Raw genomic sequence first — 55,125 nt, 5'->3', positions numbered from 1 at the left:
AGCGCTTTTCCTGCTCCATCAACGCCGGTGCGCAGAGCTTGCGGGTTTTGCCGACCTTGCCGAAGCTCAGGTGCTCGCCGTCCAGTGTGTATGGCGCGAACCAGTGGTTGCAGCCGCCGTTGCCATAGGCACGGCCATCGCTGGCCAGGGTCAGGGTCAGGTGGCTGTAGTCGATCAGTGGTCGTTCGCCAATCCACTCCAGCACGTAGCTGCGCTCCTGCTGCAGTTTCGAGGGTTCCGCGGCGCAGCCGAGCAGGCCGCTGGCAATCAGCACGCCGGTCAGCAGATTCTTCACTCGGCGCTCTCCTGGCAACGCGGGCACAGGTGTTTTTCGCCACGGCTGGCCCAGCCCAGCTCGGCTACGCGCGCGCTGGCGGCAGGCTGGCGGGCTTTCTTGCCCAGCTTGGCGTCCACCGCGAACTCGAAGTCCAGCACGGCGTCGCAGCTGTCGCACGCGACCTGCCAGGTGAGGATTTCCAGTTCGTTGAACACCGGGCCGCTGGCCACGGCAACCCACTGGCCGCGCGGGTTGATCAGGTGGCGCACGCTCTCCACTGTCAGGCGCATGGACAAGTCCTTGCTGCCCTTGAGGGTGACCAGCAGGGTGTCGCCTATGTGCATCGAGCCGCCGTTGCCGGTGACCTGATAGCGGCCCGGCACCAGGGCGCGGCACTCGATAAGCGTGTGTTGCGGGTTGAAAAGGGTGTAGCGGAAATCGTGCTCGACCATGGGTCCTCCAGAAATGCCGCGTATCCTAGCACTAACCCATCACCAGATTCTGTGGATTGCCTGCCGCCCAGCGGTTGATGTTGTCCAGCGTGGTCGCGGCGATGGCATCCAGTGCCTCGCGGGTAAGGAACGCCTGATGGGCGGTGATGATCACGTTGGGGAAGGTCAACAGGCGGGCCAGTACGTCGTCCTGTAGCGGCAGGTCGGAGCGGTCCTCGAAGAACAGCTGGGCTTCTTCTTCGTAGACGTCCAGGCCCAGGTAGCCGAGCTGGCCGCTCTTCAGCGCGTCGATCAGCGCCGGGGTGTCGACCAGCGCGCCGCGGCCGGTGTTGATCAGCATGGCGCCGGGCTGCAACTGGGCCAGGCTTTGTGCATTGATCAGGTGCCGGGTGTGTTCGGTCAGCGGGCAGTGCAGGCTGATGACGCGGGCTTCGCGCAGCAACTCGGGCAATGGCAGGTAGCGCGCGCCCAGGGCCAGCAGCTCGGGGTTGGGGTAGGGGTCATAGGCCAGCAACTGGCAGCCAAAACCGGCCATGATGCGGGCGAACGCGGTGCCGATCTGGCCGGTACCAACCACGCCGACGGTCTTGCCATGCAGGTCGAAACCGGTAAGCCCGTGCAGGGTGAAGTCACCCTCGCGGGTGCGGTTGTAGGCCCGGTGCAGGCGCCGGTTCAGGGCCAGGATCAGCGCCACGGCATGTTCGGCCACGGCGTGCGGCGAATAGGCCGGCACTCGCACCACGGTCAGGCCCAGGCGCTGGGCGGTGGCCAGGTCGACATGGTTGTAGCCGGCCGAACGCAGGGCGACCAGGCGTGTGCCGCCTGCGGCCAGGCGCTGCAGCACCTGGGCGTCGAGCTCGTCATTGATGAAGGCGCAGACCACCTCGTAGCCATCGGCCAGGGCCGCGGTGTCGAGGGTCAGGCGGGCGGGCTGGAAGTGCAGGTCCAGGGTGGTGCCGCTGGCGGCCCGGGTGAAGCTTTCCTGGTCGTAGTGCTGGCTGCTGAACAACAGGGCGCGCATGTTTGATTCCTTATACATGACTCATTAACGACACAGGCCCTGTAGGAGCGGCCTTGTGTCGCAAAAGGGGCGCGGAGCGGCCCCAGGTTCTATGCCATGGCGACGATCGCCGGGGCCGCCTTGCGGCCCTTTCGCGACACAAGGCCGCTCCTACCAAGACCGCGTTGGTCAGGCGCTCAATCTGGCCTGCGCCGCCAAGCGGTTGATCGCCGCATCCAGTTCATCCAGTGCCTGTTGTGCCAGCGGGTTTTCCTGCTTGAGCAAGGTTTCGCTGCGCTGGCACGCGGCCCGCAACTGCGGCACGCCGCAATAACGCGAGGCGCCGTTCAGGCGGTGCACCTGTTCGATCAGGCCGTTGCGGTCGTCGGCCTCGCGGGCGGCGCGTATGGCTTCGCGGTCGGCTTCCAGCGAGTTCAGCAGCATGCTCAGCATATCGGCCGCCAGGTCTGCTTTGCCGGCGGCCAGGCGCAGGCCTTCCTCGGGGTCCAGCACCTTCAGGTCATCACCGTTGTCCAGTTGCTCGGCCAGGCGTTCCTGCTGTGGTGCGCCCAGGCTCAGGCCGGTCCATTTCATCACCACCTGGGCCAGTTGCCGTTCGCTGATCGGCTTGGTCAGGTAGTCGTCCATGCCACCGTGCAGCAACGCGCGTTTCTCGTTGGCCATGGCGTGGGCGGTGAGGGCGACGATCGGCAGCGGGTTGCTGCTTTGGGTGTTTTCCCACAGGCGGATCTGTTCGGTGCAGGCGCGGCCGTCCATGCCCGGCATCTGCACGTCCATCAGCACCAGGTCGAACGGCTCGTCCTGCACCGCCTGCACCGCCGCATAGCCGTTGTCGACGGCCAGCACCTCGGCGCCCATGTCTTCGAGCAGGGTCTGCACCAGCAACAGGTTGGCGGGGTTGTCGTCGACGCAGAGGATTTTCGGCTGGCGCTGGCCGTTGACGCTGTTCACCTCGCCTTGCGGGCGGCGCGGTTGTAGCAGTTCCAGCAACAGGCGGCGCAGTTTGCGCGTGCAGGTCGGCTTGGACAACAACTGGCCATGGCCGTTGGGCAGGTACGGATGGTAGAGCGCCTGCTCGGTGGTCGGGCACAGCACCACGCACTGGCAATGGTAGCGTTCGAGCTGCTGGTGGTAATGGCCCAGCTGCTCGGGCGACAGGTTGCCAAGGTTGGCGCCGAGCACGGCGAAGTCGAATGGCAGGCCGGCCTGGCTGGCAGCTTGCACGCCCTGCAGCAACTGGTCGAAGGAGGGGAACAGGCTGACGCTGAGGCCGCAGTCCTCCAGCTGGTGTTCCAACGCCTGGCGCGCCAGTTCGTGGCCATCGACGATGGCTGCGCGGCGACCCAGCAGCGGTTGCAGCGGCAGGTCCTCGACACCGTCGTGGGCTTTGGGCAGGTTCAGGCTGATCCAGAACTGCGAACCCTCGCCCGGGGTGCTGTCGACACCGATTTCGCCGCCCATCTGTTCGATCAGGCGCTTGGAAATCACCAGCCCCAGGCCAGTGCCGCCAGGCTGGCGGGCCAGCGAGTTGTCGGCCTGGCTGAAGGCCTGGAACAGCGTACGCACATCCTGCGGCGACAGGCCGATGCCGGTGTCCTGCACGCTGATGCGTAGTTGCGCACTGTCTTCGTGCTCGTCTTCGAGCATGGCGCGCACGACGATGGTGCCCTCGCGGGTGAACTTGATGGCGTTGCTGACCAGGTTGGTAAGGATCTGCTTGAGCCGCAACGGGTCGCCGATCAGCGACGACGGGGTATCGCGGTAGATCAGGCTGAGCAGCTCCAGCTGCTTGGCGTGGGCGGCCGGGGCGAGGATGGTCAGGGTGTCCTGGATCAGGTCGCGCAGGTTGAAGGGGATGCTGTCGAGCACCAGCTTGCCGGCCTCGATCTTGGAGAAATCGAGGATCTCGTTGATGATCCCGAGCAGGTTGTCGGCGGACTTCTCGATGGTGCTCAGGTAGTCCAGCTGGCGTGGTGTCAGCTCGCTTTTCTGCAGCAGGTGGGTGAAACCGAGGATGCCGTTGAGCGGGGTGCGGATTTCGTGGCTCATGTTGGCCAGGAATTCCGACTTGATGCGGCTGGCCTCCAGGGCCTCCTTGCGCGCCATGTCCAGCTCGATGTTCTGGATCTCGATGGTTTCCAGGTTCTGGCGCACGTCCTCGGTGGCCTGATCGATGCTGTGTTGCAGCTCTTCGTGGGCGTTGTGCAGGGTTTCGGCCATGCGGTTGATGCCGCGCGCCAGCTCGTCCAGCTCATGGCTGCCCATGGCCGGCAGGCGTTCCTCGAGGTGGCCGTCCTTGAGCTGGTTGACCGCGTGCTTGATGCGCTTGATCGGGTCGTTGATGGTGCGGCTCATGCGCAGTGCCAGCAAGCCGCTGAGCACCAGGCAGGCGAGAATCAGCAACAGGCTGGTGAACAGGTTGCGGTAGCCGCGCAGCAGGGTGCCGTCGTGGGACAGCTCGATCTCGACCCAGCCCAGCAGGCGTTCGGTTTCGGCCGGCACGGCATCGGTGGCCAGGTCGCGATGGTGGCCGAACACCGGCATCAGGTAGCGGGTGGCATCATTGCCGCTGCGTTGCAGCAGTTGGGTGCCGGTGCCGCCGCTGGGCGGCTGGTTGAGCATGCTCGGGCCAGCGTGGGCCAGACGCGTGCGGTCAGGGGCCAGGAAGGCGACCGCGCGCACATCCGCCTGCTCCAGGGTTTGCGCGGCAATACGCTCCAGTTGCGCCGGTGCCAGCTTGGCCATGGCGGGCGCAGCCAGCGGCGCCAGTTGCTCGGCGATCATCTTGCCGCGTTGCAGCAACTGGGTGCGGAGGTCGTTCTGTTGCAGCCAGGTGAAGTAACTACCCAGCACCAGGGCCATCAGGCCGGCCGGCAGCAGAGCCAGCAGCAGGACCCGGCTGCGAATTCCCAAGCGATCGAGCACACTCGCCTCCTGTCATGTGCCTGGACACCGTCACGCAATGACGGCCAAGCCGGGAAGTTACTCCGCCTGCAGTGCTATTGCACCTCTTTAGTATGTGTTTTGCGCCCTTGCAGGGGCATTGGTCGCAGGGCGGTTGCCTGGCAGGCGCTGGATACTCAATAATCACGCGATTGAGAATGCATGGCAGTTGCCAATGAATCCTGTAGCTATTCACAATTCCAACATCCTTGCCATCGAGGATGACCCCGTTCTCGGTGCCTACCTGCACGAAGAGCTGCAGCGCGGCGGTTTCCAGGTGACCTGGTGCCGCAATGGATTGGAGGGTCTGGAAACGGCAGGCCGCCAGGCTTTCGATGTGGTGCTCATGGACATCCTGCTGCCCGGGCTCAACGGTCTGGATGCCCTGGCGCAGTTGCGCAAGCGTAGTGCCACGCCGGTGATCCTGATGTCGGCGCTGGGTGCCGAGGCCGACCGCATCAGCGGTTTCCAGCGCGGTGCCGACGACTATCTGCCCAAGCCGTTCAGCATGGCCGAGCTGCAGGTACGCATCGAAGCCATACTGCGCCGCGTGGCCCTCGAACGACGCCATCAAGCCCCGCACGCGCATGCCGCCAGTGGCGAACTGCAATACGACGAGGGACTGTACGACGTGCGCCTGGAGGGTCGCCTGGCCGGGCTGACCCCCAGCGAGTTCCGCCTGCTCGACATCCTCAACCGCAACCTCGACGAAGTGCTGAGCAAGCCGTTCCTCTACCAGCAAGTGCTGCAGCGAGGCTATTCGCGGCATGATCGCAGCCTGGACATGCACGTCAGCCAGATCCGTCGCAAGCTCAAGGGCATCGGCTATCACGAACGGCAGATCCGCACCGTGTGGGGCAAGGGCTACGTACTCAGCGCCAGCGAGGCGGAGTGACCCATGCTCGACCGCCATTCGCTGTTCTGGAAGCTGGCCATCCTGTTGGTGGGCTTCTGCCTGCTGATGATCGGCCTCAGCTACACCTGGGGCCGGCACATGGAAACCCAGAACGCTTTCCTCTCGGAGCCGGCGCGGCAGGCCTTGCGTGGCTATGCTGCCGAGGCCGAGCAGGCCTGGCGCAGTGGCGGGCGGATGGGGCTGGACAGGTGGGTGACGGCGATGCACCAGCGCGAACGCGGCTGGGTTGGCGTACTCGACCTCAACCTGCGGCCGCTGGACAGCGCCAGCCTCGACCCGCAGATCATGCAGCGGCTCACCCGCCTGCGTGGTGTCGACTGGCCGATGAGCCGGCGCAGCGTCGAGCAGCCATGGCTGCGCATACCGTTCCCGGGGGCACCGGAGCAGGGCATGCTGGTGATCGAACTGCCGCAGCGCTTCAACCCCGGCCAATACCGCATGCTGTGGCGCATCGTCACCAACGGCATCATTCCCGGCCTGTTTACCCTGCTGTTGTGCGTGGGCCTTTATCGCATGCTCATCGTGCCGTTGAACCAGTTGCGCGAGCAGGCCAACGCCTGGCGCGCCGACCAGCTGTCGGCGCGCCTCGATCCACGCACCATCGCCCGGCATGACGAGCTGGGCGAACTGGCCCGAGCCTTCGACCAGATGGCCGAGCGGCTGCAGGGCACGGTAACCATGCAGCAGCAGTTGCTGCGTGACCTGTCCCACGAAATGCGTACGCCACTGAGCCGGCTGCGTGTGGCCTGCGATGGCGAATCCGACCTGCAACGCCTGCGTGAACGCCTGACGCGGGAGGTGGACTGCATGCAGCAGCTGGTCGAGGACACCCTGCAACTGGCCTGGCAGGACGCCGAACGTGCGCCGATGAACCTGGAGCCGATCGAGGTGCAGGCGCTGTGGGAGCTGCTGGCCGAGAATGCCAGCTATGAAAGCGGCTGGTCGCTGGCGCGGCTGCGCTGCGAAGTGCCGGCCGACTGCTGGGTGCAGGGCAACCTCAACCACCTGGCCCAGGCGCTGGAAAACCTGTTGCGCAACGCCATTCGTCATTCGCCGGCCGATGGTGTGGTGCGCCTCGGTGGGCAACGTGAAGGCGGGTATTGGAGGTTGTGGCTGGAAAACGAGGGCGGTGGCGTGGCTGAAGAAGACCTGGAGCGGATTTTTGCGCCGTTCTCGCGGCTGGACGGTTCGCGACCAGGAGATGGCGGTTTCGGCCTGGGGTTGAGCATTGCCCGCAGTGCGATCCAGCGCCAGGGCGGCACCTTGTGGGCGGAGAATGGCAAGCGCGGGCTGCGGTTGTGGATGCGCTTGCCGTTACATGTGCCGGCCTCTTCGCGGGTGAACCCGCTCCCACAGGTTCATCACTATTCTTGAGGCCAGTGAAGTCCCTGTGGGAGCGGGTTCACCCGCGAAAGGGCTGGTACAGGTTATCGATATAGCTTGTAGCTATATTCACCACAGATTGCGTGATATGGCCGCGAAGGGTTTGCCGGTATGATAGGCACCCCTGCCGTCCGGATTGTGAAATACGCCATGACCTTGCAGTACCCAACCATCGCCGATTGCGTCGGCAATACGCCCCTGGTTCGCCTGCAGCGTATTGCTGGCGAAACCAGCAACACCCTCCTGCTCAAGCTCGAAGGTAACAATCCCGCCGGCTCGGTAAAGGACCGCCCGGCACTGTCGATGATCATCCGCGCCGAACTGCGCGGCCAGATCAAGCCCGGCGATACTCTGATCGAAGCCACCTCCGGCAACACCGGCATCGCCCTGGCGATGGCTGCGGCGATCAAGGGCTACAAGATGATCCTGATCATGCCCGACAACTCCACCGCCGAGCGCAAGGCTGCCATGACCGCCTACGGCGCCGAGCTGATCCTGGTGACCAAGGAAGAGGGCATGGAAGGCGCCCGTGACCTGGCCGAGAAGCTGCAGGGCGAAGGCCGCGGGCTGGTGCTGGACCAGTTCGCCAACGGCGACAACCCTATCGCTCACTACAACAGCACTGGCCCCGAGATCTGGCAGCAGACCCAGGGCACCATCACCCATTTCGTCAGTTCCATGGGTACCACCGGTACCATCATGGGCTGCTCGCAGTACCTCAAGGAACAGAACCCGGCGGTGCAGATCATCGGTCTGCAACCAATGGAAGGCTCGGCCATTCCGGGCATCCGCCGCTGGCCCGAGGAATACCTGCCGAAAATCTTCGACGCCAGCCGCGTCGACCGCGTGGTCGACATGTCGCAGCAGGAAGCCGAGGAAACCACCCGCCGCCTTGCCCGTGAAGAGGGCATTTTCTGCGGTGTGTCTTCCGGTGGTGCAGTTGCAGCCATGCTGCGTCTGTCCCGCGAGGTGGAAAATGCCACGATGGTCGCGATCATCTGCGATCGCGGCGACCGTTACCTGTCCACCGGCCTGTTCGACCCGAGCTAAATGTCCAAGAAGAAAAGCAACAGCGGCCTGCGCTTTCAGCCGGCCGGCGGCAACCGCAGCCCCCAGGTCCCGGTGGGCAAGAAACAGCGCCTGGAAATCGAGCGCCTGGCCGGTGACGGCCGCGGCATTGCCTTCCACGAAGGGCGCACCTGGTTCGTCAGTGGCGCCCTGGCCGGGGAGGCTGTAGAGGCGCGGGTGCTCAATGCCCGTGGCAAAGTGGTCGAGGCCCGCCTGGAGCGCTTGCTGCAGGCCAGCCCCGAACGCCGTCAGGCTCCGTGCCGATATTACGAGCGCTGCGGAGGCTGCAGTCTGCAGCACCTGCCGCACGAAGCGCAGCTGGCGCTCAAGCAACGCACCCTGGCCGAGCAGCTGCAGCGGGTGGCCGGCGTGCAGCCCGAGGAATGGGCTGCACCGCTGAGCGGGCCCGAGTTCGGCTACCGGCGTCGCGCCCGCGTGGCAGTGCGCTGGGACGTCAAGGCGCGCCAGCTGGAGGTCGGCTTCCGCGCCGAGGCCAGTCAGGACATCATTGCCATCGACGATTGCGCGGTGCTGGTACAGCCCTTGCAATCGATTCTGCGCCACCTGCCTACCGTGCTGCGCTCGCTGAGCAAGCCTCAGGCGCTGGGCCATGTGGAACTGTTCAGCGGTACTGCCGAGGCGCTGCTGGTGCGCCATGTCGCGCCGTTGCCCGCCGAAGACCTGGCCAGGTTGCAGGCGTTCTGCGAACAGGCCAACGCCCAGCTGTGGCTGCAGGGTGAAGGAGAGCCGGCGCCAACGGACCCGGCCGCGCAGTTGGGCTTTGCCCTGGCGCCCTGGCAGCTGGAACTGGCCTGGCGCCCAGGTGACTTCGTGCAGGTAAATGCCCAGGTCAACACGGCGATGATCGAGCAGGCCCTGGCCTGGCTCGCACCCCAGGCCGACGAGCGCGTGCTGGACCTGTTCTGCGGCCTGGGCAACTTCGCCCTGCCGCTGGCCCGTCAGGCGCGTGAGGTGGTGGCAGTGGAAGGCGTGCAGGCCATGGTCGATCGGGCCGCGGCCAATGCCCGGAACAACAATGTGCATAACGCACGGTTTTTTCAGGCCGATTTATCGCAGCCTTTGGCGGGCGCCGGATGGGCCGCCGAGGGCTTTTCTGCGGTACTCTTGGATCCACCGCGCGACGGTGCTTTCGAGGTGGTGCAAGGCATCGCCCGCCTCAAGGCCAGAAGGCTGGTCTATGTATCGTGCAACCCGGCCACGCTGGCGCGAGACGCCCAGGTGCTGGTCGGCCAGGGGTACCGGTTAAAAAGGGCCGGGATTCTCGACATGTTTCCTCAGACGGCGCATGTCGAGGCCATGGCGTTATTCGAAGCGGGCTAGCTGACTGGCCCCTTGGTGCGGTCTCCACGGAATGGTGGCCGCACGGTGATCGCCAGCGCACCCGAGTGGTGTGCTGTATGGAAAGGTAAAACAAAGATGGTACAGGTGAGAGTGCACCAGCCGGTCAACACCGACGGCAGTATCAATCTCGAAGCATGGTTGGACCATGTGGTAAGCGTCGATTCGGCACTGGATCGCGCAGCGTTGAAAGAGGCCTGCGAGTTTGCCCATGAGGTCGAGAAAAAGGGCAACCCGGCCAAGCATTCCTGGGCGGACGGTACGTCCAGCTTCCAGGCGGGCCTGGAGATCGCTGAAATCCTCGCCGACCTCAAGCTCGACCAGGATTCCCTGGTGGCGGCGGTCATCTACCGCTCGGTGCGCGAGGGCAAGGTGACCCTGGCCGAGGTCAGCCAGCGCTTTGGCCCGGTGGTGTCCAAGCTGATCGACGGGGTGCTGCGCATGGCCGCCATCAGCGCCAGCCTCAGCCCGCGCCAGTCGCTGGTGCTGGGCTCGCAGGCGCAGGTCGAGAACCTGCGCAAGATGCTCGTGGCCATGGTCGACGATGTGCGCGTGGCGCTGATCAAGCTGGCCGAGCGCACCTGCGCGATCCGTGCGGTCAAGGCAGCCGACGACGAGAAACGCCTGCGTGTCGCGCGCGAGGTGTTCGATATCTATGCGCCGCTGGCGCACCGTCTGGGTATCGGCCACATCAAGTGGGAGCTGGAAGACCTGTCCTTCCGCTACCTCGAACCCGACCAGTACAAACAGATCGCCAAGCTGCTGCACGAGCGTCGTCTGGACCGCGAGCGCTTCATCAGCGAGGTGATGAACCAGCTGCAGAACGAGCTGCTGGCCACTGGCGTCAAGGCCGACATCAGCGGCCGGGCGAAACATATCTATTCGATCTGGCGCAAGATGCAGCGCAAAGGCCTGGAATTCAGCCAGATCTACGACGTGCGCGCGGTACGTGTGCTGGTGCCGGAAATCCGCGACTGCTACACCGCGCTGGGTATCGTGCACACCCTGTGGCGACACATCCCCAAGGAGTTCGACGACTACATCGCCAACCCCAAGGAGAACGGCTATCGCTCGCTGCACACCGCGGTGATCGGCCCCGAGGGCAAGGTGCTGGAAGTGCAGATCCGTACCCACGGCATGCACGAGGAAGCCGAGCTTGGGGTTTGCGCCCACTGGCGCTACAAGGGCACCGACGTCAAGCCCAGTTCCAACCATTACGAAGAGAAGATCTCCTGGCTGCGCCAGGTGCTGGAGTGGCACGAAGAGCTGGGCGACATCGGTGGCCTGGCCGAGCAGTTGCGGGTCGACATCGAGCCGGACCGGGTCTATGTGTTCACCCCGGACGGCCACGCCATCGACTTGCCAAAGGGTGCCACGCCGCTGGACTTCGCCTACCGCGTGCACACCGAAATCGGCCACAACTGCCGCGGCGCCAAGATCAACGGGCGCATCGTACCGCTCAACTACAGCCTGCAGACCGGCGAGCAGGTCGAGATCATTACCAGCAAGCACGGCAACCCCAGCCGTGACTGGTTGAACTCCAACCTGGGCTACGTCACCACTTCGCGGGCGCGGGCCAAGATCGTGCACTGGTTCAAGCTGCAGGCTCGTGACCAGAACGTCGCCGCCGGCAAGACCTTGCTCGAACGCGAGCTCAGCCGCCTGGGCCTGCCGCAGGTGGATTTCGAGCGCCTGGCCGAAAAGACCAACGTCAAGACCGCCGAGGACATGTTTGCCTCGCTCGGTGCCGGCGACCTGCGCCTGGCGCACCTGGTCAACGCCGCCCAGCAGTTGCTGGAGCCCGAGCGCATCGAGCAGATCGAACTGGTACCGCGCAAGCCTACCGGGCCGCGCACCGGCAAGCGTGGTGACATCCAGATCCAGGGTGTCGGCAACCTGCTGACGCAGATGGCCGGCTGCTGCCAGCCGCTGCCGGGCGACGCCATCGTCGGCTACATCACTCAGGGCCGCGGCGTGAGCATCCACCGCCAGGACTGCGCCTCGGTGCTGCAGTTGGCGGGCAAGGAACCGGAGCGCATGATCCAGGTCAGCTGGGGGCCGATCCCTGTGCAGACTTATCCGGTCGACATCGTCATTCGTGCCTATGACCGCCCGGGCTTGCTGCGTGATGTGTCACAAGTGCTGCTGAACGAGAAGATAAACGTGCTGGCGGTGAACACCCGCTCGAACAAGGAAGACAACACCGCGCTGATGTCGCTGACCATCGAGATTCCGGGCCTGGACGCGCTGGGGCGCCTGCTGGGGCGGATCTCGCAGTTGCCGAATATCATCGAGACGCGGCGTAATCGTACCCCTTGAGACCGCGGCGCCTGCTTCGCGGGTAAACCCGCTCCCACAGGGATGGTGCAAGTCTTCAAATGTGCACTTTTCCTGTGGGAGCGGGTTCACCCGCGAAGAAGCCATCGCCGAAGGACCTGCTTACATGACCTACACCCTCGACGACCTGCTGCACCTCATGGCCCGCCTGCGCGACCCGCAGTACGGCTGCCCGTGGGACCTGAAGCAGAACTACGCGAGCATCGTCCCGCACACCATCGAAGAGGCCTACGAGGTTGCCGACACCATCGAGCGCGGCGACTTCGAGCATCTGCAAGGTGAGCTGGGCGACCTGCTGTTCCAGGTGGTCTACTACAGCCAGCTGGCCCGCGAGGAGGGGCGATTCGAGTTCGACGGCGTGGTCGACAGCATCACCCGCAAGCTCATTCGCCGTCACCCGCATGTATTCCCCACCGGCGAGCTGTACGCGCCGGTGGACACCCCCAGCCTGAGCGAGGCCCAGGTCAAGTCACGCTGGGAAGAAATCAAGGCTGAAGAGCGCGCGGAAAAGAGCCAGCCCGAACAGCTGTCGTTGCTCGACGACGTACCAGCGGCATTGCCGGCGTTGTCGCGGGCAGCCAAACTGCAAAAGCGCGCGGCCACGGTCGGTTTCGACTGGCCTGCGGCATTGCCGGTGCTGGACAAGGTCCGCGAAGAGCTGGACGAAGTGCTGCAGGCCATGGCCGATGGCGATGCCGATGCGCTCGAGGATGAAGTCGGCGACCTGCTGTTCGCCGCCGTCAACCTGGCCCGTCACCTCAAGCAGGACCCGGAACACGCCTTGCGCCGTGCCAATCGCAAGTTCGAGCGGCGTTTCCGCTTCATCGAACAGGCATTGCGCGACAGTGGGCGATCCATCGAAGATTGTAACCTTGACGAACTGGACGCCCTTTGGGGCGAAGCCAAACGTCAGGAAAAGAACCTGCCCAGCTGCAGCTGAGCTGTTGCATAAGTGAGTGAACATTCATGAGCCTTTCCCTTCGCGACCAACTGCTCAAAGCCGGTCTGGTCAACCAGAAACAGGTTTCCCAGGCCAACAAGGCCGAGAAGAAACAGAAACGCCTGGAGCACAAAGGCCAGGTCGAGGTAGACGACACCCAACAGCGCCTGGCCAAGGAAGCCATGGCCGAGAAAGCCAAGCGTGACCAGGAACTGAACCGCCAGCAGCAGGAAAAAGCCGAGCAGAAAGCCCGCGCCGCGCAGATCAAGCAGTTGATTGAAGCGACTCGCCTGCCGAAGCTGAGCACCGAGGACTACTACAACTTCGTCGACGACAAGAAGGTCAAGCGCATTGCCGTCAATGCCCTGATGCGGACCAAGCTGAGCAATGGCGCGCTGGCTGTGGTGGCGCATGCCGGTGGTTACGAAGTCATCCCGCGTGAAGCTGCGGTGAAGATCCAGGAGCGCGACCCAAGCCGCATCCTGCTGCTGAACACCCATGTCGAGGAAGCGGACGAAGACGACCCGTACGCGGCCTACAAGATCCCGGATGATCTGATGTGGTAACCATGAAAACCCCGCCTAGGCGGGGTTTTTCATTTGAAGATGGGGTCATTGCGTGGCGCGCTGGTTTTCCAGGTTTTCCAGCTCTGTACGGTACTGGTGCGCTTCATGTTCGTTGTGGAACATCCCCACCAGCTGGCCTTGTTGGTGCACATCCCAGATCCGCACGCCAGCGGCCAGGCCTTCGTGGGACATTTTCGATTCGTCGCGTTCGGTTACTTGGACTGTCATCGTTAAACTCCACTGCTTCAGTTGGCTGCGACACTGTGTCGCACACCCTCTTTATAGAGTTTGTTAGCAGGCTAAGTAAATAAAACTGGGATGAAACAAGTTTCATGGAAGCCGGAGCGCGGTCAAGTGTGGGAGCTTTGAGAGGTCAGAAAAAAGCCCCGCACAAGGCGGGGCTTCGGGTGCTGCTGGCAGCGCTGGCTCAGTTGCCCTTCACCAGCTTGCCATCCACCGTGCCATCCTGCAGCACGATCACGTATTCCTTGCCGTCGGTCTCGACCTGGCGCAGTTGCACCAGCAGGTAGTCCCAGTCCTTGGCAAACCACAGCTCGGTGATGCGCTTGCTCTGGCTTGGGTCGCGCACGCGCTCGACCTTCACCGCATCGACCTGGCCGGTCTTGGTGGTGACCTTTTCGGTGCCCAGCACGCGGAAGTCGTAGGTGTCGATCTCGTCACCGTCGACCACCTGGTAGGTCATGCTCTTCTTGCCAGCGGCCACATCGTGCTGCAGGGCCAGCTGATAGGACGACTTGTCCAGCACGCCACGGTTCAGTGGCAGGGTGATGGCGTCGCCACGGTCGCTGCCGGTGACCTTCTTGCTGTTCCAGTCGAAGGTCAGGTCGACCTTCTTGGCCTTGCCCAGGCCACCACGCTCGAAGTGGTACTTCTGCGGCAGCAGGGTGTCGTTGTCCAGGCGCAGGGTGCTTTGCTCGGTCAGGCTGGCGATCATCATGGAAGCCTTGAAGTTAAGGTCCCAGGTACCGTTGGCATTCTTGACCAGGCTGCGCTCGGCGGTGCCGCTCATGGGCAGTTGCTTCCAGTCTGCGGTATAGCTGGCCGAGAACGGCTTCAGATCAGCTGCCTGGAGGGGCAGGGCGAGCACGGCGAGAGCCAAGAGCAGGGCGCGACGCATAAATTCTCCTAGGATCGAATCAAGTGACCGCTGGCCGCCAGGGGCTGGCCATCCAGTAATGCACCCTGTTCGCCAAGGCGCAAGCGCCCTTCGGCGAACCAGCGCACCGCCAGCGGGTAAATCAGGTGTTCCTGGCGGTGAACCCGCTGGGCCAGGCTTTCGACGGTGTCGTCCGGCACCACCGGTACCACAGCCTGTACGACCAGTGGGCCGCCATCGAGTTCCTCAGTCACGAAGTGTACGCTGCAGCCGTGCTCGGCGTCGCCTGCCTCCAGCGCCCGGCGGTGGGTATGCAAGCCCTTGTACTTGGGCAGCAGCGACGGGTGGATGTTGAGCAGGCGGCCCTGATAGTGGCGCACGAAGTCGCCACTGAGGATACGCATGAAGCCGGCCAGCACTACCAGGTCCGGGGCGAAACCGTCGATGCGCGCCATCAGCGCGGCATCGAAGGCTTCACGGCCGTCGAACTGGGTGTGCTCAAGCACGACGCTGTCGATACCGGCCGCCGCGGCGCGTTGCAGGCCGTAGGCATCGGCGCGGTTGGAAACCACCGCACGGATGCGCACCGGGCTGTCCTGGCCTTGGCAACTGTCGATCAGGGCTTGCAGGTTGCTGCCGGAGCCCGACAGCAGTACCACTACATTGCAGGTCTTGCTTGGCATCAGTGTGCCTTGAGGTTCTGCAGCTCGACCTGGGCAGCGCCCTCGGCGGCTTCGGCGATGTGGCCGATCACCCATGGCTGCTCGCCAGCGGCGCGCAGTTCGTTCAGGGCAGCTTCTACCTGATCCTGGGCCACGCAGATGACCATGCCGACGCCGCAGTTCAGTACGCGGTGCATTTCATGCTCGTCGACGTTGCCTTTTTCCTGCAGGAAGTCGAACACTGCCGGGCGCTGCCAGCTGGCCACGTCGATCACCGCCTGGGCGTTGGCAGGCAGTACGCGCGGGATGTTGTCCAGCAGGCCGCCACCGGTGATGTGGGCCATGGCCTTGACCGCGCCGGTGTTCTTGATCAGTTGCAGCAGCGGCTTGACGTAGATGCGGGTCGGCGCCATCAGCAGGTCGGTCAACGGCTTGCCGCCCAGCTGGGTGTTCTCGATGTCGGTGGCGGACACTTCGAGGATCTTGCGGATCAGCGAGTAGCCGTTGGAGTGCGGGCCCGAGGACGGCAGGGCGATCAGTGCGTCGCCGGTGGCAACCTTGGAGCCGTCGATGATCTCGGCCTTTTCCACCACGCCGACGCAGAAGCCTGCCAGGTCGTAGTCTTCGCCTTCGTACATGCCAGGCATTTCGGCGGTTTCACCACCGACCAGCGAGCAGCCGGCCAGTTCGCAACCGGCACCGATGCCGGTGACCACGGTGGCGGCCACGTCGACGTTCAGTTTGCCGGTGGCATAGTAGTCGAGGAAGAACAGCGGCTCGGCGCCGCACACTACCAGGTCGTTGACGCACATGGCGACCAGGTCCTGGCCGATGCTGTCGTGCTTGTTCAGGTTCAGTGCCAGGCGCAGCTTGGTGCCGACGCCGTCGGTGCCGGAGACCAGCACCGGCTGCTTGTAGCCGGCCGGGATCTCGCAGAGGGCGCCGAAGCCGCCCAGGCCACCCATGACTTCAGGGCGTGCGGTGCGTTTTGCCACGCCCTTGATGCGTTCGACCAGTGCTTCGCCGGCGTCGATGTCTACACCGGCGTCCTTGTAGCTCAGGGAGGGTTGCTTGCTCATTGATCCAGGCCTTTAGGAGGGAGGGATTCTTAAAAACGACCATGACGGCCAAGGCCGGCTGGTAAGCGGCGGCTGCCTGAAACGTCAGTGGTCTGTGAAGGCGCGCGATTTTATCAGGGTTGCCGGGCAGCGGCCATCCTCAGGCCGACGGGCAGGTGCCGAAAGCATTAAAAAACATCCTTTCATGGGCCGCGACTGGTTGCCGCGCGGGTGGCTGTATAAGGTATAGGAAAGGTGGCAGGCAGAAATGCCCGGTGTCACGGAGCATTTCTTGTCCGTGGCGGTCACAGCCTGCAGGGCAGCGCCCCGTCGCTCCATGTGTTCTGGACAGGAATCCTCCATGCGTTTCTTCAATATTCTGGCAGTCGGTTGCCTGGCCCTGATCTCGGCCACTGCCCATGCTGAAAATGTCTCCGGCCTTTATCAAGTGCGCGAGCCGGTCACCGGGCAGGGCGCCGAGGCCCGTGCCGCGGCTACCACCCAGGCCCTCGATACCTTGGTAACGCGCCTGACCGGCGACCCCAAGGCGGCGCAAAGCCCGGCATTGGCCGCGCTGCGCAAGGACCCGCAGCAAATCATCAACCAGGTCGCCAGCGAAGCAGGGCCACCCGAATCGGTGCTGGTCGAGTTCGACCCAGGCAGTACCGAACGGGCCTTGCGCAAGGCCGGCCTGGCCTTGTGGGGCAGCAACCGCCCCTCGATCCTCGGCTGGTGGCTGAACGACAGTATCGAAGGCAGCAACCTGGTCGGTGACGGCCAGGCCAGCGCCCAACCCCTGCGCCGTGCCGCTCAGCACCGTGGCTTGCCGTTGCGCCTGCCGCTGGCCGACCTGCAGGAGCAACTGGTGGCCAATGCCGAGCAGATCGAAGGCAGCGACCCTGCGGCGCTGCGCGAAGCCTCGGGGCGCTACGGCGCCGATGCCTTGCTGGCGGTGCATGCCCGGGAAACCGACGGCAAGTGGCAGGGCAAGTGGCAGCTGTGGCTGGGCGACCAGCGTGAGCAAGGTACTGCCGAGGGTGCCGACCCGGCAGCGTTGGCCGACGCCGTGATGCTGGCGCTCAGCAGCCGCCTGGCGCCGCGCTACGTCACTCGCCCAGGTGCCAGCAGCCAGTTGCAGGTGCAAGTGCAGGGGATGAACCTGCAGCGCTACGCCGAACTCGCCCGCGTGCTCGAACCCTTTGGCCCACGCTTGCAAATGGCCGAGGGCAGCACCCTGACCTACGACGTGACCGCCAACCGCGAACAGCTGCGCGCCCAGCTTGGCCTGGCCAAGCTGCAGGAAGTACCGGTAGAGCAGGCGCCCGCAGTGCAGGCGCCTCCAGCACCGGCAGACACTGCCGGGGCCGGGCAACCAGTGCCGACCCAGTCAGCACCCAAGCCGTTCGACGGTTTGCGTTTTCGCTGGTAAGGGGAGCACACCGTGACCGACATGCGTCGTTGGATCTGGCTGGGCGTTGCCCTGCTGGTCGCCGTGCTGCTTTACAGCCTGCACAACATTCTTACCCCGTTTCTGGTCGGCATCCTGCTGGCCTACCTGGCCGACCCGCTGGTCGACCGCCTGGAGCGCCTGGGGCTGTCGCGCACCTGGGGCGTAGTCGTGGTGTTCGGCCTGTTCACCCTGTTGCTGCTGGCCTTGCTGCTGGTGCTGATACCGATGCTGGCCAAGCAGTTGGTGCGCCTGTATGAGCTGGCGCCGCAGATGCTCGACTGGCTCGAGCACGTGGCGCTGCCCTGGGTGCAGAGCCGCCTGGGCCTGGCTGACGGCTTCTGGAAGTTCGACAAGATCAAGGCCGCCATCAGCACGCACATGGGCCAGACCACCGATATCGTCGGCGTGCTGCTGTCCCATGCCACCGCCTCGGGCCTGGCGCTGATGGCCTGGCTGGCCAACATGGTGCTGATCCCGGTGGTGGGCTTCTACCTGCTGCGAGATTGGGACCTGATGATGGGCAAGCTGCGCAACCTGTTGCCACGTCAGCGTGAGGCGCAGGTGCTCGGCCTGGCAGGAGAGTGCCACGAAGTGCTGGGCGCGTTCGTGCGTGGGCAGCTGCTGGTGATGGTGGCGCTGGGCATCATCTACTCGGCGGGTCTGATGCTGGTGGGGCTGGAACTGGGCCTGTTGATCGGCATGCTCGCCGGGCTGGCGGCCATCGTGCCGTACATGGGCTTCATCATCGGCATCGGCGCGGCCTTGGTGGCTGGCCTGTTCCAGTTTGGTGGCGACCTGTACCCGATGCTGGGCATCGTCGCGGTATTCATGGTCGGCCAGGCGCTGGAAGGCATGGTGCTGACCCCGCTGCTGGTCGGCGATCGTATCGGCCTGCACCCGGTGGCGGTGATTTTCGCGATCCTGGCCGGCGGTGAGCTGTTCGGCTTTACCGGGGTGTTGCTGGCGCTGCCGGTGGCGGCGGTGATCATGGTGCTGCTGCGACATGTGCATGATCTGTACAAGGAATCGGACATGTATGCCGGGGATATTGACCCGGAGTTGTGAGCTTGAGGCCTCTTGGCTGCGCTGACCCTTGTAGGAGCGGCCTTGCGTCGCGATGGGGCGCGCAGCGGCCCCAGGATATCTGCCCTGGCTCAGGATTTCCGGGGCCGCTTTGCGGCCCATCGCGACACAAGGCCGCTCCTACAGGGCCGATGCCACAGGCGTTTGGCGCGCAACTCGTTGATTTTACTTGGGCTATCCGCTGCCGTGATTGTGCGCCCCGCGCTGCGGGTATAGACTTTGCAGATTGTTCACCAAAGGCCCCCTGCGGTCCTGTCGACCGCCCGCGAGCATGAAACCACCGATCCAGTTGCCCCTGGGTGTGCGCCTGCGCGATGACGCCACCTTCATCAACTACTATCCGGGCGCCAATGCTGCGGCATTGGGCTACGTCGAGCGGCTATGCGAAGCCGACGCCGGCTGGACCGAGAGCCTTATCTACCTGTGGGGCAAGCAAGGTGTTGGCCGTACCCACCTGCTACAGGCTGCCACCCACCGCTTCCAGCAACGCGGCGAACCCGCTGTCTACCTGCCGCTCGCGCAATTGCTCGATCGTGGTGTAGGGCTGCTCGACTACCTGGCCCAGTACGAACTGGTGTGCATCGATGACCTGCACGTGATCGCCGGCAAGGCTGACTGGGAAGAGGCCATGTTCCACCTGTTCAACCGCCTGCGTGACAGCGGCCGGCGGCTGCTGCTGGCTGCCTCGGCATCGCCGCGCGAACTGCCGATCAAGCTGCCCGACCTGAAGTCGCGGCTGACCCTGGCCCTGGTGTTCCAGATGCGTGGCCTGTCCGACGAAGACAAGCTGCGCGCCCTGCAACTGCGTGCATCGCGCCGTGGCTTGCACCTCACCGATGAAGTCGGCCACTTCATCCTCACCCGCGGCGCACGCAGCATGAGTGCGTTGTTCGACCTGCTCGAACGTCTCGATCAGGCCTCGCTGCAGGCGCAACGCAAGCTCACCATTCCTTTCCTCAAGGAAACCCTGGGTTGGTAAGCCCCTGAAAACGTTGGGCCAGAGCGGCAAAACAAAAAAGTCACATCTTTTTCGATAAAATTTGCAAATGGCCATGATAGAGGGCATAGTTTCACCCTTCTAAAGGATTACAGACACGGTCGTGCCCATGCTGAAGCGCTTCGCACCCCTCGTGCCACTCGCACTCGTGACCCTGCTTTTTGGCTGCGCGGCCCAAGGCCCAGCATCTCATTCAGAGCCGCAGCCCCAGGATCACTCCCCGATCGCCGCACAATCGGCGTTCAAGGCCAAAGCCTCGTCCTCGTCGGTATTCGGCGAGCCGGAAGAGCTGGCCACCGAAGATGACCTGCAGTCTTTCTCCAGCAGCAAGCCTTACCAGCTGCCAGCGCTGGCTGACAGCATTCTCGAGCGCGGCATGTCGTTGATCGGCACCCGCTACCGCTTCGGTGGTACCTCTGAGAAGTCCGGCTTCGACTGCAGTGGCTTCATCGGCTACCTGTTCCGCGAAGAAGCGGGCGTGACCCTGCCGCGTTCCACGCGTGAAATGATCAACGTCGATGCGCCGAAAGTGGCCCGCAACAAGCTCAAGCCAGGTGACCTGCTGTTCTTCAGCACCAATGGCCGCGGCCGCGTCAGCCATGCCGGCATCTACCTGGGTGACAACCAGTTCATCCACTCCAGCAGCCGCCGCAGCGGTGGCGTGCGCATCGACAGCCTCGGTGATCGCTACTGGAGCAAGACCTTCATCGAAGCCAAGCGTGCCTTGGCCATGGCGCCGACCACCAATATCGCGCGCAACTGATAGCAAAATGATATATCCTGCCACGGCGGCGATGCTTTGAAAAAGCTCGCCGCCGTGCGCATTTATAGAAAACGTCTAATCTAAATTCTCAACTCTTTTCGGCTGCGGCCCAGCGGACTCAGACAGGATGTTCTGGCCATGGTAAAGATGGCGCGCTTCGCATTTCTCCCCTTGGCAGCCTTGCTGGCTGCCTGCTCCAGCCGTGCGCCTGCGCCGGCCCCTGTGGTACAGCCGCAGGTAACCTATAGCCAACCCAGCCCTTCGCCGATTGCCGATGACGTGCTGATGCGTGCTATCGGCCTGGTGGGCACGCCTTATCGCTGGGGTGGCAACACGCCAGATTCCGGTTTCGATTGCAGTGGCCTGATCAAGTACGTTTACCGTGATGCCGCCGGCATAAGCCTGCCGCGTTCTACGCGTGAGATGATCGTCATGCGCGCACCGACCGTGGATGCCAACTCGCTGCAGTCCGGTGACCTGGTGTTCTTCGCCACCAGTGGTGGCTCGCAGGTCAGCCATGCTGGCATTTATGTCGGGGAAGGGCGCTTCGTGCATGCGCCTTCAAGCGGCGGCACGGTGCGCCTGGACTACCTGTCCAACAGCTACTGGGCCAAGGCTTACCTGCAGGCGAAGCGCGTCATACCGCAAGGGCATCTGGCGCAGAATCCCTGAATGGCAGGGCCGCAAAGCGGCCCCAATCCTGTTGGCAATGCGGGCTCACGGCGCCTTGCTCACCCGCCAGACCACATTGCCGACATCATCGGCTACCAGCACGCCGCCACGCCCATCATTGATTACCCCGACCGGGCGGCCCTTGGCCTTGCCATGCTCATCCAGAAACCCGGTAAGCAGGTCCACAGGCTTGCCCGAGGGTTTTCCTGACGGGTCGAACGGCACGAAAATCACCTTGTAGCCACTGTGCGGCTTGCGGTTCCACGACCCATGCTGGCCCACGAACGCCCCCTGTTGGAACGGCGGTGGTAGCCCATTCGGTTCGGCGAATGCCAGCCCCAGCGAAGCCGTGTGTGGGCCCACGGCATAGTCGGGAACCAGCGCCTGGGCCACTTTGTCAGGCGCTGGCGGTTGTACGCGCTCGTCCACATGCCTGCCATAGTAGCTGTAGGGCCAGCCATAGAAACCGCCGTCCTTCACGGAGGTGATGTAGTCCGGCACCAGATCGCTGCCGATCTCGTCACGCTCGTTGACTGCCGTCCACAACGCACCGCTGTGTGGCTCCCAGGCCAGGCCGTTTGGGTTGCGCAGGCCGGTGGCGAACAGGCGGTGCTGGCCGCTGGCTGGGTCAACTTCCCAGATCGCGGCGCGCCCCTGTTCCTTGTCCAGGCCGTTTTCGCCTACGTTGCTGTTGGAACCGACCGTCACGAAAAGCTTCTTGCCATTGGGGCTGGCGATCACGTTCTTGGTCCAGTGGTGGTTGAGCGGCCCGCCTGGCAACTCGACCACCGACTGGCCTTCATTGCGAATTTGCATGGCACCGGGCTCGTAGTGAAAGCGCAGCAGCTTGTCGGTGTTGGCGATGTAGAGGTTCTTGCCGACCAGGGCCATGCCGAACGGTGAGTTGAGGTCTTCGATGAAGGTTGTGCGGATTTCTGCCACGCCGTCGTGGTCGGCGTCACGCAGCAGGGTAATGCGGTTGGCGCTGGGCACGCCTGCACCTGCCCGCTTCATCACCTTCTTCATGACCCAGCCGCGCAGGCCCTTGCCATCTTCGGGCTTTGGCGGGGCGTTGGTTTCGGCCACCAGCACGTCGCCGTTGGGCAACAGGTAAAGCCAGCGAGGGTGGTCCAGTCCGCTGGCAAACGCTTTCACCTGAGTTCCTGGTGCTGCCTCGGGCTTGTCGTCCTTTGGCCAGCCCACTGCCGGGGCGATATTCACGGTGGGGAGGGCAGTTTTGACCGGAGCGGGCAACTGGGGCGTTGGGCCACTGCCGTCGAGTACATTCAGCAGGGCGGTTTCGCCGCAGGCAGTCAGGCTGGCGGCCAATAACCAAGGCGTCAGGTGTTTCATGGGCGGCGTCCTCCTAACAGGGCCTATGAATTGAGAGGTCGGCGGCATTCGCCAGGTTCCCGGCAACCATCCAACTGTCGTTGTCGTTGTCGTTGCCGTTGCTTTTGCTTCTAAGCGCGCGATAGTTCAGGCGCCGCAGATTGCGACTTCAGGAGGCCGAGCGGTGGGACTGCGGAGGGAGGTGACGGGCATGGATGCCCGTCAAGCGCTGAGGCCCCATGGATGGGGCCTGCAGCGCGTACTCCCGGGAGCAGGCCCGTAGCGAGGGAACCCCGGAGCGCAGCGTAGGGGCCGGATGATAGGAGCCAGCGTTTTTTGGTTACTTTTTGTCGCGTTTGACAAAAAGTGACCCGCCGTAAGGGCGGAAAGGTGATTAAGCGCCACCTTCGCAAATGAATGTTGACCTTGTTGTTGATGCCCACGCTTGAAAGCAAAGAGCAAAGAGCAAAGAGCAAAGAGCAAAGAGCAAAGAGCAAAGAGCAAAGAGCAAAGAGCAAAGAGCGGAAAAGTACTGGTTTTGATATCGGGCATAGTCCATTTACGATGGCGACTCATACTCACCTTTCCGCCCTTACGGCGAGTCACTTTTTGTCAAACGCGACAAAAAGTAACCAAAAAACGCTGCGCTCCCATCATCCGGCCCCTACGCTGCGCTCCGGGGTTCCCTCGCGCCGGTCTTGCTCCCGGGAGTACGCGCTGCAGGCCCCATCCATGGGGCCTCAGCGCTTGACGGGCATCCATGCCCGTCACCTCCCTCCGCAAGACCTCTGCTCGGCCTCCTGAAGTCGCGAAGATCAAGATCAAGATCAAGATCAAAAGCAAAAGCAAAAGCAAAAGCAAGAGCAAGAGCAAGAGCAAGAGCAAGCAGGTCTGGTGGTGGCTCAATGTGCCAGTTGCAAGGTGGCGGGGCGGGCCCAAGAATCAGATTTAACACCTTTCTTGTAGGCCGTTTCCCAAAGATACTCCCAACGCCTATTCTCCGTTGCGCGTGCCAAATGCGGTCTCTAGTCTCGGCATGTCGTTGACCTTCAATGACCGGGTTAGCCGCCCGAAATCGTCAGACACCGCAGCCGTGCAATACCGAGCAATCGGCATTGGCGCCTCATGGCGGCTGTGCGTGGGGCACCTGCGGGTGCGCCGGGTGCCTGACGTCCCGGTCGGCTAACCCACGTACAGCTGCCACCATACTGTTTAGCCGCGGTCGGTGGTCGCTTCACTACGACAGGAGCCCTAAATGACCACCGAAGACACGAAATGCACAGTCGGCAAAACCATATTCTTTCAAGGTGAAAACCAGACCCACCCCCTGTTCCGCATCGAACCCGGCATCTCCTGCCAGAACGCCCGCGAACAAGCCTCGGAATTGATTGGCTATGCACGGGATCTGACCATCGACGGCCTGATGGAAGACAAGCCAAAGCTGATCTGGGCCGCGCACTACCTTTGTGCCTTGGGCAAAGCGCTGCTGGATGATGCCGAACTCGGCATGATGCGTTAGGACCTGAAGGGCGCGCAGGGGGCCGCATATAACTGAAAGATTTAGCAGGGGCTCTGTGGGAGCGGGCGCGCCCGCGAATACCGGCGTAGCCGGTGCCAGCCACCGCGTTGAATTCTTCGCGGGCACGCCCGCTCCCACAGAAGCCATATCGCGCTTGCGAAACGAGTTCCGGCCCCGGCCTGAGCCGAAGTTGCTTCAAGCCTGCTTGAGCAACAACGCCACCCCCGGAAAATACTGCCCCAGCTCGTTGTGCAACTTGCGATAGGCATACGGGAAGTACCAGGCGATGGCACAGGCAGTATGTTTCTGCAGGTCGTCGACCAGGTCCTGCAGTTCCTCAGGGCTGGCATGCTGGCCAGCCTTCCACGGGCTGATGAACAACGCCCCGGCCTTCAACTGGCTGGGGTAGGCCACCTGACGCGCGAGGGCAGCGGTCTGCTGCAGGGCGTCGGCCATGTCCAGCCGGACGATTTTTGGCCAGCGCTGGCTGACACTGAGGTACAGCGCTTCATCGGCACTGCTGATCGACAGGTCGCAGCGCCCTTCATACTCGCCTTCGTCGCGCTGCTTCTTGCCGGCAAACTGCTGCAGCGCCGCCAGTTCGGCCTGCCACGCCGCTGCGGCAAGCAGCCCGGTATTGGCGGCTGCACCATGCCAATAAGGTGCTTCGGCATCGCCGGCAAACTGGTTGAAGCGGTCGATACAGTCGCCCCAGCGCTCCAGCGCCGGGGCGAGGAACTCCAGACGCGGGTTGTTGATGATCTGGCCTCGCATGCTGCGCTCTCCTGTTATCGTTGTTGTCGCGTTCAGCTGAAAGTAATGGCTATGTGATATCACTGTATTCAGTGTGGCACAACCAGGTGAATTGGCCATTACCCGGGCGATGCCTGTTCGACTGCAAAGCAGCCCGCTTCGATTGACGCTCCCGGTGCAACCCTCTAACCTTCGCGCGTGTTTCAGGTGTCCTGCCAGCCCCGTCTGGGCAGGGTGAAACTGGGAAGCCGGTGGGTGCCAGCATGGCGCGATTCCGGCGCTGCCCCCGCAACGGTAGGTGAGTCGCGGCCGCGCAGGGCCACTGGGTGCCAGCACCCGGGAAGGCGCGCAGGCTTGGGCCAAGGCCCGCTCACAAGCCCGGAGACCGGCCTGATACTGCCAACGGCATCACGGAGGGTGATGCGCGGTGCACCGTGGCCTACGGCCACGGCCCCTGCGCGTTCTCCGTCTGCCCGCCTTTTACCTGTCGCCGCGCGTTGCCGTGGCGCCAGCCAGCGGAGAACCCTGATGAGCGAATCCACCGAACGCGACGAACGCCACCTGGCGCGCATGCAGCGCAAGAAGGCGATCATCGACGAACGTATCGCCAATTCCCCCAACGAATGCGGCCTGCTGCTGGTGCTGACCGGCAATGGCAAGGGCAAGAGCAGCTCGGCCTTCGGTATGCTCGCTCGCGCCCTGGGCCATGGCATGCAGTGCGGTGTGGTGCAGTTCATCAAAGGCCGCAACAGCACCGGCGAGGAGCTGTTCTTCCGCCGCTTCCCCGAGCAGGTGCGCTACCACGTGATGGGCGAAGGCTTTACCTGGGAAACCCAGGACCGCCAGCGCGACATCGCCGCCGCCGAAGCGGCCTGGGCCGTGTCGCGCCAGTTGCTGCAAGACCCGAGCGTGCAGTTCGTGGTGCTCGATGAACTGAACATCGCCCTCAAGCACGGCTACCTCGACCTTGATCAGGTGCTGTCCGACATCCAGGCCCGCCCACCGATGCAGCATGTAATCGTCACTGGCCGTGCCGCGAAACCCGAGATGATCGAGCTGGCCGACACCGTGACCGAGATGGGCATGCTCAAGCACGCGTTCCAGGCCGGCATTCGTGCACAGAAGGGCGTGGAGCTGTGAGCCAGCCGCGCCATTGCCCCGCCGTACTGATCGCGGCACCGGCCTCTGGCCAGGGCAAGACCACCGTCACCGCCGCCCTGGCCCGCCTGCACCGCAACCTCGGGCGCAAGGTGCGGGTGTTCAAGTGCGGGCCCGACTTTCTCGACCCGATGATCCTCGAGCGGGCCAGCGGCGCGCCGGTGTATCAGCTCGACCTGTGGATGATCGGCGCCGAGGAAAGCCGCCGCCTGCTGTGGGAAGCCGCCGGCGAGGCCGACCTGATCCTGATCGAAGGGGTGATGGGGCTGTTCGACGGCACGCCGTCCAGCGCCGACCTGGCGCGCCACTTCGGCGTGCCGGTGCTGGCGGTGATCGATGGCACGGCCATGGCCCAGACCTTCGGCGCCCTGGCCTTGGGCCTGGCACGCTACCAGGCGGACCTGCCATTTGCCGGTGTGCTGGCCAACCGGGTTGGCAGCCTGCGCCATGCGCAACTGCTGGAAGGCAGCCTGACCGAAGGCCTGCGCTGGTATGGGGGCTTGTCCCGCGAGCGCGGTATCGAGCTGCCCAGCCGTCACCTGGGGCTGGTCCAGGCCAGCGAACTGAACGACCTGGACGCGCGCCTGGATGCCGCTGCCGAGGCGCTTGGTGCCAGTTGCGATGCTGCCTTGCCGCCGCCAGTGGCCTTTGCCGAACCCGAACCGCAAGCCAGCGCTGCCTCGTTGACCGGTGTGCGCATTGGCGTGGCGCGGGACGAGGCCTTTGCCTTCACCTATGGCGCCAACCTCGACCTGCTGCGCAAGCTGGGGGCACAGCTGGAGTTTTTCTCGCCGCTGCATGACCGCGAGCTGCCAGCAGTGGACAGCCTGTACCTGCCGGGCGGTTATCCCGAACTGCACCATCACGCCCTGGCCGCCAATGCGCCGATGAGCGAGGCGATACGCGCCCATCACGCCTTGGGCAAACCGTTGCTGGCAGAGTGCGGCGGCATGCTGTACCTGCTCGATGCCCTGACTGACGTAGCCGGCGAGCGTGCCGAACTGCTCGGCCTGCTGCCCGGCGAAGCAACCATGCAGAAGCGCCTGGCAGCCCTGGCGCTGCAGGCGGTGGAACTACCGGAAGGCACCTTGCGCGGGCACACCTATCACCATTCGCTGACCAGTACCGCACTGGAGCCGATTGCCCGAGGCCTGAGCCCCAACGGCGGGCGTGGCAACGAAGCGGTGTACCGCCTGGGTCGGCTGACGGCTTCCTACGTGCACTTCTACTTCCCCTCCAACCCAGATGCGGCGGCGGCGCTGTTGCGACCATGAGCGAGCACGCCTACAGCGACGTCGAGCGCGCCGCGATCTACCGGGCCATCGGCGAACGCCGTGACATGCGCCACTTCGCCGGTGGCGAGGTAGCCCCGGAACTGCTGGGCCGCCTGTTGGCTGCCGCGCACCAGGCACCGAGCGTCGGGTTGATGCAGCCCTGGCGTTTCATCCGCATCACCCGGCGCGACCTGCGCACGCGCATCCAGGCATTGGTGGAAGCAGAGCGGGTACGTACCGCCGAAGCCTTGGGCGAACGCTCCGACGCCTTCATGAAACTGAAGGTGGAAGGCATCAACGACTGCGCCGAGCTGCTGGTGGCTGCCCTGATGGACAACCGCGAGCCGCATATCTTCGGCCGCCGCACTTTGCCCGAAATGGACCTGGCCTCGCTGGCCTGCGCCATCCAGAACCTGTGGCTGGCCGCCCGTGGCGAAGGCCTTGGCATGGGCTGGGTGTCGCTGTTCGACCCGCAGGCGCTGGCGGCGCTGCTGGGCATGCCGGCCGGGGCCAAGCCGGTCGCAGTGCTGTGCCTGGGGCCGGTAACCGAGTTCTACCCGGCACCGATGCTGGTGCTGGAAAACTGGGCCGAGGAACGGCCTTTGAGTGAAATGCTCTTTGAGAACCAATGGGGAGAGCACCAATGAGCGTGGCCTTGCTGACCGTGGCCGGGGTGGCCCTGGATGCCTTGCTGGGCGAGCCGCAGCGGCGTCACCCGCTGGTGGCCTTCGGCAACATGGCCAGTAACCTTGAGCGCCGCCTGAATGCCGGTGGGCGCGGCTGGCGCAGCCACGGGGTGAGCGCATGGTTCCTCGCCGTTGTGCCGCTTACCCTGTTGGCACTGATCCTCTCCTGGCTACCGTATATCGGCTGGCTGGTCGACGTGCTGGCATTGTACTGCGCTGTCGGGCTGCGCAGCCTGGGCGAACATGTGTTGCCGGTGGCCAGTGCCTTGCGCCAGGGTGACCTACAGGAAGCGCGGCGCCGTGTGGGCTACCTGGTCAGCCGCGAAACCCGCGAACTGGACGAACCCGCGGTAGCCCGAGCGGCCACCGAATCGGTGCTGGAGAATGGCAGCGACGCGGTGTTCGCCGCGCTGTTCTGGTTCGTGGTGGCTGGCGCGCCGGGCGTGGTGCTGTACCGCCTGAGCAACACCCTGGACGCCATGTGGGGCTACCGCAACGAGCGCTTCGAACGCTTCGGCTGGTGCGCGGCGCGCGTCGACGATGTGCTCAACTATATTCCCGCCAGGCTGGTGGCATTGACCTACGCGCTGCTGGGCAAGACCCGCCTGGCCCTGGCCTGCTGGCGCAAGCAGGGCCCGCTGTGGGATAGCCCCAATGCCGGGCCGGTGATGGCTGCCGGTGCTGGTGCGTTAGGGGTGGAACTCGGTGGGCCAGCGGTGTACCACGGCGAGCTGCATGAGCGGCCACGCCTGGGTGACGGGCCAGTGGCCGACGCCGACGCCATCGAGCGCGGCTGGGGCCTGGTGCAGCGCGGCGTATGGCTGTGGCTGTTGGTGATCTGCCTGGGGGCCTATATCAATGCTTGAACACGGAGGCCGCCTGCTGCGGGCGGTACGGCAATACGGCATCGCCCGCGAGCAGTGGCTCGATCTGTCCAGCGGCATTGCGCCATGGCCTTTTCCGATTCCACCGATTCCCATGGAGGCCTGGGCCCGCCTGCCGGAGACCGAGGACGGCCTGGAAGACGCTGCACGGGCGTATTACGGCGCCCGCCAATTGCTGGCGGTGGCTGGTTCCCAAGCTGCGATCCAGGCCTTGCCACTGCTGCGCGCAACCGGTCGGGTAGGGGTAATGACGCCGTGCTATGCCGAGCACCCCTACGCCTGGCAACGGGCGGGGCACCAGTTGCTAGAGCTGGACGAAACGCAGGTCGACGCGACGCTCGACAGCCTCGATGTACTGGTGCTGGTCAACCCCAACAACCCCACCGGCCGCCGGGTGCCGCGTGAGCGCCTGCTGGAGTGGCACGCGCGCCTGGCTGCCCGCGGTGGCTGGCTGTTGGTCGACGAAGCGTTCATGGACAACACCCCGGCGGATGGCGTGGTCGATTGTGCCGAGCGCCCAGGGCTGATCGTGCTGCGCTCGTTCGGCAAGTTCTTCGGCCTGGCTGGCGTGCGTCTCGGGTTCGTTGCCGCCGAACGCAGCCTGCTGCAGCGCCTGGCCGAGTTGCTCGGCCCGTGGACGGTCAATGGCCCGACCCGGGTGCTGGCCCAGGCCAGCCTTGCCGACCACGCTGCCCAGCGTGTGCAGGTCGAACGCTGCGCCGCCGCCAGTCAGCGGCTGGCGATGCTGTTGCGCAGCGCCGACCTGGCGCCCAGCGGCGGTTGCGACCTGTTTCAGTACGTGCGCAGCGAGCATGCCGCGCACCTGCATGACTTTCTTGCCCGCCGCGGCATCCTGGTGCGGTTGTTCGAGCAGCCGCCAGCGGTACGCCTTGGGCTGCCAGAATGCGCGGCGGATGAGCTGCGCCTGGCCCAGGCCCTGGCGGATTATCAAAAGGAAACGGCATGACCACGCTCATGGTGCAGGGCACCACCTCCGACGCCGGCAAGAGCACGCTGGTGACCGCACTGTGCCGCTGGCTGTTGCGCCAGGGCGTCGGCGTGGTGCCGTTCAAGCCGCAGAACATGGCGCTGAACAGTGCGGTGACCGCCGACGGCGGTGAAATCGGCCGGGCCCAGGCGGTTCAGGCCCAGGCCTGCCGGCTGCAACCGCACACCGACATGAACCCGGTGCTGCTCAAGCCCAACAGCGACACCGGCGCCCAGGTGATCATTCATGGTCGTGCCGTCACCAGCATGAATGCGGTGGCCTACCACGACTACAAGGCCATCGCCATGCAGGCGGTGCTGGCGTCGCACCAGCGCCTGAGCGCCGCCTGGCCGGTGGTCATGGTCGAGGGCGCGGGCTCGCCAGCGGAGATCAACCTGCGTGCCGGTGACATCGCCAACATGGGCTTTGCCGAAGCGGTGGACTGCCCGGTGATCCTGGTTGCCGACATCAATCGTGGTGGCGTGTTCGCCCATCTGGTCGGCACGCTGGAGCTGCTGTCGCCCAGTGAGCAAGCGCGGGTAAAGGGTTTTGTCATCAACCGCTTTCGCGGCGACATCGCCTTGCTGCAGCCGGGGCTGGACTGGCTGGAGCAGCGCACCGGCAAACCGGTGCTGGGTGTGCTGCCGTATGTCACCGACCTGCATCTGGAAGCCGAAGACGGCATCGATGTGCGCCAGGGGGCGAAGACCGAGCGCGTGCTCAAGGTGATCGTCCCGGTGCTGCCGCGTATCAGCAATCACACCGACTTCGACCCACTGCGCCTGCACCCCCAGGTGGACCTGCAGTTCATCGGCCCGGGCCAGCCGATCCCGGCTGCCGACCTGATCATCCTGCCGGGTTCCAAGAGTGTGCGCGGTGACCTGGCGCAATTGCGTGAGCGCGGTTGGGACAAAGCCATCGACCGCCACCTGCGTTATGGTGGCAAGCTGATCGGCATCTGCGGTGGCCTGCAGATGCTGGGCCGCGAAGTGCATGACCCGCTTGGTCTTGAAGGGGCCGCTGGCTCCAGTCCGGGGCTTGGCCTGTTCGATTACGCCACGGTGCTCGAAGCCGAGAAGCAGCTGCGCAACGTCGTTGGCACGCTGAACCTCGACGCAGTTCCGATTGCCGGTTACGAAATTCATGTCGGCGTTACCACCGGGCCTGCCCTGGAGCAGCCAGCCGTGCAACTTGCCGATGGCCGTTGCGATGGTGCTGTCAGTGCCGATGGCCAGATACTTGCCACCTACCTGCACGGCCTGTTCGAAGGCAGCCAGTCGTGCGCGGCGTTGCTGCGCTGGGCTGGCCTGGAGAATGTGCAGGTCATTGATTACGAGGCCCTGCGCGAACGCGATATCGAGCGCCTGGCCGACCTGGTGGAAAAGCACCTGGACACCGCGCGCCTGCGCCAACTCTGTGGGGTGGCCTGACATGCTCAACCTGATCCTCGGCGGCGCCCGCTCTGGCAAGAGCCGCCTGGCCGAACAACTTGCCAGCGCCAGTGGCCTGCCGGTGACCTACATCGCCACCAGCCAGCCGCTGGATGGTGAAATGAACGAACGTGTGCTGCTGCATCGCCAGCGTCGCCCCGGTGACTGGGGGTTGATCGAAGAACCCCTGGCCCTGGCCGCGGTACTGCGCGCCGAAGCGGCCGAAGGGCGGTGCCTGCTGGTGGATTGCCTGACCCTGTGGCTGACCAACCTGCTGATGCTCGAAGATGACCAGCGCCTGGCCGAGGAGCGTGATGCGCTGCTGGCCTGCCTGGAACAGTTGCCGGGCACGGTGATCCTGGTCAGTAACGAAACCGGCCTGGGCGTCGTGCCCATGGGTGAGCTGACCCGGCGCTATGTCGACCTGGCCGGCTGGCTGCACCAGGCTGTGGCCGAACGCTGTCAGCGCGTGGTGCTGACCGTGGCCGGCCTGCCCCTAATGCTCAAAGGACCCGCGCCGTGAGCATCTGGCAGGGCCCCTGTGGGAGCGGGTTTACCCGCGAACACCGGCGTAGCCGGTGCCATGCACCGCGTCGCATTTTTCGCGGGTGAACCCGCTCCCACAGGGTGCACGGCGCGCTTACGGAGTTTCTGTAAGCTTCCATTACCCAACTACGAACAGGCCCATGACCATGACCCAACCCTGGTGGCAATCCCCCTGCCAACCTCTCGACAACCCCGCCATGGACCAGGCCCGCGCCCGTCAGCAGCAGTTGACCAAACCTGCCGGTTCGCTGGGCCAGCTGGAGGGCCTGGCCATTCAGCTGGCCGGCCTGCAGGGCTGTGAGCGGCCGACCCTGGACCGCGCCGCAATCAGCATTTTTGCCGGTGACCACGGCGTGGTCGAGGAAGGCATCTCGGCCTACCCGCAAGCGGTGACCGGGCAGATGCTGCGCAACTTCGTCGGTGGTGGCGCGGCAATCAGCGTGCTGGCGCGCCAGCTGCAGGCAAGCCTGGAAGTGGTCGACCTGGGCACCATCGACCCGCACCTGGAACTGCCTGGCGTGCGCCATCTGCGCCTGGGCGCCGGTACCGCCAACTTCGCCCGCCAGCCAGCGATGACCGAGGGCCAGCTGCAGGCCGCCCTGCAGGCTGGTCGCGATAGTGCCGTGCGCGCCGCCGAACAGGGCGCGCAGCTGTTCATCGGTGGCGAGATGGGTATTGGCAACACCACGGCTGCCGCTGCCTTGGCCAGCGTCCTGCTGGGCTGCCCGCCGGCTGAGTTGAGTGGCCCGGGTACCGGCCTGGATCACGCCGGGGTGCGGCACAAGGCCGAGGTCATCGAGCGAGCGCTGAGGCTGCATGGCCTGAGTGCCAGCGAACCATTGCAGGCACTGGGCTGTGTCGGTGGTTTCGAGATCGCGGCCTTGGCCGGTGCCTACATTGGTTGCGCGCAGGCAGGTATCGCGGTACTGGTGGACGGCTTCATCTGCAGTGTCGCCGCGCTGCTGACGGTGCGCCTCAACCCGCAGTGCCGGGCTTGGCTGCTGTTCGCCCACCAAGGCGCAGAGCCTGGGCACAAAGCCTTGCTCGACGCGTTGCAGGCCGAACCGTTGCTGGCGCTGGGCCTGCGCCTGGGCGAGGGCAGTGGGGCTGCCCTGGCCGTGCCGCTGTTGCGCCTGGCCTGTGCGTTGCACGGGCAGATGGCGACCTTCGCCGAGGCTGCGGTGGCGGATCGCCCGGCATGATCCTCGATCTGCTGCGCCATGGCGAAACGGAACAGGGCGGCCTGCGTGGCAGCCTTGATGATGCCTTGACCGACAAGGGCTGGGCGCAGATGCGCCATGCCGTGGCCGAAGCCGGCCCGTGGGAGGTCCTGGTCAGTTCGCCGCTGCAGCGCTGTGCGCATTTTGCCGAGGAGCTGGGCGAGCGGCTGAACCTCCCCGTACAGCGTGAAGCGGCGTTACAGGAGCTGCATTTTGGCGACTGGGAGGGCCGTAGTGCGGCGCAGATCATGGAAGACCAGGCGGACGCGCTGGGGCGGTTCTGGGCGGACCCTTACGCGTTTACCCCGCCAAATGGCGAGCCGGTCGAGGCGTTCGCCGAGCGCGTGCTGGCTGCTGTCGAACGCCTGAGTCGGCAGCATGCCGGCAAGCGCGTGCTGCTGATCACCCATGGTGGCGTGATGCGGCTGCTGCTGGCCCGTGCACGTGGTTTGCCGAGGGCGCAGTTACTGCAGGTCGAAGTCGGCCACGCTGCGCTGATGCGGCTGGTGCCGGGTGACGACGGCCAGTTGGTCGAGGGGCGCTGAAATGTTGCCGTTGTGGATTGCCTTGCAATTTCTCAGCAGCCTGCCGGTGACTCTGCCAGGCATGCCAGCGCCGCGCGAGATAGGCCGCTCGCTGCTCTGCTACCCACTGGTCGGGTTGCTGTTCGGCCTGTTGCTGTGGCTGGCCAGCCACCTGCTGCAGGGTGCACCGACGCCGCTGCACGCGGCCCTGCTGCTGACATTGTGGGTGCTGCTCAGTGGCGCTTTGCACCTGGATGGCCTGGCAGACAGTGCCGACGCCTGGCTTGGCGGTTTCGGTGACCGCGAACGCACCCTGCTGATCATGAAAGACCCGCGTAGTGGGCCGATTGCCGTGGTCACCCTGGTGCTGGTGCTGTTGCTGAAGTTCTGCGCGTTGTGGGTGCTGGTCGAGCGGGGCATTGGCGCACAGTTGCTACTGGCACCCTTGATCGGGCGGGCAGCAATGCTTGGGCTGTTCCTGAGTACGCCTTATGTACGGCAGGGTGGTTTGGGGCAGGCGCTGGCCGAGCATCTTCCCCGGTATGCGGCCGGGTGGGTGCTGCTGGGCTGTGTGCTTTTCTGCCTGGGCCTGGGCGGGTGGATCGTGCTGCTGGCGTTCGCCGTGTTTGCCTGGTTGCGACAGCTGATGTGCCGGCGCCTGGGCGGAACTACCGGCGATACCGCCGGTGCAATGCTGGAGCTGCTCGAACTGGCCGTGGTGTTGGGGTTGGCGTTGGGCCTCTGAGTCTTGCTCCTGCAAGTGACCGCGCAAGCAGGATGTTTCTGTAGGGCGTTTCTGAGCCTAACGTGTCGGTAAATTCCTGAAAAACTCAGCAAGAGCCGACATCTTTTCACTGGCGTATGCTTGCCCCTCCGCTAACTGTCGAGGAGTGTCGGCACCATGCGTCATGTCATTCTCGCTGCGTTTCTGTTGGCCATGGTGCCCGCAGCCATGGCAGCCGATCTCATGGCTTTCTGGAACAGCCCCCGCCACGGTGGCAACAGCTTCAACCGGCTGCCACCTGATCAAGCCTACTTCGACGCCTTGGGCGGTTATGGCGCGACTTGGGTGCGGCTGTCCTACGACAAGTGGCAGCCGGCAGAACGCGACTTCCTCCTCGGCGATGCCGATGCCTACCAAGGCCTGCCTGCCACCGACCTGGCCACGCTGCGAGCCACCCTCGACCGCGCCCACAAGGCCGGCCTCAAGGTGGTCATCGCACCGCTTTCGCTACCCGGCATGCGTTGGTCGCAAAACAATCAGGGCCAGTTCGACGACCGCCTCTGGCAAGACAAACGCTACTGGTTGCAGGCTGCGGCGTTCTGGCGGGATCTGGCCCGTGAGCTGAAAGGCCACCCGGCCATCGCTGCCTACAACCTGGTCAACGAGCCCGCCCCGGAGAAGCAAGGTGGCCTGGCCGAGCATGCCGACCCTGGGCAAATGCAGCAGTGGTATGCACGGCAGCAGGGCGGTGCGCGTGATCTGCCTGCCTTGTATCGGCAGTTGATAGCAGCCATTCGCGAGGAGGACTCCGACACGCCGGTCATGCTCGATGCCGGCTGGTTCGCCGCCGCCGACGCTTTCGGTTACTGGCCGGCACCTCTGGAGGACCAGCGGGTGCTGTACAGCGTACACATGTACGAGCCCTATCTGGTGACCAGTGCACCGAACATGACGCGCAAGCAACCCATCGCCTATCCCGGGCCGGCACCGTTCGCGGGGCAGGCGCAGCAATGGGATGGGCAACGTGTGGCGCAGTACCTGCGCCAGCCGCTGGACTGGGCCGCCGCCATGAAAGTGCCCAGCTCGCGCCTGGTGGTGGGCGAGTTCGGCTGCATGCGCAGGTTACCGGGCTGCCGGCAATACCTGGAAGACGTGCTCAGCGTGCTGGATCACTACCGGTTGCACTGGGCCTTCTACAGCTTTCGTGAAGATAACTGGGACGGCATGGACTACGAATTGGGCTCGGCCAAGGTGCCGTGGCGCTATTGGCAGGCAATCGAGCAGGGCGCTCCAGACCCGCTGGCGCGCAAGGCTACAGCGGAGTTCGAGCCGATTCGCAGGCGCTTGAACCCGGGCTGAGGGGCATGCCTGTCAGTTAGGTAACTTGGGGCTGCGTAGCAGCCCCGTTAACGCTTTCTCTTGCAACATTACTGACGCGGGTATATACACGTATCCATGCTGACCAGTGAATGTATCTGTACCCACCTGCGTCGTGCCGCCCGTGGGGTGAGCCGACATTACGACGAGGCCCTTGCCGGCTTTGGGGTCAATGTCGCCCAGTTTTCCCTGTTGCGTCATCTGCAGCGGCTCGATCGCCCCAGTATCACCACGTTGGCGGAAGCCATGGGCCTTGAGCGCAGTACCCTGGGCCGCAACCTGCGGGTGCTGGAGGCTGAAGGGCTGGTGGCCTTGGCCGATGGTGACGACCAGCGCAACCGCGTGGTGCTGCTGACCGAGGCCGGTACCCAGCTGCTGCGTGCGGCCCATCCGGCCTGGGAACAGGCACAGGCCGAACTGGTGGAGCGGCTGGGGACAGGGCAGCGGGATGAACTGGTGCGTTTGCTGAACCAACTGGCTTGATTTGATACGACTATAAGCGGGTATATACCCGTAAAACCTTGCGATGTGCTGGAGATAACGACAATGACTTCGGTGTGGCGAACCAGCGGGTGGGTATTGGTGGGGGCAGCGTTGATCCTGGCGCTATCCCTGGGTGTGCGGCACGGCTTCGGCCTGTTCCTGGCGCCGATGAGCGCGGACTTCGGCTGGGGGCGTGAGGTGTTCGCCTTCGCCATTGCCTTGCAGAACCTGATCTGGGGGCTGGCGCAACCGTTCGCTGGCGCCCTGGCCGACCGCCTGGGCGCGGCGCGGGTGGTGATCATTGGCGGTATTCTCTACGCTGCCGGGTTGGTGCTGATGGGCATGGCCGACTCTGCCTGGTCGTTGTCGCTGAGTGCCGGCTTGTTGATCGGTATGGGCCTGTCCGGCACCTCGTTCTCAGTCATCCTGGGCGTGGTCGGGCGTGCCGTGCCAGCGGAGAAGCGCAGCATGGCCATGGGCATTGCCAGTGCTGCCGGTTCTTTCGGCCAGTTCGCCATGTTGCCGGGCACCCTCGGCCTTATCCAGTGGCTGGGCTGGTCCGCAGCGTTGCTGGTGTTGGGCCTGATGGTGGCGCTGATCGTGCCCTTCGTCGGCCTGCTGCGTGACCGCCCGCTGCCCACTCATGGTGCCGAACAAACCCTGGGCCAGGCCCTGCGCGAGGCGTGCTCGCACTCCGGTTTCTGGTTGCTGGCGCTGGGCTTTTTCGTCTGTGGTTTCCAGGTGGTGTTCATTGGCGTGCACCTGCCGGCCTACCTGGTCGACCAGCACTTGGCTGCGACTACCGGCACAACGGTGCTGGCGCTGGTAGGCCTGTTCAATATCGTCGGCACCTTCACCGCCGGCTGGCTGGGCGGGCGCATGTCCAAGCCGCGCCTGCTGACCGGGTTGTACCTGCTGCGTGCGGTAGTGATCGTGCTGTTCCTGTGGGCGCCGGTGACTGAGATCAGCGCTTACCTGTTCGGCATCGCCATGGGCCTGCTGTGGTTGTCCACGGTGCCGTTGACCAACGGCACGGTGGCCACCTTGTTCGGCGTGCGCAACCTGTCCATGCTTGGCGGTATCGTCTTCCTGTTCCACCAGCTGGGCGCCTTCCTTGGCGGCTGGTTGGGCGGGGTGGTGTATGACCGCACCGGCAGCTACGACCTGGTCTGGCAGATTTCCATCCTGCTCAGCCTTCTGGCTGCCGCCCTCAACTGGCCGGTGCGCGAACGCCCGGTCGCCCGCCTGCAGGCCCAGGCTGCATGAACCGCTATGTGGCTCAAGGGCTACTGGCCCTTGCCGCCCTGTTGCTGCTGGCGCTGGTGTGGTGGGGCTGGCACAAGGGCGGGATGGCGATGATGCAACTGGGCATGAGTGTTTGTTAGGCGCTACCCTGCAAGTTCAAGGATTGTCTTGCGGGAGAAACGAGTCATGCGTGCACATTGGTTGATGGTGCCGGTGCTGGCCCTGCTTGCCGGCGCATCGAGCTGGGCTGCCGATTGCCCGGCGTTGTTGCAAAGCAGCCTGCCAGAGTTGCGGGGCAAGGGGCAGGTGGACCTGTGCGAGCGCTTTGCCGGCAAGCCGCTGGTGGTGGTCAACACGGCCAGTTACTGCGGTTTTGCGCCGCAGTTCGAGGGGCTTGAGGCGACATACAAGGAATATCACGAGCAAGGCCTGGAAATGCTTGGCGTGCCGTCCAATGACTTCAAGCAGGAGGACGCCGATAGCGAGAAGACTGCCAAGGTCTGTTATGCCAACTATGGCGTCACCTTTACCATGACCAAGACACAGGCGGTGCGGGGCACGGATGCGATACCGCTGTTCGCGGAACTTGCCAGCCAGAGCAGTGCGCCGAAGTGGAATTTCTACAAGTACGTGGTGGACCGCAAGGGCAAGGTGATTGGTAACTTTTCCAGCCTGACCAAGCCGGATGACCCAGCATTCCGGGCAGCCATCGAAAAGGCCATTGCCTCCCAGCCATAACCTGGCTGCTCTTGCTCTTGCTCTTGCTCTTGCTCTTGCTCTTGCTCTTGCTCTTGCTCTTGCTCTTGCTTCGGCTTTTGCTTCTAAGCGCGCGATAGTTCAGGCGCCGCAGATTGCGACTTCAGGAGGCCGAGCAGAGGTCTTGCGGAGGGAGGTGACGGGCATGGATGCCCGGCAAGCGCTGAGGCCCCACGGGTTACTTTGCATGCACCGTAATCGCCACCAACCGCACTACCACCGGCCTGACCATCAACACACATACGAACGCCACAGGCATCGCCAACTGGTACGCCTTCAGCACGTTACCGAGATATTCGGCGTTAACCCCCGCATTCGCTGCCGTAATCACGAAACACATCAACAGCGCCATGATCGACGACATGTAGAAAGCAAAGACGTAGGGCATGGCCCCCGGGTGCAATTTGCGTCGACTGCGTGCCTGGGAGAGGTTGCTCATGCGAACTCCTGGAAGGTGGGTAAAGGCGCAAGTTAGCAACGCTCCGGGCAGCAGCTGTAGACCAGCCGTACTGAGTTCTTTATAAAGAGATTCTTACGAATCCAAAGGCTCAGCATGGACCTGCTCAACGCCATTCGCAGCTTCATCAAGGTGGTCGAAGCCGGCAGTATCGCCGCCGGTGCCCGCAACCTGGGCCTGAGCCCGGCTGCGGTCAGCCAGAACCTGGCACGCCTGGAAGGCCACTTGCAGGTTCGCCTGCTCAGCCGCACCACCCGCAGTATGGCGCTGACACCCGCCGGTACCCAGTACTACGAACGCGTCAGGCACATCGAACGCGACCTGGCCATGGCCGAACAGGCCGTCACCACCCCCGACAGTGAACCCCAGGGGCGGCTGTGCATTGCCTCGACATCCGCCTTCGGTCGCCACGTTCTGGCACCATTGATACCCGCATTCAGTGCCCGCTACCCACTACTTTCGATAGAGTTGGTAACGACTGATCGCCGGGTCAACCATGCTCGCGAAGATGTGGATGTGAGCCTGCGCATTGCTCCACAGCTGGAGGACCAGTTGGTGGCCCGGCATATCGCCCGTATACCATTCATTTGCTGTGCCTCGCCCGGTTACTTGCAAAGCGCCGGTATACCGGCCACGCCCGAGGGCTTGCGTGATCATCGCTGCCTGGTGTTCCGCTATCCGGTGGATGGGCGCTTCCTGCGTTGGGGCTTCATGCGCGACGGGCTGCGGTTCGAGGCAGAATTCGGCAGTGTCCTGATCAGCGACGACATCGATGCCCTGACCCAGATGGCACTGCACGATGGCGGCATCACCCGCCTGGCCGAGTTCATCGTCCGGCCGCATCTGGCCACCGGGGCGCTGGTGCCGTTGTTCGAATACAGCGACAGCGCCCAGGCCTATGCCCAGACCGAACCGATGGATATCTACCTGTGCCTGGCCGACCGCTTCGCCATGACCGCTAAAGTGCGTGTATTCATGGACTACCTTTGCGAAGCCCTGGGCGACAGCTGGCAGGTGCAAGCATGAAAAAACCGCCACGAGGGCGGTTTTTCATGTGAAGCGTACTGATCAGAAGCGGTAGGTGAGGGACGCACCGATACCGTGAGCGCTGTTCTCGTACTTGGCCTGGTAGCTGCCTTTGGTGGGGCTGACCTGGTTGACCTTGACGTCTTCTTCCCACAGGTAGGAATAGGCTACGTCGATGGTCATATCGTCGTTCGGGCTCCAGCCAGCACCCAGGCTGAATACCTTACGATCGCCAGTCGGAATGCGCGGCGAGCGGTCGTGGTTGTTGGTAGGCGACTGGTCGACGGTAAAGCCGGTGCGCAGTACCCACTCCTTGTTGACTTTGTAAGACGCACCAATGGCATGAGCCCAGGTGTCGTGCCAATTCTGGTCTTCCTTGATGGTCTCGAATGCCGAACCTGCAAGTTGCGCTGGGACATCGTTTTGCACGGTGATGTCTTCCAGACGGCTCCAGCGAGTCCAGGTGCTACCGGCGTACAGGGTCCACTGGTCATCGAGTTCGTGGGTGACCGAGAAATCGACCGATTCCGGTGTCTTGATCTTCAGTGTCGCATCGAACTTGTCACCGTTGAACGGTCCGATCAGCGGGGTGCTGACGCGAGTTTTGCCTTCCAGCTTGTAGTCGACCATCGAGTGGTAGGTCAGGCCGAGACGGGTGCGGTCAGTGGCCTGGACCAGGATGCCGATGTTGTAACCCACGGCGGTATCGTCACCCTTGATCTTTACCTCTCCGTCTTGACCACCCAGGAACGCGGGGGTAGGCAAGTTCGAGCCCAGTTCGCCCTTGATGCGGTTGAAGGTCGGGCCAAAACCGATCGAGACCTTGTCGTTGAAGGCGTAGCTTACGGTTGGCTGGAAGGTGATTACCTCGACATGGCTCTTCTTGCCCCAGTAACGTGCAGCGTCACCATCGCCGTAGTCGGTCACCAGGCCAAACGGTACGTAGACGCCGAAGCCTACGCTCCAGTGGTCGTCGATCGGTTTGACGTAGTAACCCATGGGCACACCAACGAGCGGCACCATGTCGCCATCGGTTTCCCCCCCAAAGTTGCTACCCGGGCCCGAGATGTCGGACTTGGCGATGACAGCTGCGCCACCCACGGTTACTTGTTCGCGCTTGAGGCGCGACATGCCAGCAGGGTTGCCAAATACGGTGCTGGCATCTTCGGCAGAAGACGAACGTCCCGCGAAACCGGTCCCCATGCTGCTGATGCTTTGCTCGTTCAGCGCGAAACCTGCGGCAAGCAGTTGGCTGGAAGCGAGGGCAACGGCAATGCCGAGGGAGGTTTTGAGCATTACTTTTTTCATTATTAGAAAACTCCTTGGGATCTCCGGGTCGAAAAGCTACCAACAAATCACGCGCCGCGCTATAGCCTCAATCGCAGGAGATAGAGCGGTTTTGTAGGACAATCCGACCAAAATTCCCTTTTTTTCGGTTTCGTTGTAGGACGTGTCTCAAGATGCCTGCGGCAATCTCTGATCTATGCAGGTATGCCAGGCGTGGGTGAAATCGCGCAGGCGACCTTGGGGGTTGAAAATCTGTCGCCAGATCCGCGCCAGTGCGAGAAGGTCGTCGGCGGCAGGCAAGGGCGTGGCCTGCTCTTCGACGAGCATCCAGGCAATGGCGGTGGAATAGCGCAGGTTTACGGTGAGTTCGAGGTGCGGGCCGCCGAGGAAGGCGTGCTGGCTGGCAAGGCCGCGGACCAGGCTGGCCAGGTCGGGGTCTCGGGCAAGGTAGTCGTCCCAGATTGCCTGGTGACGGTGTTCGCCGATACGGTACAGACCGTGGCCACGACGGTCGTGCAAGGCCGACCCCAGGGCCGACTGGCTGGCGGCGATGCCAAGCAGCAAGGCTTCGGCGCTGGCGCAGTGACGGTTCAGGTAGACCAGGGTGGGTCGGATCACATACTGACACAATTCATTCGCCGCGATACCCATGATGCCCTCGAGCAGTTAGGGGCCGGACGGGCGCTGGAGCTTGGCAGCTGGTGAGTGATCAGGCCCGCCGGAAGCGGCAAGCACCGCTCGAGTTGAAGTGTAGTGTGATAATCGTGGTGTAAAGGGCTGTTTTTAAATCGATTGCTGCCTGACGTACCGGGCTATATGCCTTAAGGCAATTACGCCACGAACGTTCAGGCAGGCTTGCGATGTGATCATTCAGCGCTTGAATACCGCAATATTCGCCACTCACGCAGTGAGCGACTGGCGGGTGCGGGCGATGACCGCCTGCAGCGGTTCACTGCGGCTGTACTGTTCGGGGTACAGCCGTTCGGTATGGCAGGCGACGCCGTGTTCGTCTACCAGGGTAAAGCTGAAGCTGCCCTTGCGAGGGGCAACGATAAGGCACTTCAACGGCGAGAAGGCCTGGGAGAGGGTGCCAATGGCAGCCTGAATCTGATGATGAGTTTGCATATTGTTGGAGGTTCCTGCTTTAAACACGGGGTTATGATCCGTGCATGATAGAAACGTTCCAGTGACGCCTTTATTAAGGGACGAATGAACCTGACTGGAACAGGGCAGCCAGAGGGAGCGCAATCAAAGGTGGGCGCTTGGGCTGACTGGTAGGTACTTCAGAAGGCAGGCAGCACGCCGGGGCCATGGTTCTAGGCCGTCGGGGTGGGATCCTGATCAATCTGTCACGTGATTCGTGCTTGAACAGCGCTGGGCTGGCGAGTGAATCATCGAATTGGCCGGTCCTGGTTTCAGCAGCGCCACCCTTGGGAGGAGCGGGTCTGCAAGGACGCTCAAGGCCAGAATTGACTTTCAGCTTGGTACTAACGAGGCGCACCTTAACGGAAATACAGGCGCTTGGCAAGCATTTCATGTTTGTTCAGGTGAGCCGAGCAGTATGGCGCGTATTTGCTCTGCTGGGAAGAGGGGGCAAAAAGCCCGCATCCGGCCGGATGTACCGATTTCGTGCACTCAAATGAAGGTTTATGGTGCACTTGTTCACATTCGGAGCAGCGCTTGCAACTGGCTCGCAGTACGCCACAACCGCTTCGCCAATGCCTTGACTGGGCGGTTAAGTCAATGAAAAAAAACACTATTTTTAGCTGGTGAAAAAATCGTCAGTTTGAGCGAAAGCCCCAATTCATGGGGGTTTGCGAGGGATGTGGGGTGGTTGTCCACCGAGTTATCCACAGGAACTGTGGATTGTCCCGAGCGCTTGCTCTAGGACGGGCGTGCCAGCAATACAGTGAACTGTCCGACAATCGACATGCTCCGGAAGCCCTCTTGGTCATCCACTTGAAAACGTCAAGAAAAGATCATTGAAAATTTTTTCAATCCTCCGGAAATCGAAAGGCCAAGGTGCAAAAAAAAGGGTAAAGTGGCGCGCCTTTCGAGTTGCCATACCTGTTGCTCATGAAGTTTCGCGGTAAACCCCTCGCCAGCCCCGCAGCATCCACGCCTGCGCCTCCCCCCAAACGGTTTTCCCTCAAAGTGGCCTTGTGGCTGCTCGATAACCCGCGCCTGGGTGACAAGCCGCAGGTCAAGCACCTGGCCGGGCGTCTGTTGAAACAGCCAGCACGTCAGGGTGTGGTAGTGGCGCAAAGCCGGCTGGGGCAGATGTTGTGCCGTGATTGCGGCAATGCCCGTGACCGGCGTATTGGCCATGAACTGCTGCGCCAGGCTGCCCGCGCCGGTGACCGGCGGGCGCAGCTGGAATACGCGCGACTGTGCCAGCACAGCGAGCCGGAGCAGGCGCGGTACTGGCTGGAGCTGGCGGCGGGGCAGGGGTCGCAGGAGGCGCGGCGGCTTTTGAGGCAGTGGTTTCATGCCTGAGGTGTGTTGCCAGCACTGGCCTCTTCGCGGGTAAACCCGCTCCCACAGGAATAGCTATACCTCGGATACTGTGCAATCCCTGTGGGAGCGGGGTTACCCGCGAAGAGGCCGGAACAGGCAACACACCGCTCAGGCTGATAAGCTGCGATGCATTCATCCAGGATCATTCGGGGTAAGCATGACAGTGGATCTGGCCAGCATTCTGCTGGGCTTGGTGGCAGGTGCATTACCTTGCCTGGGTTGGGTCATGCAGGTGCAGCGCCGCCAGGGCGCGCGGCAAGGCGAGCAGGCCTTGCTTGAAGAGCGCCTCAATGCTGCCCAGCTGGCCATGGCCGGCCTGCAGGCGCAATTGGAGGCCAGCCGCGACGAGGTCAGCGACCTTACTGAAGCCAACACCGTCAAGCAGACCCAGCTGGCCGCCCAGGGCCGTGAGCTGGAACTGCTGCAGATCGATCGCGACAACGCCCGCGACGCCGCCCACGCCTGGAACCTCGAACGTGCCAACCGCGAAGCCGAACTGCGCCGCCTGGAGGCGCAGACCGCACGCCTGGACGCCGAACTGCGCGAGCAGCAGGAAAGCCACCAGCAGCGCCTGGAAGACCTGCAGGAAGCTCGCGACACCCTGCGCGCCCAGTTCGCCGACATGGCTACCAAGATCTTCGACGAGCGCGAGCAGCGCTTCGCCCAGACCAGCCAGCAGCATCTCGGCCAGTTGCTCGACCCGCTCAAGGAGCGCATCCAGGCCTTTGAAAAACGCGTGGAGGAAAGCTACCAGCAGGAAGCCCGCGAGCGCTTCTCGCTGGGCAAGGAGCTGGAGCGCCTGCAACAACTGAACCTGCGGCTGTCCGACGAAGCGACCAACCTGACCCAGGCGCTGAAGGGTCAGAAAACCCAGGGCAACTGGGGTGAGCTGATCCTCGAACGGGTATTGGAGCATGCCGGCCTGGAAAAGGGCCGCGAATACCAGACCCAGGTCAGCCTAAAGAGCGCCGATGGCGAGCGCTTCCAGCCTGATGTGCTGATCATGCTGCCGGGCGACAAGCAGGTAGTGGTGGATGCCAAGGTCAGCCTCACCGCCTACCAGCAGTTCGTCGCCAGCAATGACGAGGCCGCGCTCAAGCAGCATGTGCAGTCGCTGCGCAGCCACGTCAAAGGCCTGTCGAGCAAGGACTACAACCGCCTCGAAGGCCTGCACAGCCTGGATTTCGTGCTGCTGTTCGTGCCGATCGAGGCAGCGTTCTCGGCAGCCCTGCAGGCCGAGCCGAACCTGTTCCAGGAAGCCTTCGACCGGCAGATCGTGATCGTCAGCCCGACCACCTTGCTGGCTACCTTGCGGGTGATCGACAGCCTGTGGAAGCAGGAACGCCAGGGCCAGAACGCCCGCGAGATCGCCGAGCGTGCCGGCTGGCTGTACGACAAGTTCGTGCTGTTCATCCAGGACCTGGACGAGCTGGGCAGCCGCCTGCAGCAGGTGGACAAGGCCTATGCTGCCGCGCGTAACAAGCTGTGCGAAGGGCGCGGCAACCTGGTCAGCCGCAGCGAACAGTTGAAGCTGCTGGGCGCCCGCGCCAGCAAGAGCCTGCCGGCCGACCTGCTGGAGCGGGCGTTGTCCGACGAGGCGTTGCCGGACGAAGCGCTTACTGAACCAGGCTCAGATGGCGATTGAGCATGGCGCGCAGGGCCGCCGGCTTGACCGGCTTGGCCAGGTAGTCCAGGCCAGCGGCATGCACCATGGCGAGAGTTTCCTTGCTGCCGTCGGCACTGATCACTACACCCGGCACCGGTTCACCCAGGCGCGCGCGTAGCCAGCCCATCAGCCCGGTACCGGTCTCGCCGTCGTCCAGGTGGTAGTCCACCAGCGCCAGGTGCGGGCGCATGCCTTTGCCCAGCAAGGCTTCGCATTCGGCCTGGTTGCGCGCGGTCCATACCTGGCAGCCCCAGCGGCTGAGCAGGCTGTTCATGCCGATCAGGATGCTGTCTTCGTTGTCCACGCACAGTACCTGCAGCCCGGCCAGTGGCTGGCCGCCCTGTTCCACGGGTGCGGTGGACGCCGGGGCGGCCTGGCGGGCAATCGGTACGCTGACGCGGAACACCGTGCCCTTGCCCGGCCACGAGCGCACTTCCAGCTTGTGCCCCAGCACCCGGCACAGGCCGTCGGCGATCGCCAGGCCCAGGCCCAGGCCCTTCTCGGCGCGGGTCTGGTGGCTATCCAGGCGCTTGAACTCCTGGAAGATCTCCTGCAGCTTGTCGTCGGCGATGCCCGGGCCGCGGTCCCAAACCTCGAGCCACAACCGCTCACCTTGGCGCCGTGCACCCAGCAGGATCGGGCTCTTGCCATAGCGCAGGGCGTTGGTCAGGAAGTTCTGCAGCACCCGGCGCAGCAGCCTCATGTCGCTGTCCACCCGCAGGCGGCTGCCACGCAGGCGGAACTCCAGGCCCTTCTCGGCGGCCAGCACCTTGAATTCTGCGCCCAGAGTGTCGAACAGCTCGTTGAGGGCAAAGGGTTTGGCATCCGGTGTGATCTTGCCGTTTTCCAGGCGCGAGATGTCCAGCAGGTCGCTGATCAGCTCTTCGGCCGAGCGCAGCGAGCTGTCCATGTGCTGCACCAGCTGGCGGGCCTCGTCGTTCATGCCCTCGGCTTGCTGCGACAAGGCGGCGGAGAACAGCCGGGCGGCATTCAGCGGCTGCATCAGGTCATGGCTGACCGCAGCCAGGAAACGGGTCTTGGACTGGCTCACCGCTTCGGCACGGCTCTTGGCTTCGGACAACGCCTGGTTCAGTTGCGACAGCTCATGAGTGCGTTCCGCCACCCGTTGCTCCAGGCCTTCGTTGGCATCGCGCAGGGCCTGTTCGGCCTCGCGGAACGGGGTGATATCGGTGAAGCTCATGACGAAACCGCCGCCCGGCATCGGGTTGCCGATCAGTTCGATCACCCGGCCATTGGGGAACAAGCGCTCGGAGGAGTGCGCACGGCCCTGACGCATCCAGTGCAGGCGCCGCGCCACATGCACCTGCGCCTCGCCCGGGCCGCACAGCCCGCGCTCGGCGTTGTAGCGGATGATGTCGGCGATCGGCCGGCCCACGCTGATCAGCCCGTCGGGGTAGTTGAACAGTTCCAGGTAACGGCGGTTCCAGGCCACCAGGTGCAGGTTCTGGTCGACCACGCTGATGCCCTGGTTGATGTTCTCGATGGCCCCTTGCAGCAGGGCGCGGTTGAACTGCAGCACCTCGCTGGCTTCGTCGGCGATACGCACCACGTCTTCCAGTTGCATGTCGCGGCCTTCGATGGCGGCCTTGACCACGGCACGGGTCGACGAGGTGCCGAGTACCCCGGCCAGCAGGCGTTCGGTGTGTTCGATCCAGTCGCCGTCGGCGTTCTGGTTGGGGTTGAAGCCCTTGCCCTGGCGGTAGGCGAAGCGGATGAAGCTCTGCCGGGCGCGTTCTTCACCGACGAAGCGCGAGGCCAAGGTCAGCAGGTCGTCGATCTGCACCGCCAGCAGCGGCTTGCTGCTAGGCCTGGCGCTGGTCTGCTGGCCTATGAAGCGGCCGGCCTGCCAGTGCTCGGAAACCCGCGTGCGCGACAGCACCGAGACCCAGGCGAACAGGGTGAAGTTGCCCGCCAGCGACAGCACCACGCCCTGGGTCAGCGGGCTGATCGGCAGGTTCAGCGGGTTGCCGTGCAGCCACGCCAACCCTGGGAACAGCTGCAGCGACCAGCCCACGCTGTGCGCGGCAATCGGCAGCACCAGGGTGTAGAACCACAGGAAAATACCAGCGGCCAGGCCGGCGAACACACCGCGGCGGTTGGCCTGTTTCCAGTACAGCGCACCGAGCATGGCCGGGGTCAGTTGGGTCACGGCGGCGAAAGCGATCTGGCCGATGGTCGCCAGGCTGGCGGTGGAGCCCAGCAGGCGGTAGCTGACATACGCCAGCAGCAGGATCACCACGATGGTCACCCGGCGTACCGAGAGCATCCAGTGACGGAACGCCTCGAACGGCCGCTCGGCGTTGGTACGGCGCAGCAGCCAGGGCAGCAGCATGTCGTTGGAGACCATGGTCGATAGCGCCACGGCCTCGACGATGACCATGCCGGTGGCCGCCGAGGCACCACCGATGAATGCCAGCAGGGCCAGGCTCGGGTGTGCCTCGGCCAGCGGCAGGCTGATGACGAACGAATCGGAAATCACCGTGCCCGGCAGCAGCATCTGCCCGGCCAGGGCAATCGGCACCACGAACAGCGCGGCCAGTGCCAGGTACATCGGGAATACCCAGCGCGCCAGGCGCATGTCCTGGGGTTCGATGTTCTCCACCACGGTAACGTGGAACTGCCGTGGCAGGCAGATGATCGCCATCATCGCCACGGCGGTCTGTACCACCATCGACGGCCAGTTGATGGTCTCCTGCCAATAGTCCTGCAGGTGGATCGATTGGCGGGCCTGGCTGAACAGGTCGTCGAAGCCGTCATACAGGTTGAAGACGATGAAGATACCTACGGCCAGGAAGGCCAGCAGCTTGATCAACGATTCGAAGGCAATCGCCAGGACCATGCCGCGGTGGTGTTCGGTCACGTCCAGGCTGCGGGTACCGAAGACGATGGCGAACAGTGCCAGTACCAACGACACGACCAGTGCGGTGTCCTGTACGCGGGTGCCGGTGGCATCGGCATTGGCGCCGATCAGCAGGTTCACGCCCAGCACGATGCCCTTGAGCTGCAAGGCGATGTACGGCAGCACGCCGATCAGGCAGATCAGCGCCACGACCACCGCCAGGGATTGCGACTTGCCGTAGCGCGCGGCGATGAAGTCGGCAATCGAGGTGATGTTCTGTTGCTTGCTGATCAGCACCATCTTCTGCAGCACCCAGGGTGCGAAGATCAGCAGCAGCACCGGGCCCAGGTAGATCGGCAGGAATGCCCAGAGCTGTTCGGCGGCCTGGCCGACCGCGCCGAAGAAGGTCCAGCTGGTGCAGTACACGGCCAGCGACAGGCTGTACACCCAGGCACGCAGCTTCGGCGGCAACGGCGTGCTGCGGCGGTCGCCGTAGAAGGCGATGGCGAACATGATGGCCATATAGGCCAGGGCGACCACGGCGATCAGCCCGCTGGACAACGACATGAAAACTCCGAAGCAAAAAGATAACGCGGTCCCGATCAATCAGTCTGGCACGCAGGTGCCGCTTCGTCAGCGCAGACGATGGTCGCAGTGGCAGGTGGTCGCAGGGTTCTCTTTAACCTGTGCCGGCCCTTTCGCGGGTGAACCCGCTCCCACAGGTACTGCACTGTGGGAGCGGGTTCACCCGCGAAGAGGCCAGCAGAGCAGACATCATCCTCTACGGGTACCCAGCCAATAAAACACTCCCGCCAGTATCACCGACAACACCAGCAGGTAGAAGATCGCCCCCGGCCACAGATGCACCAGGGCGAACCCCACCATCACCGGCCCCAGCGCCGCGCCGAGGTTGGACAGGTTCTGTGCTCCGTAATACACCCCACGCAAGTGCTCCGGCGCGATCAGGTCGATGAACATGTACTCGGCCGGGATCACGATGATCTCGCCCAGGGTGAACACCAGCATCGCCAGGCACCACGCCAGCGCCGAACCGGCAAAGGCAAAGCCCAGCAGCCCGGCGATGAACAGGCCCATGCCGGCCAGCAGCCAGGGCATCAGGCGCTGGCGGCTGATGCGGCGGCCGATCAGGTACTGCAGGGCGATCACCGTCACCGCGTTGGTGGTCACCAGGTAGCCGATCAGGCGCGCCGCCTCAGCCGGGCTGCTGGTTACCACCAAGTACTGAGACAAGTAGGCGGTGAACTGGCCGAATACCACCGCGCTCAGCACCCCGCCCAGGGTGAAGCATACCAGCCGCCGGTCACGGGCCAGCCCCAGTGCCACCTGGCCGAAGCCGACCCCGGGCTTGTCCGGCACACTGGCCTGCAGGCTGCGGTCACCCAGGCGCCAGTAGGCCAGGCACATGCCCAGGCCGAGCAGGGCGGAGGCGATGAACGGCATATGGTCATTCAGCTCCAGCATGGCCACCCCCAGCAGCGGGCCGGCGGCGTAGCCGACGTTGCTGAGGGTGTACTTGATGGCGAACACTTCGGCCCGCTCCTCCACCGGGAGCAATGCGCAGAAGCCCGCCTTGGCGGCGATGTCGACCACTGCCAGGGCCAGGTTGATCATTATCAGGCAGAGAAAGAACAGCAGTGCCGAGTTGCTGGCGACCGCGCCGACAAAGGCCAGGGCAAACAGCAAAGTGCTGGCGCTGACCAGTGTGTGGTTGCGCAAGGTATCCACCAGGTGGCCGCCATACAGGCTCAGCAGCGAGGCGATGATCAGTGCGCCACCGATCAGCAGGCCGATCTGGCTGATCGGCAGCTGGAAATTGTCGGCCAGGTACACCACCAGGTAGGGCAGGGTGAGGGCACGGGCGACGGTGAGGGTGAAGGTGGTGCCGAGCAGCAGGCGTACAGTGTGCGGGTAGCGTTTTATGGCGGCGAGCATACACATCCTTGTTGTTCTGTTTTGCCGTGGTGACCAGCATATGCCAACAGAGGCCTGCTGCGCAGGCCTTTCGCGGGCACGCCCGCGAAAGGGCCGGTACAGCCCTCCAGAATCCTTGAGCGCTTGCCAGTCAGTGCATTTCCCATGCAGATTTGTGGCTTGTCGCGCCCGGCGCGCCTCCAATTGAAAAGCCCTCAGGACCATGGACGATGAGTCATTCCTCGCAATTCACCTTGCTCGGCAAGCGGCGTTTCCTGCCGTTTTTCATCACCCAGTCGCTGGGTGCCTTCAATGACAACCTGTTCAAGCAGTCGCTGATCCTGGCGATCCTGTTCAAGCTCAGCCTGGGCGACGGTGACCGTTCGATCTGGGTCAACCTGTGCGCCCTGCTGTTCATCCTGCCGTTCTTCCTGTTTTCGGCGCTGGGCGGGCAGTTTGGCGAGAAGTTCGCCAAGGATGCGTTGATCCGGGCCATCAAGCTGGCCGAGATCGCGATCATGTCGGTAGGCGCACTCGGCTTCATCACCAACCACCTGACGTTGATGCTGGTGGCGCTGTTCGGCATGGGAACCCATTCGGCGCTGTTCGGCCCGGTGAAGTACTCGATCCTGCCGCAGGCCCTGCGCGAGGAAGAACTGGTCGGCGGCAATGGGTTGGTGGAAACCGGTACCTTCCTGGCGATCCTCGCCGGCACCATCGGCGCCGGGGTGATGATGTCGAGCGAAAGCTATGCCGCCGTGGTGGCCGGTGGCGTGGTCGGCACCGCCGTGCTCGGCTACCTGGCCAGCCGCTGGATCCCGCGGGCCGCCGCCGCCTCGCCGCAAATGCCGCTGGACTGGAATATCTTCAAGCAGTCTTGGGCGATCCTGCGCATGGGCCTGGGGCAGCCGCCGGCGGTGTCGCGCTCGATCGTCGGCAACTCGTGGTTCTGGTTCGTCGGCGCCATCTACCTCACGCAAATCCCGGCCTACGCCAAGGACTGGCTGCACGGTGATGGCACGGTGGTGACCCTGGTACTGACCTTGTTCTCGGTGGGGATTGCCCTGGGTTCGCTGCTATGCGAGCGGCTTAGCGGGCGCAAGGTGGAAATCGGCCTGGTGCCCTTCGGCTCGTTCGGCCTGAGCCTGTTCGGCCTGCTGTGGTGGTGGCACTCCGGCGATGTACCGGCTGCTGCGGCGCCGCACGACTGGCTGGCGCTGTTGGGCATGGGCCAGGCCTGGTGGATCCTGCTGTCGATCGTCGGCCTTGGGGTGTTCGGCGGCTTCTACATCGTACCGCTGTATGCACTGATCCAGGCCCGCACGCCCGAAGACCAGCGCGCCCGGGTGATCGCTGCCAACAACATCCTCAATGCCCTGTTCATGGTGGTGTCGGCAGTACTCACCATCATCCTGCTGGGCCTGGCCGAGTTGAGCATCCCGCAGCTGTTCCTGGTGGTGTCGCTGCTCAATATCGCGGTCAACGCCTATATCTTCAGGATCGTGCCCGAGTTCACCATGCGCTTCCTGATCTGGCTGCTCAGCCATTCGATGTACCGCGTGCAGCACCGCGACCTCGAGCGCATTCCCGACGAAGGCGCGGCGCTGCTGGTGTGCAACCACGTGTCGTTCGTCGATGCGCTGCTGCTGGGCGGGGCGATCCGTCGGCCGATCCGCTTCGTCATGTATTACAAGATCTACAACCTGCCGGTACTCAACTTCGTGTTCCGCACCGCAGGCGCCATCCCGATTGCCGGGCGCAACGAGGACCTGGCCATCTACGAACGTGCTTTCGCGCGCATTGCCGAGTACCTGGCCGATGGCGAGCTGGTATGCATCTTCCCGGAGGGCAAGCTGACCGGGGACGGCGAAATCGATGTGTTCAAGGGCGGCGTCAACCGCATCCTCGAAGAAACCCCGGTGCCGGTCATTCCGTTGGCCTTGCAGGGGCTTTGGGGCAGCTTCTTCAGCCGTGACCCGGCCAAGGGCTTTTTCAAGCGCCTGTGGTCCCGGGTGACCATCGTGGCAGGCGCCGCCATCCCGGTGGAGGCGGCGCAGCCAGAGGCGTTGCGTGAGCAGGTCAGCCGCCTGCGCGGCAACCTGCGCTAGGCGGAGGGCGTTAGCTGGCGCTGACTTTCAGGCCGACCAGGCCGGTAACGATCAGCGCCACGCTGACCAGGCGTACCAGGGCCATGGACTCGCCGAACAGGATGATGCCGGCGATCACCGTGCCGACCGCGCCGACGCCGGTCCAGATGGCATAGGCGGTACCCAGCGGCAACTCTTTCATGGCCAGGCCCAGCAGGCCCAGGCTGATGGCCATGGCGGCGACGGTGAGGACGGTGGGCAGTGGCTTGCTGAAGCCGTCGGTGTATTTCAGGCCGACGGCCCAGCCGACCTCGAACAGGCCGGCGAAGAACAGGATGATCCAGGACATGGTGTGTCTCCATCGTTGTCAATGATGGGGCCGTCCCCGGAATGGTCACGCGGTGCGTCGTGAGGTCGTCCTCACAGTGGATACATGGTGCACACCTGCAGCACTGTGGGCAAGCCTGTGCGGGCCTCTTCGCGGGTAAACCCGCTCCCACAGGGATCTCCACAATTTTCAGACCTGTGCATTACCTGTGGGAGCGGGTTTACCCGCGAAAGGGCCAGTGCAGGCAACATCAATGCCTGGCCGGTTCCCCACCTTCAGCTTCTGCCACAGGTTCCCCCATGCGCCGGAACCAGGTCGACAGCAGCGCCCCGGAAATATTGTGCCAGACACTGAACAACGCACTCGGCACCGCAGCCAGCGGCGAAAAATGCGCCGCTGCCAGTGCCGCGCCCAGCCCGGAGTTCTGCATGCCCACCTCCAGCGCCAGCGACTTGCGCTGTGCCAGTGGCAGCTTGCACAGCCTGCCGGTCAGGTACCCCAGCAAGTAGCCGAAGCTGTTGTGCAATACCACTACAGCCATGATCAGCAGCCCCGATTCGGCGATCTTCGCCTGGCTGGCCGCCACCACCGCGCACACGATCATCACGATGCTCACCACCGACACCAGCGGCAGTACCTGCACCGCCGCCTGCACCCGCGCGCCAAGCAGCCGCTGGGCCAGCACCCCGAGCACGATCGGCAGCATCACCAGCTGCAGGATCGACCAGAACATGTCCATGAAGGACACCGGCAACCAGGCCGAAGCCAGGAACCAGATCAGCGCCGGGGTCAGTAGCGGGGCGAGCAGGGTGGTCACCGCAGCGATCGCCACCGCCAGCGCCAGGTCGCCGCGCGACAGCCAGACCATCACGTTCGACGCAGTGCCGCTCGGGCAGCAACCAACCAGGATCACGCCCACGGCGATTTCCGGCGGCAGGTGGAACAGCTGGCACAGCAGCCAGGCCATGCCCGGCATGATCACGAAGTGCGCGACCACCCCCAGCATCACCCGCCAGGGCTGGCGGGCGAGGGCGGCGAAGTCATCGAGCTTGAGGGTGAGGCCCATGCCGAACATCACCAGGCCCAGCAGCGGCACGATGGCCACCTTCAGGGCGATGAACCATTGCGGTTGCAGGAAGGCCAGTACGGCGAACACCAGCACCCACAGGGCGAAGGTATTGCCGACGAAGCGGCTGAGGGTGGCGAGGGCACGCATGGGGGCAATTCCTTTTCTATTTATAGCTGCGTGAATTTCAGGGGCCCTATCGCCGGCAAGCCAGCTCCCACAGGTACGCTACAGGTTCCGAATACTGTGGTGTTCCTGTGGGAGCTGGCTTGCCGGCGATAGGGCCGGTGCAGGCAAAAAATATCTTTCAGGCCTGCACCGATACCTCATTTACCTCAGACCCCTTGCGGGATCTCTTCCCCACCCAGCGCCTCGAACAGCACCGGCAGGAATTCGGCAAAGGTCATCATCATCAACTGGAAGCTGGCATCGAACTGCTGGGCAGCCTCATCGCCACCGTCCTGTTCGGCCTGCTCCTGCAGCAGCTCTTCGAACTTCAGGCGCTTGATCACCATCTTGTCATCCAGAATGAACGACAGCTTGTCCTGCCAGGCCAGGGCCAACTGGGTGACCACCTTGCCAGTGCTCAGGTGCAGCTGGATTTCCTCGCCGGTAAGGTCCTGGCGCTTGCAGCGCACGATGCCGCCGTCTTCGGCAGTGTCGCGCAGTTCGCACTCGTCCAGCACATAGAAGCCTTCGGCAGCTTCCTGCGACTTGACCCACTCGGTCATGGTGGCAACCGGTGCGATTTTCACGGTGGCCGGGCGCACCGGCAGCGAGCCCATCACTTCACGCAGGGTCGACAGCAGGTCTTCGGCACGCTTGGCGCTGGCCGAGTTGACCAGGATCACGCCCAGGCGCGGGGCAATGGCAGCGAAGATCATCGAGCGGCGGATGAACGCGCGCGGCAGGAAGGCCTGGATGATCTCGTCCTTGATCTGGTCGCGTTCCTTTTTATAGACCTTGCGCATCTGCTCGGTCTCGATCTCTTCGACCTTTTCCTTTACCGCGTCGTTGACCACGCTGCTGGGCAGGATGCGTTCTTCCTTGCGCGCGGCAATCAGCAGGTACTCGCCGCTGACATGCACCAGAGGAGCGTCTTCGCCCTTGCCGAATGGCGCGACGAAACCATAGGTGGTCAGCTCCTGGCTGGCGCAGGGGCGGGCCGGCTTGCTGGCCAGTGCCGCTTCCAGCGCTTCAGGCTCGAATGGGACTTCCTGGGTCAGGCGGTAGGTCAGCAGGTTCTTGAACCACATGAGGGGCAATCTCTCCTTAATGCATGAGGCGGGCATTATTCTCCGAGCGGTGCTCTCAGGCCAACCCTGTCGGAGTGCCAGTAGCTGTAGCTGGATGTAAAGGTGCACGTGGCAACGCTAGGTCTTTGAAAGGCCTGAGGTTTTTTTTGAAAAAAGTTTAAAAAGTGCTTGCCAGTGTACGGAGCCGTCCGTAGAATGCGCGCCACACCGAGACGAAGGGTGATTAGCTCAGCCGGGAGAGCATCTGCCTTACAAGCAGAGGGTCGGCGGTTCGATCCCGTCATCACCCACCACTCGATGTTTAGCGCAGCGGTAGTTCAGTCGGTTAGAATACCGGCCTGTCACGCCGGGGGTCGCGGGTTCGAGTCCCGTCCGCTGCGCCATATTTCACTTCCAGGGCCTACTGAACACCCGGAAGTAACAGAGAAAGCGACCTTAGGGTCGCTTTTTTTGTGCCTGCGATTTGGTGTTTTAGCGAAATTTGCAAAAAGTTGGATAAGTGCTTGCCAGAGCTCCAAGTCACCCGTAGAATGCGCGCCACACCGAGAGACATGGGTGATTAGCTCAGCCGGGAGAGCATCTGCCTTACAAGCAGAGGGTCGGCGGTTCGATCCCGTCATCACCCACCACTCGATGTTTAGCGCAGCGGTAGTTCAGTCGGTTAGAATACCGGCCTGTCA

General features: G+C 63.8%; 51 protein-coding genes, 3 tRNA genes and 1 riboswitch (1 of these 55 running past the window's edge). Of the genes, 35 read left to right on the top strand and 19 right to left on the bottom strand.

Annotated elements, in window-relative coordinates; translation table 11 throughout:
- From J5M58_RS03075 to J5M58_RS03060, 4 genes are all read right to left on the bottom strand, one after another.
- Positions 1 to 295, bottom strand: partial view of an META domain-containing protein gene (locus J5M58_RS03075; RefSeq protein ID WP_112251099.1) — the 5' portion only. Its footprint begins 110 nt before the window's first position; 295 of the gene's 405 nt are visible here — the first part of the coding sequence; its start codon is at positions 293 to 295; the stop codon falls past the left edge of the window.
- Positions 292 to 729 carry a hypothetical protein gene (locus J5M58_RS03070; protein ID WP_112251101.1) on the bottom strand — a complete coding sequence of 146 codons (438 nt, stop codon included), beginning with the start codon at positions 727 to 729 and terminating at the stop codon, positions 292 to 294. The genes J5M58_RS03075 and J5M58_RS03070 overlap by 4 nt, the downstream gene beginning before the upstream one ends.
- A gap of 31 nt (positions 730 to 760) precedes the next feature.
- Positions 761 to 1,750, bottom strand: a complete 990-nt coding sequence (locus J5M58_RS03065) for a 2-hydroxyacid dehydrogenase (protein WP_112251103.1) — start codon at positions 1,748 to 1,750, stop codon at positions 761 to 763.
- Positions 1,751 to 1,918: 168 nt separating this feature from the next.
- Positions 1,919 to 4,675, bottom strand: a complete 2,757-nt coding sequence (locus tag J5M58_RS03060) for a response regulator (protein WP_207877124.1) — start codon at positions 4,673 to 4,675, stop codon at positions 1,919 to 1,921.
- A gap of 193 nt (positions 4,676 to 4,868) precedes the next feature.
- Between J5M58_RS03060 and J5M58_RS03055 the strand changes: the two genes are divergently transcribed.
- The 7 genes from J5M58_RS03055 to J5M58_RS03025 all read left to right on the top strand — a co-directional run bounded on the left by J5M58_RS03055 (position 4,869) and on the right by J5M58_RS03025 (position 13,262).
- On the top strand, positions 4,869 to 5,588 hold the full coding sequence (locus tag J5M58_RS03055) for a response regulator transcription factor (RefSeq protein ID WP_112251107.1): 720 nt from the start codon (positions 4,869 to 4,871) through the stop codon (positions 5,586 to 5,588).
- Positions 5,589 to 5,591: 3 nt separating this feature from the next.
- The gene (locus J5M58_RS03050) at positions 5,592 to 6,983 is read left to right on the top strand and encodes a sensor histidine kinase (RefSeq protein WP_207877122.1); all 1,392 of its coding nucleotides are present in this window, start codon (positions 5,592 to 5,594) and stop codon (positions 6,981 to 6,983) included.
- A gap of 159 nt (positions 6,984 to 7,142) precedes the next feature.
- Complete coding sequence (gene cysM / locus J5M58_RS03045; protein ID WP_112251111.1) at positions 7,143 to 8,042, top strand: cysteine synthase CysM; 900 nt, start codon at positions 7,143 to 7,145, stop codon at positions 8,040 to 8,042.
- Complete coding sequence (rlmD, locus tag J5M58_RS03040) at positions 8,043 to 9,401, top strand: 23S rRNA (uracil(1939)-C(5))-methyltransferase RlmD (RefSeq protein WP_112251113.1); 1,359 nt, start codon at positions 8,043 to 8,045, stop codon at positions 9,399 to 9,401. It begins immediately after the preceding gene.
- A gap of 96 nt (positions 9,402 to 9,497) precedes the next feature.
- Positions 9,498 to 11,738 (top strand): GTP diphosphokinase, encoded by a 2,241-nt coding sequence (gene relA / locus J5M58_RS03035; RefSeq protein WP_112251115.1) that lies wholly within the window; start codon positions 9,498 to 9,500, stop codon positions 11,736 to 11,738.
- A gap of 124 nt (positions 11,739 to 11,862) precedes the next feature.
- Positions 11,863 to 12,696, top strand: coding sequence for a nucleoside triphosphate pyrophosphohydrolase (mazG, locus tag J5M58_RS03030; protein WP_112251117.1), 834 nt, complete (start codon positions 11,863 to 11,865; stop codon positions 12,694 to 12,696).
- Between the two features lie 26 nt (positions 12,697 to 12,722).
- Positions 12,723 to 13,262 (top strand): DUF2058 domain-containing protein, encoded by a 540-nt coding sequence (locus J5M58_RS03025; protein ID WP_112251119.1) that lies wholly within the window; start codon positions 12,723 to 12,725, stop codon positions 13,260 to 13,262.
- A 45-nt stretch (positions 13,263 to 13,307) separates the two neighbouring features.
- Here J5M58_RS03025 and J5M58_RS03020 read toward each other — a convergent pair whose 3' ends face one another.
- The 4 genes from J5M58_RS03020 to purM form a co-directional block, all read right to left on the bottom strand.
- A complete protein-coding gene (locus J5M58_RS03020) occupies positions 13,308 to 13,490 on the bottom strand; it encodes a hypothetical protein (RefSeq protein ID WP_003257734.1) in 183 nt (60 codons plus the stop codon).
- A 199-nt stretch (positions 13,491 to 13,689) separates the two neighbouring features.
- Positions 13,690 to 14,400: a DUF3108 domain-containing protein gene (locus J5M58_RS03015; protein ID WP_112251121.1), complete on the bottom strand. Its 711-nt coding sequence runs from the start codon at positions 14,398 to 14,400 to the stop codon at positions 13,690 to 13,692.
- Positions 14,401 to 14,408: 8 nt separating this feature from the next.
- The gene (gene purN / locus J5M58_RS03010; protein ID WP_039615069.1) at positions 14,409 to 15,062 is read right to left on the bottom strand and encodes a phosphoribosylglycinamide formyltransferase; all 654 of its coding nucleotides are present in this window, start codon (positions 15,060 to 15,062) and stop codon (positions 14,409 to 14,411) included.
- Positions 15,062 to 16,120: a phosphoribosylformylglycinamidine cyclo-ligase gene (gene purM, locus J5M58_RS03005; protein WP_087501448.1), complete on the bottom strand. Its 1,059-nt coding sequence runs from the start codon at positions 16,118 to 16,120 to the stop codon at positions 15,062 to 15,064. The genes purN and purM overlap by 1 nt, the downstream gene beginning before the upstream one ends.
- A gap of 340 nt (positions 16,121 to 16,460) precedes the next feature.
- Between purM and J5M58_RS03000 the strand changes: the two genes are divergently transcribed.
- From J5M58_RS03000 to J5M58_RS02980, 5 genes are all read left to right on the top strand, one after another.
- Positions 16,461 to 17,528, top strand: a complete 1,068-nt coding sequence (locus J5M58_RS03000; RefSeq protein ID WP_207877120.1) for a DUF2066 domain-containing protein — start codon at positions 16,461 to 16,463, stop codon at positions 17,526 to 17,528.
- 12 nt (positions 17,529 to 17,540) lie between these two features.
- A complete protein-coding gene (locus J5M58_RS02995) occupies positions 17,541 to 18,614 on the top strand; it encodes an AI-2E family transporter (protein ID WP_207877118.1) in 1,074 nt (357 codons plus the stop codon).
- Positions 18,615 to 18,903: 289 nt separating this feature from the next.
- Positions 18,904 to 19,611, top strand: coding sequence for a DnaA regulatory inactivator Hda (hda, locus tag J5M58_RS02990; protein WP_013971369.1), 708 nt, complete (start codon positions 18,904 to 18,906; stop codon positions 19,609 to 19,611).
- 127 nt (positions 19,612 to 19,738) lie between these two features.
- Entirely contained in the window at positions 19,739 to 20,392 is a 654-nt protein-coding gene (locus J5M58_RS02985; RefSeq protein ID WP_133970574.1) for a C40 family peptidase, read from the top strand.
- A gap of 138 nt (positions 20,393 to 20,530) precedes the next feature.
- The gene (locus J5M58_RS02980; RefSeq protein WP_112251131.1) at positions 20,531 to 21,064 is read left to right on the top strand and encodes a C40 family peptidase; all 534 of its coding nucleotides are present in this window, start codon (positions 20,531 to 20,533) and stop codon (positions 21,062 to 21,064) included.
- Positions 21,065 to 21,109: 45 nt separating this feature from the next.
- Here the strand turns inward: J5M58_RS02980 and J5M58_RS02975 are convergent, their stop codons facing one another.
- A complete protein-coding gene (locus J5M58_RS02975; RefSeq protein WP_112251133.1) occupies positions 21,110 to 22,417 on the bottom strand; it encodes a sorbosone dehydrogenase family protein in 1,308 nt (435 codons plus the stop codon).
- Between the two features lie 1,234 nt (positions 22,418 to 23,651).
- On the opposite strand from J5M58_RS02975, the gene J5M58_RS02970 reads away from it, so the two are divergent.
- Complete coding sequence (locus J5M58_RS02970) at positions 23,652 to 23,915, top strand: DUF3077 domain-containing protein (protein WP_112252663.1); 264 nt, start codon at positions 23,652 to 23,654, stop codon at positions 23,913 to 23,915.
- A gap of 195 nt (positions 23,916 to 24,110) precedes the next feature.
- Here the strand turns inward: J5M58_RS02970 and J5M58_RS02965 are convergent, their stop codons facing one another.
- Positions 24,111 to 24,689 (bottom strand): hypothetical protein, encoded by a 579-nt coding sequence (locus J5M58_RS02965; protein ID WP_207877116.1) that lies wholly within the window; start codon positions 24,687 to 24,689, stop codon positions 24,111 to 24,113.
- Between the two features lie 167 nt (positions 24,690 to 24,856).
- Positions 24,857 to 25,077, top strand: a riboswitch (cobalamin riboswitch).
- A 119-nt stretch (positions 25,078 to 25,196) separates the two neighbouring features.
- Here J5M58_RS02965 and cobO point away from each other — a divergent pair.
- From cobO to J5M58_RS02895, 15 genes are all read left to right on the top strand, one after another.
- Positions 25,197 to 25,808 (top strand): cob(I)yrinic acid a,c-diamide adenosyltransferase, encoded by a 612-nt coding sequence (gene cobO / locus J5M58_RS02960; protein ID WP_013971375.1) that lies wholly within the window; start codon positions 25,197 to 25,199, stop codon positions 25,806 to 25,808.
- Complete coding sequence (locus tag J5M58_RS02955) at positions 25,805 to 27,100, top strand: cobyrinate a,c-diamide synthase (RefSeq protein WP_112252661.1); 1,296 nt, start codon at positions 25,805 to 25,807, stop codon at positions 27,098 to 27,100. The genes cobO and J5M58_RS02955 overlap by 4 nt, the downstream gene beginning before the upstream one ends.
- A complete protein-coding gene (gene bluB / locus J5M58_RS02950; RefSeq protein WP_112252660.1) occupies positions 27,097 to 27,747 on the top strand; it encodes a 5,6-dimethylbenzimidazole synthase in 651 nt (216 codons plus the stop codon). Before J5M58_RS02955 ends, bluB begins: the two co-directional genes overlap by 4 nt.
- Positions 27,744 to 28,652: an adenosylcobinamide-phosphate synthase CbiB gene (gene cbiB / locus J5M58_RS02945; protein WP_112252659.1), complete on the top strand. Its 909-nt coding sequence runs from the start codon at positions 27,744 to 27,746 to the stop codon at positions 28,650 to 28,652. Before bluB ends, cbiB begins: the two co-directional genes overlap by 4 nt.
- On the top strand, positions 28,645 to 29,637 hold the full coding sequence (gene cobD / locus J5M58_RS02940; RefSeq protein WP_112252658.1) for a threonine-phosphate decarboxylase CobD: 993 nt from the start codon (positions 28,645 to 28,647) through the stop codon (positions 29,635 to 29,637). Before cbiB ends, cobD begins: the two co-directional genes overlap by 8 nt.
- The gene (locus J5M58_RS02935; RefSeq protein ID WP_207877114.1) at positions 29,634 to 31,088 is read left to right on the top strand and encodes a cobyric acid synthase; all 1,455 of its coding nucleotides are present in this window, start codon (positions 29,634 to 29,636) and stop codon (positions 31,086 to 31,088) included. The genes cobD and J5M58_RS02935 overlap by 4 nt, the downstream gene beginning before the upstream one ends.
- Position 31,089: 1 nt before the next feature.
- Positions 31,090 to 31,611, top strand: a complete 522-nt coding sequence (gene cobU, locus J5M58_RS02930; RefSeq protein ID WP_207877112.1) for a bifunctional adenosylcobinamide kinase/adenosylcobinamide-phosphate guanylyltransferase — start codon at positions 31,090 to 31,092, stop codon at positions 31,609 to 31,611.
- 169 nt (positions 31,612 to 31,780) lie between these two features.
- Positions 31,781 to 32,836, top strand: a complete 1,056-nt coding sequence (gene cobT / locus J5M58_RS02925; RefSeq protein ID WP_207877170.1) for a nicotinate-nucleotide--dimethylbenzimidazole phosphoribosyltransferase — start codon at positions 31,781 to 31,783, stop codon at positions 32,834 to 32,836.
- The gene (locus J5M58_RS02920; protein WP_207877110.1) at positions 32,833 to 33,399 is read left to right on the top strand and encodes a histidine phosphatase family protein; all 567 of its coding nucleotides are present in this window, start codon (positions 32,833 to 32,835) and stop codon (positions 33,397 to 33,399) included. Before cobT ends, J5M58_RS02920 begins: the two co-directional genes overlap by 4 nt.
- A gap of 1 nt (position 33,400) precedes the next feature.
- Positions 33,401 to 34,123, top strand: coding sequence for an adenosylcobinamide-GDP ribazoletransferase (locus J5M58_RS02915; RefSeq protein ID WP_207877108.1), 723 nt, complete (start codon positions 33,401 to 33,403; stop codon positions 34,121 to 34,123).
- 222 nt (positions 34,124 to 34,345) lie between these two features.
- Positions 34,346 to 35,461, top strand: a complete 1,116-nt coding sequence (locus J5M58_RS02910; protein ID WP_181457371.1) for a glycoside hydrolase family 5 protein — start codon at positions 34,346 to 34,348, stop codon at positions 35,459 to 35,461.
- Between the two features lie 96 nt (positions 35,462 to 35,557).
- Positions 35,558 to 35,962: a MarR family winged helix-turn-helix transcriptional regulator gene (locus tag J5M58_RS02905; protein WP_112252652.1), complete on the top strand. Its 405-nt coding sequence runs from the start codon at positions 35,558 to 35,560 to the stop codon at positions 35,960 to 35,962.
- Between the two features lie 72 nt (positions 35,963 to 36,034).
- Positions 36,035 to 37,228, top strand: a complete 1,194-nt coding sequence (locus J5M58_RS02900; RefSeq protein WP_181457370.1) for an MFS transporter — start codon at positions 36,035 to 36,037, stop codon at positions 37,226 to 37,228.
- Entirely contained in the window at positions 37,225 to 37,347 is a 123-nt protein-coding gene (locus J5M58_RS28280) for a hypothetical protein (protein WP_258392826.1), read from the top strand. Before J5M58_RS02900 ends, J5M58_RS28280 begins: the two co-directional genes overlap by 4 nt.
- A 46-nt stretch (positions 37,348 to 37,393) precedes the next feature.
- Positions 37,394 to 37,945: a glutathione peroxidase gene (locus J5M58_RS02895; RefSeq protein WP_112252650.1), complete on the top strand. Its 552-nt coding sequence runs from the start codon at positions 37,394 to 37,396 to the stop codon at positions 37,943 to 37,945.
- 196 nt (positions 37,946 to 38,141) lie between these two features.
- Here the strand turns inward: J5M58_RS02895 and J5M58_RS02890 are convergent, their stop codons facing one another.
- Entirely contained in the window at positions 38,142 to 38,402 is a 261-nt protein-coding gene (locus tag J5M58_RS02890) for a DUF2798 domain-containing protein (RefSeq protein ID WP_207877106.1), read from the bottom strand.
- A gap of 114 nt (positions 38,403 to 38,516) precedes the next feature.
- Between J5M58_RS02890 and J5M58_RS02885 the strand changes: the two genes are divergently transcribed.
- A complete protein-coding gene (locus J5M58_RS02885) occupies positions 38,517 to 39,446 on the top strand; it encodes a LysR family transcriptional regulator (protein ID WP_112249366.1) in 930 nt (309 codons plus the stop codon).
- Positions 39,447 to 39,488: 42 nt separating this feature from the next.
- Here the strand turns inward: J5M58_RS02885 and J5M58_RS02880 are convergent, their stop codons facing one another.
- From J5M58_RS02880 to J5M58_RS02870, 3 genes are all read right to left on the bottom strand, one after another.
- Complete coding sequence (locus J5M58_RS02880; RefSeq protein ID WP_112249365.1) at positions 39,489 to 40,754, bottom strand: OmpP1/FadL family transporter; 1,266 nt, start codon at positions 40,752 to 40,754, stop codon at positions 39,489 to 39,491.
- Positions 40,755 to 40,901: 147 nt separating this feature from the next.
- Positions 40,902 to 41,384 carry a hypothetical protein gene (locus tag J5M58_RS02875; protein ID WP_025338041.1) on the bottom strand — a complete coding sequence of 161 codons (483 nt, stop codon included), beginning with the start codon at positions 41,382 to 41,384 and terminating at the stop codon, positions 40,902 to 40,904.
- Between the two features lie 249 nt (positions 41,385 to 41,633).
- The gene (locus J5M58_RS02870) at positions 41,634 to 41,858 is read right to left on the bottom strand and encodes a hypothetical protein (RefSeq protein ID WP_003257337.1); all 225 of its coding nucleotides are present in this window, start codon (positions 41,856 to 41,858) and stop codon (positions 41,634 to 41,636) included.
- A 951-nt stretch (positions 41,859 to 42,809) separates the two neighbouring features.
- Here J5M58_RS02870 and J5M58_RS02865 point away from each other — a divergent pair.
- Positions 42,810 to 43,229, top strand: coding sequence for a tetratricopeptide repeat protein (locus J5M58_RS02865; RefSeq protein WP_025338042.1), 420 nt, complete (start codon positions 42,810 to 42,812; stop codon positions 43,227 to 43,229).
- A 292-nt stretch (positions 43,230 to 43,521) separates the two neighbouring features.
- A complete protein-coding gene (rmuC, locus tag J5M58_RS02860) occupies positions 43,522 to 44,895 on the top strand; it encodes a DNA recombination protein RmuC (protein ID WP_181457284.1) in 1,374 nt (457 codons plus the stop codon).
- On the opposite strand, the gene J5M58_RS02855 is transcribed toward rmuC, so the two are convergent.
- Positions 44,867 to 48,343: a hybrid sensor histidine kinase/response regulator gene (locus tag J5M58_RS02855; RefSeq protein ID WP_207877104.1), complete on the bottom strand. Its 3,477-nt coding sequence runs from the start codon at positions 48,341 to 48,343 to the stop codon at positions 44,867 to 44,869. The genes rmuC and J5M58_RS02855 overlap by 29 nt on opposite strands.
- 207 nt (positions 48,344 to 48,550) lie before the next feature.
- On the bottom strand, positions 48,551 to 49,729 hold the full coding sequence (locus J5M58_RS02850) for an MFS transporter (RefSeq protein ID WP_112249362.1): 1,179 nt from the start codon (positions 49,727 to 49,729) through the stop codon (positions 48,551 to 48,553).
- A 209-nt stretch (positions 49,730 to 49,938) separates the two neighbouring features.
- Here J5M58_RS02850 and J5M58_RS02845 point away from each other — a divergent pair, with 209 nt between their 5' ends.
- Positions 49,939 to 51,816, top strand: a complete 1,878-nt coding sequence (locus J5M58_RS02845; RefSeq protein ID WP_112249361.1) for an MFS transporter — start codon at positions 49,939 to 49,941, stop codon at positions 51,814 to 51,816.
- 10 nt (positions 51,817 to 51,826) lie between these two features.
- Here the strand turns inward: J5M58_RS02845 and sugE are convergent, their stop codons facing one another.
- The 3 genes from sugE to rdgC form a co-directional block, all read right to left on the bottom strand.
- Positions 51,827 to 52,144 carry a quaternary ammonium compound efflux SMR transporter SugE gene (gene sugE, locus J5M58_RS02840; protein ID WP_025338047.1) on the bottom strand — a complete coding sequence of 106 codons (318 nt, stop codon included), beginning with the start codon at positions 52,142 to 52,144 and terminating at the stop codon, positions 51,827 to 51,829.
- 229 nt (positions 52,145 to 52,373) lie between these two features.
- Complete coding sequence (locus J5M58_RS02835) at positions 52,374 to 53,339, bottom strand: bile acid:sodium symporter family protein (RefSeq protein ID WP_207877101.1); 966 nt, start codon at positions 53,337 to 53,339, stop codon at positions 52,374 to 52,376.
- A gap of 185 nt (positions 53,340 to 53,524) precedes the next feature.
- Positions 53,525 to 54,445 (bottom strand): recombination-associated protein RdgC, encoded by a 921-nt coding sequence (gene rdgC, locus J5M58_RS02830; RefSeq protein ID WP_013971401.1) that lies wholly within the window; start codon positions 54,443 to 54,445, stop codon positions 53,525 to 53,527.
- A gap of 217 nt (positions 54,446 to 54,662) precedes the next feature.
- On the opposite strand from rdgC, the gene J5M58_RS02825 reads away from it, so the two are divergent.
- The 3 genes from J5M58_RS02825 to J5M58_RS02815 all read left to right on the top strand — a co-directional run bounded on the left by J5M58_RS02825 (position 54,663) and on the right by J5M58_RS02815 (position 55,074).
- A tRNA-Val gene (locus tag J5M58_RS02825) sits at positions 54,663 to 54,738 on the top strand.
- Between the two features lie 13 nt (positions 54,739 to 54,751).
- A tRNA-Asp gene (locus tag J5M58_RS02820) sits at positions 54,752 to 54,828 on the top strand.
- Positions 54,829 to 54,998: 170 nt separating this feature from the next.
- Positions 54,999 to 55,074: transfer RNA gene (locus J5M58_RS02815), tRNA-Val, on the top strand.
- Positions 55,075 to 55,125: the final 51 nt, after the last annotated feature.

This window comes from Pseudomonas sp. 32_A (genome assembly GCF_017490905.1).
In the GTDB taxonomy this organism is placed as follows: Bacteria; Pseudomonadota; Gammaproteobacteria; order Pseudomonadales; family Pseudomonadaceae; genus Aquipseudomonas; species Aquipseudomonas inefficax.
This window is presented reverse-complemented; position numbering and strand designations above follow the sequence as displayed.

What these genes read in the sequence shown, in the direction of transcription:
- J5M58_RS03070 (WP_112251101.1), bottom strand. Translation starts at nt 729, where the DNA reads ATGGTCGAGCACGATTTCCGCTACACCCTTTTCAACCCGCAACACACG.
- J5M58_RS03065 (WP_112251103.1), bottom strand. Translation starts at nt 1,750, where the DNA reads ATGCGCGCCCTGTTGTTCAGCAGCCAGCACTACGACCAGGAAAGCTTC.
- J5M58_RS03055 (WP_112251107.1), top strand. Translation starts at nt 4,869, where the DNA reads ATGAATCCTGTAGCTATTCACAATTCCAACATCCTTGCCATCGAGGAT.
- J5M58_RS03050 (WP_207877122.1), top strand. Translation starts at nt 5,592, where the DNA reads ATGCTCGACCGCCATTCGCTGTTCTGGAAGCTGGCCATCCTGTTGGTG.
- cysM (WP_112251111.1), top strand. Translation starts at nt 7,143, where the DNA reads ATGACCTTGCAGTACCCAACCATCGCCGATTGCGTCGGCAATACGCCC.
- rlmD (WP_112251113.1), top strand. Translation starts at nt 8,043, where the DNA reads ATGTCCAAGAAGAAAAGCAACAGCGGCCTGCGCTTTCAGCCGGCCGGC.
- relA (WP_112251115.1), top strand. Translation starts at nt 9,498, where the DNA reads ATGGTACAGGTGAGAGTGCACCAGCCGGTCAACACCGACGGCAGTATC.
- mazG (WP_112251117.1), top strand. Translation starts at nt 11,863, where the DNA reads ATGACCTACACCCTCGACGACCTGCTGCACCTCATGGCCCGCCTGCGC.
- J5M58_RS03025 (WP_112251119.1), top strand. Translation starts at nt 12,723, where the DNA reads ATGAGCCTTTCCCTTCGCGACCAACTGCTCAAAGCCGGTCTGGTCAAC.
- J5M58_RS03020 (WP_003257734.1), bottom strand. Translation starts at nt 13,490, where the DNA reads ATGACAGTCCAAGTAACCGAACGCGACGAATCGAAAATGTCCCACGAA.
- J5M58_RS03015 (WP_112251121.1), bottom strand. Translation starts at nt 14,400, where the DNA reads ATGCGTCGCGCCCTGCTCTTGGCTCTCGCCGTGCTCGCCCTGCCCCTC.
- purN (WP_039615069.1), bottom strand. Translation starts at nt 15,062, where the DNA reads ATGCCAAGCAAGACCTGCAATGTAGTGGTACTGCTGTCGGGCTCCGGC.
- purM (WP_087501448.1), bottom strand. Translation starts at nt 16,120, where the DNA reads ATGAGCAAGCAACCCTCCCTGAGCTACAAGGACGCCGGTGTAGACATC.
- J5M58_RS03000 (WP_207877120.1), top strand. Translation starts at nt 16,461, where the DNA reads ATGCGTTTCTTCAATATTCTGGCAGTCGGTTGCCTGGCCCTGATCTCG.
- hda (WP_013971369.1), top strand. Translation starts at nt 18,904, where the DNA reads ATGAAACCACCGATCCAGTTGCCCCTGGGTGTGCGCCTGCGCGATGAC.
- J5M58_RS02985 (WP_133970574.1), top strand. Translation starts at nt 19,739, where the DNA reads ATGCTGAAGCGCTTCGCACCCCTCGTGCCACTCGCACTCGTGACCCTG.
- J5M58_RS02980 (WP_112251131.1), top strand. Translation starts at nt 20,531, where the DNA reads ATGGTAAAGATGGCGCGCTTCGCATTTCTCCCCTTGGCAGCCTTGCTG.
- J5M58_RS02975 (WP_112251133.1), bottom strand. Translation starts at nt 22,417, where the DNA reads ATGAAACACCTGACGCCTTGGTTATTGGCCGCCAGCCTGACTGCCTGC.
- J5M58_RS02970 (WP_112252663.1), top strand. Translation starts at nt 23,652, where the DNA reads ATGACCACCGAAGACACGAAATGCACAGTCGGCAAAACCATATTCTTT.
- J5M58_RS02965 (WP_207877116.1), bottom strand. Translation starts at nt 24,689, where the DNA reads ATGCGAGGCCAGATCATCAACAACCCGCGTCTGGAGTTCCTCGCCCCG.
- cobO (WP_013971375.1), top strand. Translation starts at nt 25,197, where the DNA reads ATGAGCGAATCCACCGAACGCGACGAACGCCACCTGGCGCGCATGCAG.
- bluB (WP_112252660.1), top strand. Translation starts at nt 27,097, where the DNA reads ATGAGCGAGCACGCCTACAGCGACGTCGAGCGCGCCGCGATCTACCGG.
- cbiB (WP_112252659.1), top strand. Translation starts at nt 27,744, where the DNA reads ATGAGCGTGGCCTTGCTGACCGTGGCCGGGGTGGCCCTGGATGCCTTG.
- cobD (WP_112252658.1), top strand. Translation starts at nt 28,645, where the DNA reads ATGCTTGAACACGGAGGCCGCCTGCTGCGGGCGGTACGGCAATACGGC.
- J5M58_RS02935 (WP_207877114.1), top strand. Translation starts at nt 29,634, where the DNA reads ATGACCACGCTCATGGTGCAGGGCACCACCTCCGACGCCGGCAAGAGC.
- cobU (WP_207877112.1), top strand. Translation starts at nt 31,090, where the DNA reads ATGCTCAACCTGATCCTCGGCGGCGCCCGCTCTGGCAAGAGCCGCCTG.
- cobT (WP_207877170.1), top strand. Translation starts at nt 31,781, where the DNA reads ATGACCCAACCCTGGTGGCAATCCCCCTGCCAACCTCTCGACAACCCC.
- J5M58_RS02920 (WP_207877110.1), top strand. Translation starts at nt 32,833, where the DNA reads ATGATCCTCGATCTGCTGCGCCATGGCGAAACGGAACAGGGCGGCCTG.
- J5M58_RS02915 (WP_207877108.1), top strand. Translation starts at nt 33,401, where the DNA reads ATGTTGCCGTTGTGGATTGCCTTGCAATTTCTCAGCAGCCTGCCGGTG.
- J5M58_RS02910 (WP_181457371.1), top strand. Translation starts at nt 34,346, where the DNA reads ATGGCTTTCTGGAACAGCCCCCGCCACGGTGGCAACAGCTTCAACCGG.
- J5M58_RS02905 (WP_112252652.1), top strand. Translation starts at nt 35,558, where the DNA reads ATGCTGACCAGTGAATGTATCTGTACCCACCTGCGTCGTGCCGCCCGT.
- J5M58_RS28280 (WP_258392826.1), top strand. Translation starts at nt 37,225, where the DNA reads ATGAACCGCTATGTGGCTCAAGGGCTACTGGCCCTTGCCGCCCTGTTG.
- J5M58_RS02895 (WP_112252650.1), top strand. Translation starts at nt 37,394, where the DNA reads ATGCGTGCACATTGGTTGATGGTGCCGGTGCTGGCCCTGCTTGCCGGC.
- J5M58_RS02890 (WP_207877106.1), bottom strand. Translation starts at nt 38,402, where the DNA reads ATGAGCAACCTCTCCCAGGCACGCAGTCGACGCAAATTGCACCCGGGG.
- J5M58_RS02885 (WP_112249366.1), top strand. Translation starts at nt 38,517, where the DNA reads ATGGACCTGCTCAACGCCATTCGCAGCTTCATCAAGGTGGTCGAAGCC.
- J5M58_RS02880 (WP_112249365.1), bottom strand. Translation starts at nt 40,754, where the DNA reads ATGAAAAAAGTAATGCTCAAAACCTCCCTCGGCATTGCCGTTGCCCTC.
- J5M58_RS02875 (WP_025338041.1), bottom strand. Translation starts at nt 41,384, where the DNA reads ATGGGTATCGCGGCGAATGAATTGTGTCAGTATGTGATCCGACCCACC.
- J5M58_RS02870 (WP_003257337.1), bottom strand. Translation starts at nt 41,858, where the DNA reads ATGCAAACTCATCATCAGATTCAGGCTGCCATTGGCACCCTCTCCCAG.
- J5M58_RS02865 (WP_025338042.1), top strand. Translation starts at nt 42,810, where the DNA reads ATGAAGTTTCGCGGTAAACCCCTCGCCAGCCCCGCAGCATCCACGCCT.
- J5M58_RS02855 (WP_207877104.1), bottom strand. Translation starts at nt 48,343, where the DNA reads ATGTCGTTGTCCAGCGGGCTGATCGCCGTGGTCGCCCTGGCCTATATG.
- J5M58_RS02850 (WP_112249362.1), bottom strand. Translation starts at nt 49,729, where the DNA reads ATGCTCGCCGCCATAAAACGCTACCCGCACACTGTACGCCTGCTGCTC.
- J5M58_RS02845 (WP_112249361.1), top strand. Translation starts at nt 49,939, where the DNA reads ATGAGTCATTCCTCGCAATTCACCTTGCTCGGCAAGCGGCGTTTCCTG.
- sugE (WP_025338047.1), bottom strand. Translation starts at nt 52,144, where the DNA reads ATGTCCTGGATCATCCTGTTCTTCGCCGGCCTGTTCGAGGTCGGCTGG.
- J5M58_RS02835 (WP_207877101.1), bottom strand. Translation starts at nt 53,339, where the DNA reads ATGCGTGCCCTCGCCACCCTCAGCCGCTTCGTCGGCAATACCTTCGCC.
- rdgC (WP_013971401.1), bottom strand. Translation starts at nt 54,445, where the DNA reads ATGTGGTTCAAGAACCTGCTGACCTACCGCCTGACCCAGGAAGTCCCA.